At 38.1% G+C, this 57,671-nt stretch carries 57 protein-coding genes, 1 tRNA gene, 1 pseudogene and 1 other annotated feature (1 of these 60 running past the window's edge); of the genes and pseudogenes, 14 read left to right on the top strand and 45 right to left on the bottom strand.

Annotated elements, in window-relative coordinates; genetic code table 11:
* The 15 genes from infB to rpsB all read right to left on the bottom strand — a co-directional run.
* Positions 1-773, bottom strand: partial view of a translation initiation factor IF-2 gene (gene infB, locus IGL15_RS08440; protein WP_094850625.1) — the 5' portion only. It extends 1,534 nt beyond the left edge of the window; the window shows 773 of its 2,307 coding nt (coding positions 1-773); the start codon lies at positions 771-773; its stop codon lies off the left edge, out of view.
* 12 nt (positions 774-785) lie between these two features.
* The gene (locus tag IGL15_RS08445) at positions 786-1,097 is read right to left on the bottom strand and encodes a YlxQ-related RNA-binding protein (protein ID WP_002288509.1); all 312 of its coding nucleotides are present in this window, start codon (positions 1,095-1,097) and stop codon (positions 786-788) included.
* Positions 1,094-1,387 (bottom strand): RNase P modulator RnpM, encoded by a 294-nt coding sequence (gene rnpM / locus IGL15_RS08450; RefSeq protein WP_002288501.1) that lies wholly within the window; start codon positions 1,385-1,387, stop codon positions 1,094-1,096. The genes IGL15_RS08445 and rnpM overlap by 4 nt, the downstream gene beginning before the upstream one ends.
* Before the next feature lie 21 nt (positions 1,388-1,408).
* Positions 1,409-2,584 carry a transcription termination factor NusA gene (gene nusA, locus IGL15_RS08455; RefSeq protein ID WP_002288500.1) on the bottom strand — a complete coding sequence of 392 codons (1,176 nt, stop codon included), beginning with the start codon at positions 2,582-2,584 and terminating at the stop codon, positions 1,409-1,411.
* A gap of 23 nt (positions 2,585-2,607) precedes the next feature.
* Positions 2,608-3,081, bottom strand: coding sequence for a ribosome maturation factor RimP (rimP, locus tag IGL15_RS08460; RefSeq protein WP_002288499.1), 474 nt, complete (start codon positions 3,079-3,081; stop codon positions 2,608-2,610).
* A gap of 143 nt (positions 3,082-3,224) precedes the next feature.
* Positions 3,225-7,577, bottom strand: coding sequence for a PolC-type DNA polymerase III (locus tag IGL15_RS08465; RefSeq protein WP_002294138.1), 4,353 nt, complete (start codon positions 7,575-7,577; stop codon positions 3,225-3,227).
* Between the two features lie 211 nt (positions 7,578-7,788).
* Positions 7,789-9,498, bottom strand: coding sequence for a proline--tRNA ligase (locus tag IGL15_RS08470; protein WP_002297401.1), 1,710 nt, complete (start codon positions 9,496-9,498; stop codon positions 7,789-7,791).
* A 67-nt stretch (positions 9,499-9,565) separates the two neighbouring features.
* Positions 9,566-10,834: an RIP metalloprotease RseP gene (gene rseP / locus IGL15_RS08475; RefSeq protein WP_104765391.1), complete on the bottom strand. Its 1,269-nt coding sequence runs from the start codon at positions 10,832-10,834 to the stop codon at positions 9,566-9,568.
* A gap of 160 nt (positions 10,835-10,994) precedes the next feature.
* The gene (locus tag IGL15_RS08480) at positions 10,995-11,795 is read right to left on the bottom strand and encodes a phosphatidate cytidylyltransferase (protein WP_002294135.1); all 801 of its coding nucleotides are present in this window, start codon (positions 11,793-11,795) and stop codon (positions 10,995-10,997) included.
* Positions 11,792-12,604 carry an isoprenyl transferase gene (locus tag IGL15_RS08485; RefSeq protein ID WP_002317620.1) on the bottom strand — a complete coding sequence of 271 codons (813 nt, stop codon included), beginning with the start codon at positions 12,602-12,604 and terminating at the stop codon, positions 11,792-11,794. The genes IGL15_RS08480 and IGL15_RS08485 overlap by 4 nt, the downstream gene beginning before the upstream one ends.
* Before the next feature lie 162 nt (positions 12,605-12,766).
* Complete coding sequence (locus IGL15_RS08490) at positions 12,767-13,939, bottom strand: IS256-like element IS256 family transposase (RefSeq protein WP_000195429.1); 1,173 nt, start codon at positions 13,937-13,939, stop codon at positions 12,767-12,769.
* Positions 13,940-14,130: 191 nt separating this feature from the next.
* Positions 14,131-14,688 (bottom strand): ribosome recycling factor, encoded by a 558-nt coding sequence (gene frr / locus IGL15_RS08495; RefSeq protein ID WP_002293875.1) that lies wholly within the window; start codon positions 14,686-14,688, stop codon positions 14,131-14,133.
* Positions 14,689-14,690: 2 nt separating this feature from the next.
* On the bottom strand, positions 14,691-15,413 hold the full coding sequence (pyrH, locus tag IGL15_RS08500; protein ID WP_002293877.1) for a UMP kinase: 723 nt from the start codon (positions 15,411-15,413) through the stop codon (positions 14,691-14,693).
* A gap of 135 nt (positions 15,414-15,548) precedes the next feature.
* Positions 15,549-16,430 carry a translation elongation factor Ts gene (gene tsf / locus IGL15_RS08505; RefSeq protein WP_002293878.1) on the bottom strand — a complete coding sequence of 294 codons (882 nt, stop codon included), beginning with the start codon at positions 16,428-16,430 and terminating at the stop codon, positions 15,549-15,551.
* A 98-nt stretch (positions 16,431-16,528) separates the two neighbouring features.
* Positions 16,529-17,311 carry a 30S ribosomal protein S2 gene (gene rpsB, locus IGL15_RS08510; protein WP_002293880.1) on the bottom strand — a complete coding sequence of 261 codons (783 nt, stop codon included), beginning with the start codon at positions 17,309-17,311 and terminating at the stop codon, positions 16,529-16,531.
* 358 nt (positions 17,312-17,669) lie between these two features.
* Between rpsB and IGL15_RS08515 the strand changes: the two genes are divergently transcribed.
* The 3 genes from IGL15_RS08515 to phnX all read left to right on the top strand — a co-directional run bounded on the left by IGL15_RS08515 (position 17,670) and on the right by phnX (position 20,235).
* Positions 17,670-18,149, top strand: a complete 480-nt coding sequence (locus IGL15_RS08515; RefSeq protein WP_002293881.1) for an arginine repressor — start codon at positions 17,670-17,672, stop codon at positions 18,147-18,149.
* Between the two features lie 216 nt (positions 18,150-18,365).
* Complete coding sequence (phnW, locus tag IGL15_RS08520) at positions 18,366-19,457, top strand: 2-aminoethylphosphonate--pyruvate transaminase (protein WP_104765400.1); 1,092 nt, start codon at positions 18,366-18,368, stop codon at positions 19,455-19,457.
* On the top strand, positions 19,450-20,235 hold the full coding sequence (gene phnX, locus IGL15_RS08525) for a phosphonoacetaldehyde hydrolase (RefSeq protein WP_002317791.1): 786 nt from the start codon (positions 19,450-19,452) through the stop codon (positions 20,233-20,235). The genes phnW and phnX overlap by 8 nt, the downstream gene beginning before the upstream one ends.
* A 343-nt stretch (positions 20,236-20,578) precedes the next feature.
* Here phnX and argS read toward each other — a convergent pair whose 3' ends face one another.
* The 4 genes from argS to arcA form a co-directional block, all read right to left on the bottom strand.
* A complete protein-coding gene (gene argS / locus IGL15_RS08530; protein WP_002317792.1) occupies positions 20,579-22,270 on the bottom strand; it encodes an arginine--tRNA ligase in 1,692 nt (563 codons plus the stop codon).
* 76 nt (positions 22,271-22,346) lie between these two features.
* Positions 22,347-22,544 (bottom strand) — a binding site (T-box leader).
* A gap of 147 nt (positions 22,545-22,691) precedes the next feature.
* On the bottom strand, positions 22,692-23,639 hold the full coding sequence (gene arcC, locus IGL15_RS08535) for a carbamate kinase (RefSeq protein ID WP_002288434.1): 948 nt from the start codon (positions 23,637-23,639) through the stop codon (positions 22,692-22,694).
* A gap of 114 nt (positions 23,640-23,753) precedes the next feature.
* Positions 23,754-24,773, bottom strand: coding sequence for an ornithine carbamoyltransferase (argF, locus tag IGL15_RS08540; protein WP_002288437.1), 1,020 nt, complete (start codon positions 24,771-24,773; stop codon positions 23,754-23,756).
* A 90-nt stretch (positions 24,774-24,863) separates the two neighbouring features.
* Positions 24,864-26,093 carry an arginine deiminase gene (gene arcA, locus IGL15_RS08545; protein ID WP_002288439.1) on the bottom strand — a complete coding sequence of 410 codons (1,230 nt, stop codon included), beginning with the start codon at positions 26,091-26,093 and terminating at the stop codon, positions 24,864-24,866.
* Positions 26,094-26,553: 460 nt separating this feature from the next.
* Here arcA and IGL15_RS08550 point away from each other — a divergent pair, with 460 nt between their 5' ends.
* On the top strand, positions 26,554-27,255 hold the full coding sequence (locus IGL15_RS08550; RefSeq protein ID WP_002288442.1) for a Crp/Fnr family transcriptional regulator: 702 nt from the start codon (positions 26,554-26,556) through the stop codon (positions 27,253-27,255).
* 571 nt (positions 27,256-27,826) lie between these two features.
* On the opposite strand, the gene tsaD is transcribed toward IGL15_RS08550, so the two are convergent.
* The 7 genes from tsaD to galE form a co-directional block, all read right to left on the bottom strand.
* Positions 27,827-28,843 carry a tRNA (adenosine(37)-N6)-threonylcarbamoyltransferase complex transferase subunit TsaD gene (tsaD, locus tag IGL15_RS08555; RefSeq protein ID WP_002306427.1) on the bottom strand — a complete coding sequence of 339 codons (1,017 nt, stop codon included), beginning with the start codon at positions 28,841-28,843 and terminating at the stop codon, positions 27,827-27,829.
* Positions 28,840-29,304, bottom strand: coding sequence for a ribosomal protein S18-alanine N-acetyltransferase (rimI, locus tag IGL15_RS08560; RefSeq protein ID WP_002306425.1), 465 nt, complete (start codon positions 29,302-29,304; stop codon positions 28,840-28,842). The genes tsaD and rimI (IGL15_RS08560) overlap by 4 nt, the downstream gene beginning before the upstream one ends.
* A gap of 6 nt (positions 29,305-29,310) precedes the next feature.
* Positions 29,311-29,853, bottom strand: coding sequence for a ribosomal protein S18-alanine N-acetyltransferase (rimI, locus tag IGL15_RS08565; protein ID WP_002293890.1), 543 nt, complete (start codon positions 29,851-29,853; stop codon positions 29,311-29,313).
* Entirely contained in the window at positions 29,837-30,559 is a 723-nt protein-coding gene (gene tsaB / locus IGL15_RS08570; RefSeq protein ID WP_205216883.1) for a tRNA (adenosine(37)-N6)-threonylcarbamoyltransferase complex dimerization subunit type 1 TsaB, read from the bottom strand. Before tsaB ends, rimI (IGL15_RS08565) begins: the two co-directional genes overlap by 17 nt.
* Positions 30,560-30,749: 190 nt before the next feature.
* Positions 30,750-31,730, bottom strand: coding sequence for a LacI family DNA-binding transcriptional regulator (locus tag IGL15_RS08575; RefSeq protein ID WP_002317797.1), 981 nt, complete (start codon positions 31,728-31,730; stop codon positions 30,750-30,752).
* 23 nt (positions 31,731-31,753) lie between these two features.
* Complete coding sequence (gene galT / locus IGL15_RS08580) at positions 31,754-33,238, bottom strand: UDP-glucose--hexose-1-phosphate uridylyltransferase (protein WP_104765389.1); 1,485 nt, start codon at positions 33,236-33,238, stop codon at positions 31,754-31,756.
* A gap of 11 nt (positions 33,239-33,249) precedes the next feature.
* Positions 33,250-34,239 carry a UDP-glucose 4-epimerase GalE gene (galE, locus tag IGL15_RS08585; protein WP_002288452.1) on the bottom strand — a complete coding sequence of 330 codons (990 nt, stop codon included), beginning with the start codon at positions 34,237-34,239 and terminating at the stop codon, positions 33,250-33,252.
* 248 nt (positions 34,240-34,487) lie between these two features.
* On the opposite strand from galE, the gene IGL15_RS08590 reads away from it, so the two are divergent.
* Positions 34,488-34,655, top strand: coding sequence for a DUF3042 family protein (locus tag IGL15_RS08590; RefSeq protein WP_002288457.1), 168 nt, complete (start codon positions 34,488-34,490; stop codon positions 34,653-34,655).
* 61 nt (positions 34,656-34,716) lie between these two features.
* On the opposite strand, the gene IGL15_RS08595 is transcribed toward IGL15_RS08590, so the two are convergent.
* The 10 genes from IGL15_RS08595 to IGL15_RS08640 form a co-directional block, all read right to left on the bottom strand.
* Positions 34,717-36,528, bottom strand: coding sequence for an FAD/NAD(P)-binding protein (locus IGL15_RS08595; protein ID WP_104765388.1), 1,812 nt, complete (start codon positions 36,526-36,528; stop codon positions 34,717-34,719).
* The gene (locus IGL15_RS08600) at positions 36,525-36,890 is read right to left on the bottom strand and encodes a DUF488 domain-containing protein (RefSeq protein ID WP_002330097.1); all 366 of its coding nucleotides are present in this window, start codon (positions 36,888-36,890) and stop codon (positions 36,525-36,527) included. Before IGL15_RS08600 ends, IGL15_RS08595 begins: the two co-directional genes overlap by 4 nt.
* A 162-nt stretch (positions 36,891-37,052) precedes the next feature.
* Positions 37,053-37,448, bottom strand: a complete 396-nt coding sequence (locus tag IGL15_RS08605; protein WP_002293900.1) for a rhodanese-like domain-containing protein — start codon at positions 37,446-37,448, stop codon at positions 37,053-37,055.
* 17 nt (positions 37,449-37,465) lie between these two features.
* The gene (locus tag IGL15_RS08610; RefSeq protein ID WP_002293901.1) at positions 37,466-38,428 is read right to left on the bottom strand and encodes an ROK family glucokinase; all 963 of its coding nucleotides are present in this window, start codon (positions 38,426-38,428) and stop codon (positions 37,466-37,468) included.
* Positions 38,428-38,640 (bottom strand): YqgQ family protein, encoded by a 213-nt coding sequence (locus IGL15_RS08615; RefSeq protein WP_104765387.1) that lies wholly within the window; start codon positions 38,638-38,640, stop codon positions 38,428-38,430. The genes IGL15_RS08610 and IGL15_RS08615 overlap by 1 nt, the downstream gene beginning before the upstream one ends.
* A gap of 20 nt (positions 38,641-38,660) precedes the next feature.
* A complete protein-coding gene (locus tag IGL15_RS08620) occupies positions 38,661-39,359 on the bottom strand; it encodes a rhomboid family intramembrane serine protease (RefSeq protein ID WP_002289885.1) in 699 nt (232 codons plus the stop codon).
* A 19-nt stretch (positions 39,360-39,378) separates the two neighbouring features.
* Complete coding sequence (locus tag IGL15_RS08625) at positions 39,379-39,921, bottom strand: 5-formyltetrahydrofolate cyclo-ligase (protein WP_049142477.1); 543 nt, start codon at positions 39,919-39,921, stop codon at positions 39,379-39,381.
* A gap of 131 nt (positions 39,922-40,052) precedes the next feature.
* Positions 40,053-41,057 (bottom strand): FecCD family ABC transporter permease, encoded by a 1,005-nt coding sequence (locus tag IGL15_RS08630; RefSeq protein WP_104765386.1) that lies wholly within the window; start codon positions 41,055-41,057, stop codon positions 40,053-40,055.
* Positions 41,054-42,043 carry a FecCD family ABC transporter permease gene (locus IGL15_RS08635; RefSeq protein WP_002293904.1) on the bottom strand — a complete coding sequence of 330 codons (990 nt, stop codon included), beginning with the start codon at positions 42,041-42,043 and terminating at the stop codon, positions 41,054-41,056. The genes IGL15_RS08630 and IGL15_RS08635 overlap by 4 nt, the downstream gene beginning before the upstream one ends.
* Positions 42,040-42,846, bottom strand: coding sequence for an ABC transporter ATP-binding protein (locus tag IGL15_RS08640; RefSeq protein WP_002293905.1), 807 nt, complete (start codon positions 42,844-42,846; stop codon positions 42,040-42,042). The genes IGL15_RS08635 and IGL15_RS08640 overlap by 4 nt, the downstream gene beginning before the upstream one ends.
* Positions 42,847-43,011: 165 nt before the next feature.
* Here IGL15_RS08640 and IGL15_RS08645 point away from each other — a divergent pair, with 165 nt between their 5' ends.
* Positions 43,012-43,968: an ABC transporter substrate-binding protein gene (locus IGL15_RS08645; RefSeq protein WP_002293906.1), complete on the top strand. Its 957-nt coding sequence runs from the start codon at positions 43,012-43,014 to the stop codon at positions 43,966-43,968.
* Positions 43,969-44,044: 76 nt separating this feature from the next.
* Here the strand turns inward: IGL15_RS08645 and IGL15_RS08650 are convergent, their stop codons facing one another.
* Both IGL15_RS08650 and rpmG read right to left on the bottom strand, forming a co-directional pair.
* On the bottom strand, positions 44,045-44,563 hold the full coding sequence (locus IGL15_RS08650; protein ID WP_002324997.1) for a dihydrofolate reductase: 519 nt from the start codon (positions 44,561-44,563) through the stop codon (positions 44,045-44,047).
* 87 nt (positions 44,564-44,650) lie between these two features.
* The gene (gene rpmG, locus IGL15_RS08655; RefSeq protein WP_002293909.1) at positions 44,651-44,815 is read right to left on the bottom strand and encodes a 50S ribosomal protein L33; all 165 of its coding nucleotides are present in this window, start codon (positions 44,813-44,815) and stop codon (positions 44,651-44,653) included.
* A 214-nt stretch (positions 44,816-45,029) separates the two neighbouring features.
* Between rpmG and IGL15_RS08660 the strand changes: the two genes are divergently transcribed.
* Entirely contained in the window at positions 45,030-45,476 is a 447-nt protein-coding gene (locus IGL15_RS08660; protein WP_002293914.1) for a DUF2188 domain-containing protein, read from the top strand.
* A gap of 193 nt (positions 45,477-45,669) precedes the next feature.
* Here IGL15_RS08660 and asnB read toward each other — a convergent pair whose 3' ends face one another.
* From asnB to IGL15_RS08680, 4 genes are all read right to left on the bottom strand, one after another.
* Positions 45,670-47,565 carry an asparagine synthase (glutamine-hydrolyzing) gene (gene asnB, locus IGL15_RS08665; RefSeq protein WP_002293915.1) on the bottom strand — a complete coding sequence of 632 codons (1,896 nt, stop codon included), beginning with the start codon at positions 47,563-47,565 and terminating at the stop codon, positions 45,670-45,672.
* A 324-nt stretch (positions 47,566-47,889) separates the two neighbouring features.
* A complete protein-coding gene (gene bsh, locus IGL15_RS08670; protein ID WP_002306408.1) occupies positions 47,890-48,864 on the bottom strand; it encodes a choloylglycine hydrolase in 975 nt (324 codons plus the stop codon).
* 338 nt (positions 48,865-49,202) lie between these two features.
* A tRNA-Ser gene (locus IGL15_RS08675) sits at positions 49,203-49,290 on the bottom strand.
* A 144-nt stretch (positions 49,291-49,434) separates the two neighbouring features.
* Positions 49,435-50,001: a TetR/AcrR family transcriptional regulator gene (locus IGL15_RS08680; protein ID WP_002302607.1), complete on the bottom strand. Its 567-nt coding sequence runs from the start codon at positions 49,999-50,001 to the stop codon at positions 49,435-49,437.
* 255 nt (positions 50,002-50,256) lie between these two features.
* On the opposite strand from IGL15_RS08680, the gene IGL15_RS08685 reads away from it, so the two are divergent.
* On the top strand, positions 50,257-51,588 hold the full coding sequence (locus IGL15_RS08685) for a DUF1576 domain-containing protein (RefSeq protein ID WP_002293921.1): 1,332 nt from the start codon (positions 50,257-50,259) through the stop codon (positions 51,586-51,588).
* The gene (locus IGL15_RS08690; RefSeq protein ID WP_002293923.1) at positions 51,554-51,907 is read left to right on the top strand and encodes a hypothetical protein; all 354 of its coding nucleotides are present in this window, start codon (positions 51,554-51,556) and stop codon (positions 51,905-51,907) included. The genes IGL15_RS08685 and IGL15_RS08690 overlap by 35 nt, the downstream gene beginning before the upstream one ends.
* A 91-nt stretch (positions 51,908-51,998) precedes the next feature.
* Here the strand turns inward: IGL15_RS08690 and IGL15_RS08695 are convergent, their stop codons facing one another.
* Positions 51,999-52,418 (bottom strand): cupin domain-containing protein, encoded by a 420-nt coding sequence (locus IGL15_RS08695; RefSeq protein WP_002306407.1) that lies wholly within the window; start codon positions 52,416-52,418, stop codon positions 51,999-52,001.
* Positions 52,419-52,763: a carboxymuconolactone decarboxylase family protein gene (locus IGL15_RS08700; RefSeq protein WP_002293927.1), complete on the bottom strand. Its 345-nt coding sequence runs from the start codon at positions 52,761-52,763 to the stop codon at positions 52,419-52,421.
* A 350-nt stretch (positions 52,764-53,113) separates the two neighbouring features.
* Here IGL15_RS08700 and IGL15_RS08705 point away from each other — a divergent pair, with 350 nt between their 5' ends.
* Together IGL15_RS08705 and IGL15_RS08710 are read left to right on the top strand one after the other, a co-directional pair.
* Positions 53,114-53,710: a TVP38/TMEM64 family protein gene (locus IGL15_RS08705; protein ID WP_002287776.1), complete on the top strand. Its 597-nt coding sequence runs from the start codon at positions 53,114-53,116 to the stop codon at positions 53,708-53,710.
* A gap of 123 nt (positions 53,711-53,833) precedes the next feature.
* Positions 53,834-55,633 carry a glycerophosphoryl diester phosphodiesterase membrane domain-containing protein gene (locus IGL15_RS08710; protein WP_104765346.1) on the top strand — a complete coding sequence of 600 codons (1,800 nt, stop codon included), beginning with the start codon at positions 53,834-53,836 and terminating at the stop codon, positions 55,631-55,633.
* A 277-nt stretch (positions 55,634-55,910) separates the two neighbouring features.
* Here the strand turns inward: IGL15_RS08710 and IGL15_RS08715 are convergent, their stop codons facing one another.
* Positions 55,911-56,123: a hypothetical protein gene (locus IGL15_RS08715; protein ID WP_002297633.1), complete on the bottom strand. Its 213-nt coding sequence runs from the start codon at positions 56,121-56,123 to the stop codon at positions 55,911-55,913.
* 460 nt (positions 56,124-56,583) lie between these two features.
* Between IGL15_RS08715 and IGL15_RS08720 the strand changes: the two genes are divergently transcribed.
* The 3 genes and pseudogenes from IGL15_RS08720 to IGL15_RS08730 all read left to right on the top strand — a co-directional run.
* Positions 56,584-56,733 carry a hypothetical protein gene (locus IGL15_RS08720; protein ID WP_002293931.1) on the top strand — a complete coding sequence of 50 codons (150 nt, stop codon included), beginning with the start codon at positions 56,584-56,586 and terminating at the stop codon, positions 56,731-56,733.
* 267 nt (positions 56,734-57,000) lie between these two features.
* Positions 57,001-57,387, top strand: coding sequence for a YxeA family protein (locus IGL15_RS08725; protein WP_104765345.1), 387 nt, complete (start codon positions 57,001-57,003; stop codon positions 57,385-57,387).
* Between the two features lie 111 nt (positions 57,388-57,498).
* Positions 57,499-57,642 (top strand): annotated as a pseudogene (locus tag IGL15_RS08730) (integrase); the annotation flags it as partial.
* Positions 57,643-57,671 lie beyond the last annotated feature (29 nt).

A 57,671-nucleotide genomic window follows, 5' to 3' on the forward strand; every position in this document is an offset into this window, starting at 1 on the left:
TCGAAGAATTTATCGATATCAGCAATGTCAACTTGGACTTTTTCTTGTGGTTCCATGCCATAGTCCGTCGCTAACAGTTCAATCGTATCTTTATCCAGTGCTTGGTTTTGATTGACCATGACACCAAGCATAAATAATTTTTTAATGATTTCTGCTGGCTCACGATGAATTTTTTTCGCAATATCTGCTACGTTCATACCTTCAGTATACTCTAATACATCTGGCAATTCACGGAATTTGCGTGGTGGTACAGCTGGTTTAGTTGATTGTTGCTGTTTGCCTTTTTTACCTTTTTTATTATAACGATTACGGTTATTATTATTAAATTTGCCGCGATTGTTATTGTTTGGTTTGTTGTTATTGTTAGTACGGTTTTGATTGCCGCCTTGGCTCGTTCCTTGACGATTTTGGCTGCTGGTATTTCCCGTATTATTTTGGTTTGTTGTTGTTTTTTTTCCTTGATTCACTTGACCGCTCCCTTGACCGCGATCTTGATAACTGCGGTTATTTTTATTTTTTTGTTGATTGTTCGTTGTTTCTTTTTTACGTTGATCGTTCGGCTGTTGATTGGCTGGTTTTCTGCTTGCTTGTTGTGCAGCTTGTTGTTTCGTGCTTGGGTTTTTGAACGCTTGTTGCAATTTCTTCTCATCATTGCTAGTAATCGCACCCATATGGTTTTTCACATCGATGCCAAGTTGTTGTGCTTTTTCCACGACGTCTTTACTAGATTTTTTGAGTTCTTTTGCTAATTCATAGATTCTTTTGTTGCCCATGCAATCACCTTCCTAACCTTCAATTAGCTCCTTGGTCTTCTTCGCAAATCCGGCATCCATTATTCCGAATACCTTGCGAGGTTTTCCGATCATCTGCGTGATTTCTGCTTCAGAAAATAGCTCAAAGCAAGGAACTTCATAATATGAACTCTTATCTTTTATCTTTTTTCTTGTATTCTCGCTTGCATCGGTTGCCACAAACACCAATTTTGCTTTTTGTTTGCGGATTTCAGCAATGGTCAGTTCTTCACCCGTGATTAGTTTTCCCGCGCGCATCGCTAGACCGATGAGATTCATGGCTTTTTGCCGATTAACTGTATTCATTTTCCAAATAACTCTTTACGTGCTTTTTGGTGAGTGACATAGTCAAGAAGTTCTTGATAAAACTCATCTGTTAATGTTGTTTCGAGTACTCGATCGAGAATTTTTTTATCCCAAGCTTGTTGTACTTCTTCCGGCTCAAGTGAGACATACGCTCCTCGTCCAGGCATTTTTCCAGTTGGATCGATCGATACTTCCCCTTCTTTTGAACGGGTGATTCGGACCATCTCTTTTTTAGGTTTCATTTCACCTGAAACCACGGATTTGCGTAAAGGAATTTTCCTTTGTTTCATCTCTTTGCCTCCTTACTAAAGTTAAGCTTCTGGTTTTTCTTCGACCGTTTCATTGTTGAATGCAATTGTTTCATATTCATCGTCTGTTAAATCTGACTGAACGATTGCTTCATCATGCAGTTCTTCTGTTTCTTTTTGTTGTTCTTGATTTTCATAAAATTCCGTCATGTCAGATTCTGATTTGATATCGATTTTATGGTTAGTCAATTTAGCAGCTAAACGTGCATTTTGTCCGCGTTTACCGATTGCTAGCGATAATTGGTAGTCTGGAACGACAACTGTGCAGGCCTTTGGATTTGTCTCATCGAAGATCACATCCATGACTTGTGCAGGATTCAATGCATTTGCAATGAATACAGCTGGATCTTCATTCCATTCGACGATATCCATGTTTTCGCCTTTTAATTCATTGACGATTGCTTGAACTCGTTGTCCCTTTGGCCCGACACATGTACCGACTGCATCGATATTTGGATCATTTGAGCGAACTGCCACTTTTGAACGATCGCCAGCTTCACGGGCGATGCTGACAATTTCAACGATTCCATCATAGACTTCTGGTACTTCTTGTTCAAATAAGCGACGCAATAGGTCTGGATGGCTGCGGCTAACAAATACTTGCGGACCTTTAGACGTATTTTCTACTCGGGAAACATAAACTTTGATTCGATCATGTGGTTGATAAAATTCATTTGGCATTTGATCTTGTTTAGAAAGAACTGCCTCAATTTTACCAAGATTGACATAAATATAACGTTTATCCTGGCGTTCGACGATTCCTTGCATGATGTCTTTTTCATAAGCACTGAATTCGTTATAAATAATCGTTCTTTCTGCTTCACGTACACGCTGTAAAATAACTTGTTTAGCCGTTTGCGCAGCGATCCGCCCAAAATCTTTTGGTGTTACTTCAAAACGGATCGTATCACCGATCTCATATGCTGGATTGATTAAAAGTGCATCTTTCAATGAGACTTCCAACTGTGAATCCATCACTTCTTCCGTTACTTCTTTTACCGCATAGACATGGATCTTTCCTTTTTTCTGATCAAATTCCACTTCGACGTTTTGTGCTTGGCCATAGTGACGTTTGTATGCAGAAACCAATGCTGCTTCTAAAGCATCGATCACGATTTCTTTTGAGATCCCTTTTTCAGCTTCTAAAGCGTCTAACGCATTTAACATTTCTTTACTCATTTTTTTCTGATTCCTCTCCGTGATTAAAATTGGATAGCTAAGCGAGCTTTTGCAATATTTTTTCGGTCAAAAGTCAATTCTTTTTCTCGTGTTTTTATGCGTATTTTCAATGTAAGCTGTTCAGCATCAAATGATTGAAGAAATCCTTCATATTGTTTTTCGCCATCTACTGGTTGGTATAAGGAGACATGGACATAATCACCAAGTGCCTTTTCATAGTCGCTTTCTTTTTTCAATGGCCGCTCTGCTCCCGGGGAGGATACCTCCAGGAAATAAGCTTGAGGAATCGGATCTGGATCTGCTGCATCAAGTTTTTCACTCAGTTTCTCACTGACAAAGGCGCATTCTTCGATATCGATACCGCCTTCTTTGTCAATAAATACTCGTAAGAACCAGCTTTTTCCTTCTTTTACAAATTCGACTTCGACAAGTTCAAAATTTTGTTCATCTAAAATCGGTGTCACCATTTCTGTGACTGTTTCAACGACGCTACTCAAAAGTTTCGCCTCCTTAAAAATTAAGTGCGTAATTCCATTAAAAAGAGTGAGCGAAAAATCCGCTCACTCACAGTTAGTATCATTACCTATAAGAACTATACCATACTCTGCTTAAAATTACAAGCAGACAGGAAAACAGATGCTTATAGCATATCGAATAACGATAATTGATTTTCATCTGGTAGATCTTTCAATACGCCATTGTCGTTCATATATTCGATCAATGTTTTTGAAACTTTACCGCGGGTGGCAAGATCTTCTTTGGATAAAAATGGACCGTCTTTTCTTGCTTCAACGATTTGTTTTGCCACGTTGGTTCCCAAACTTGGGACAGCTCTAAATGGTGCGATCAACGTATCACCTTCAATAACAAAGTTAACGGCATCCGATTTATACAAATCAATCATTCCAAATTTGAATCCTCGTTCCAGCATTTCATTGGCTAACTCCAGCACTGTCAGTTGATTCTTTTCTTTTACGGAAGCATCTAATCCTTTGTCCGTGATTTCTTTCATTGCTTGTTTCACAGCATCTTTTCCTTTGCACATGGAGACTAGATCAAAGTCGTCTGCACGTACAGAAAAGTATGCACAGTAATACAAAATAGGGAAATAAACCTTGAAATAAGCGACACGAAGAGCCATCAATACGTAAGCTGCAGCATGGGCTTTCGGAAACATATATTTGATTTTTGAACAAGAATCGATATACCAGTCGGGCACATTATTTTCTTTCATCGCCGATAGATAGGTTTCTCGCAATTCATCAGGGATCTTGTTCCATTGTCCTTTACGAACAGTTTCCATGATTTTAAATGCCATCCCGCTATCTAATCCAGCATGGATCAAATAAACCATAATATCATCACGACAGCCGATTACTTCCGCCAGTGTCGCATCTCCTCGTCGAATCAATTCTTCCGCATTTCCTAACCATACGTCTGTACCATGAGATAGTCCGGAAATTTGCAGTAGTTCTGCAAAAGTTGTAGGATGCGTTTCTTCTAGCATCCCTCGAACAAAACGAGTGCCGAATTCTGGAATACCTAATGTCCCTGTTTTGGAATAAATTTGTTCCTGACTTACTCCAAGTACTTCAGGACCGGCAAATATCCGCATCACTTCCGGGTCATCCGTAGGGATCGTTTGTGGATCGATCCCTGATAAATCTTGAAGCATCCGAATAACAGTTGGGTCATCATGCCCTAGAATATCTAATTTCAATACATTATCGTGAATCGAGTGGAAATCAAAATGAGTCGTTTTCCATTCTGAATTTTGATCGTCTGCTGGATATTGGATCGGCGTAAAATCATAGACATCCATATAATCGGGAATAACGATGATCCCCCCTGGATGCTGGCCGGTTGTCCGTTTGACTCCAGTAGCGCCTTTTGCTAATCTGTCGACTTCTGCACTTCGAAACTGCAGATTATTGTCCCTTTCGTATCCTTTTACATAGCCATATGCTGTTTTGTCGGCGACTGTACCAATCGTTCCGGCACGGTAAACATAGTCTTCGCCAAACAATACTTTCGTATAGTTATGGGCTTCTGCTTGATAATCACCTGAGAAGTTCAAATCAATATCGGGCACTTTGTCTCCATGGAATCCTAAAAATGTCTCAAATGGAATATCATGACCGTCTTTGTTTAAGCGTGCACCACATTTTGGACATTGTTTTTCTGGCATGTCAAATCCAGAACCATACGTACCATCTTCAAAAAACTCGGAATATTGGCACTCTGGACAATAATAATGAGGGGCTAACGGATTAACTTCAGTGATTCCTGTCATCGTCGCAACAAAGCTAGAGCCAACAGAGCCACGTGAACCTACTAGATAGCCATCTTCATTACTTTTATGCACTAGTTTTTGGGCGATCAGATAAATAACCGAGAAGCCATTACCATTAATAGAATTCAACTCTTTTTCTAATCGTTTTTGAATGATCTCAGGTAACGGATCTCCGTACATTTGTTTTGCTTTTGTGTAACTCAATTCTGATATTTCATCTTCTGAACCTGGAATCTTCGGTGTATAAAGTTCATCTTTGACTGGAATCACTTCTTCGCAGATATCTGCGATTTTATTCGTATTTTCTACTACGATCTCTTTCGCTGTTTCTTCCCCTAAAAAGTGAAATGCAGTTAGCATCTCATCGGTTGTTCGGAAATGGACATCCGGCAAACTATGACGATTCAACGGATTCGCTCCGCCCATAGAATTGATCAAAATTTTTCGGTAAATGGCATCTTCTTCGTTCAGATAATGTACATTACCTGTTGCAACAACGATTTTATCCAAACTTTTTCCGATTTCTACCAAATTTTGGATAATTTCTTCCAAATCATGTTCATTTTTTACCAATTCTTGCTCGATCAAAGGCGCATAGACCGCTTTTGGCATAACTTCAATATAATCGTAGAATTTTGCTCGGTTTCTTGCCTCTTCTACCCCTTTTTGCATCATGGCTTCGAATATTTCTCCCTTATCACAAGCTGAGCCGATCAATAGATTTTCACGCATCTTTTTCAATTGGGAGCGTGGTATTCGTGGGACGCGTTCGAAGTATTCGACATTCGACATTGAAATCAGTTTGAACAAATCTTTCAGTCCTGCCTGATTTTTTGCTAAAATCGTTACATGGAAAGGTCGAGCCCTTTTGTAAGAATCTCCTTCTCCGATATGCTCATTTAGCTGATCATGATAAAGCATGTTATGATTGTCCATTGCCTCTTTCACAAAGATCCATGCTAAGTGACCAGTTGCTTCAGCATCATAGATTGCTCGGTGATGCTGTTCCAAGCTGACACCAAATTTTTTAGATAACACACCTAATCCGAAACGTTTGAATTGAGGATACAGATATCTAGCTAATTCCAACGTATCAATGACTGGATTGGCCGCTTCAGGAATACCATACCTTGCGTAGCTAGTATTCAAGAACCCCATATCAAAAGCCGCGTTGTGGGCTACCAAAATTGTATCTTTTGAAAATTCAAGGAACATCCGCAATACTTCTTCTTCCGACTTTGATCCTCGAACCATTTCATCCGTGATACCAGTCAGATCTACCGTTGTTCGTGACAAAGGATGTCCTGGATCGATAAATTCATCAAAGCTTTCGATCACATTTCCTTTATACATTTTGACTGCGGCTAGCTCGATGATCGTGTCATATACTGCAGACAATCCTGTCGTTTCCACGTCAAATACGACATATGTGGCTTCACTCAATGCTTCATGTGCATCATTATAAGCAATTGGGACACCATCATCTACGACATTCGCTTCCACGCCGTATAAGATTTTCACACCTGCTTTTTTTCCAGCACTATGTGCTTCCGGAAAGGCTTGCGCACCACCGTGGTCTGTAATGGCGATAGCTCGGTGTCCCCATTTCCCTGCTTGTGCCACAAGATCAGAGATGCTGTTTGTTGCATCCATCGTACTCATATTGCTATGAACATGAAGCTCTACTCGTTTTTCCCCTTCAGGAGCATAATCTTTGCGAGGTGTATGTTTGACTTCTATGATATCTTGCGCATTCATGACCAAATCACGGACAAACGTATCTTCTTGAATACTTCCTCGTACCTTTAACCAGCTACCGACACTGATCGCATCAAATACTTGTTCATCTTTTTCGCCGTTCGAGAATTTTTTGACGATAAATGATGAAGTATAATCTGTGATTTTCAAAGTCAAGATCTTGCGTTTTGAACGTAGTTCTCTGACTTCTTTGTCGAATACGTACCCCTCAAGTGTGACTCTTCGTTCTTCTTCAACGATACTGATCATTGGTGTCGTTGGTTCATCGGCTGGAATATTTCGTCCTAGCTGGATGGGTCCTTCAAGAGCTGGCGATTGCTCTTTTCTTTCCTTTTTCTTTTGTTCGTGGACAACTAGACTTTCAGCTGCTTGCTTCATAAAGGCTTCTGCCTGTTCTTGTTTGCGTTCTTCAAAAAGTTTCAATACTCGTTCCGCTTGCTGCTCATCCACTTCTGGTTCGATACGAAATTTTGGGAATCCGTAACTGACGAACAACTCTTCTACTAATGGCAAGTATTGTTGCTTCAAATAAGAAATAGCTCCTGTACTGTCGATTGGCAAGATGACTTTACGATCTTTTATCACAGGTACCTGCGTTTTCAATACTTGCTGTGCTAGTGGTGTATCGCATTGCTGATTTTCCAAAGCTTGGGCCCAGTAATCTTGCAAGAGCTGTTCATCGAATGTCTGGTCATCTGCTAAGATATTCAGTTTGACTTGTGCAATATCTTTAAAAGCGATAGTCAGATGCTGAGTCAATGACCGATATAGCATAATAGGCAAAATTTTGGAAAAATGCAGCGTAAATTCCCATAAACGCGATTTACGATGGACCACTACACTATCCATTTCACCAGCAGTAAGCAGTGGATGATTTTTTTCTGCTTCCTCTAGTTGGATTTGTTCCAACAGTTTTTCAAATAAATCTCGTTTTTCTGACAAAGATATACGCCCTTTCTGATGAGAAACAATGCAATTGATCGCATCTTATCCTCTTCTTTTTCAGTACCTTTTAGTATACTCGTTTTTTCTGAGTTTTACATTAAAAAATTGGAACTGCGATTCAAATCGCAGTTCCAATTTTAAAAGCGAATCATCAGATTGTCAAAAACAGCTGATTCAGCTATTTTTATTTTCTGTGTTTTAACGCTTATTATTCGCCTTGGTTCAAGAGGATTGGTAAAGTATTCGCCAATTCTTCTTTACGTACTTCAACCATTTCGCCAGTTTTCTTGATTTTCACTTCTACGATTCCATCCACTGCTTTTTTACCAACAGTGATTCTGATTGGACAGCCAATCAAATCAGAATCCGCGAATTTCACTCCTGCGCGTTCATTTCTGTCATCAACCAGTACTTCATAGCCAGCTTTTGTCATCGCTTCTTCTAGTTCATTCGTCAGGTTTGTTTGGTATTCGTCTTTTAGATTCATTTGGACGATATGCAAATCAAATGGCGCAATTCCTTTTGGCCAGTTGATTCCTTGTTCATCTGAATGTTGTTCAACGATTGCTGATAATAAACGACTTACACCGATACCATAACAGCCCATAATCACAAATTTTTCTCGTCCATTTTCGTCTAGTACAGTTGCTCCCATAGATTCACTGTAACGAGTGCCGATTTTGAAGATATGTCCGATTTCGATTCCTCGAGTAAAGGCAAGAACACCATTGTTGTCTGGTGAAGGATCTCCTTCTTGTACAAAACGAAGATCTTCATAAGAAAGTACAGTGAAATCGCGTTCTGGATTCACATTTTTATAGTGGAATCCTGTTTCGTTCGCTCCAGTAATGGCATTCGCTAAATCTTGGACATAACGGTCTGCATATACTTTTACGTCATCTGAAACACCGACTGGTCCGACAGAACCAAACTCAGCACCTAGATATTTTTGTGCTTCTTCTTCTGTTGCTTCTTCTAAAAAGTCAGCAGATAAAAAGTTTTTTAGTTTTACGTCATTGACTTCATGGTCTCCGCGTACCAAAACAAGGACAGGTTGTTCATCCGCAATGAACAATACAGACTTGATGATTTTTTGAGGTTCAACAGAAAAGAAATCTGCTACTTCGTCAATTGATTTTACGTTAGGTGTAGCTACTTTCTCCAATTCAAGCTGTGTTTCATGCGATTTTTTTGATACATAGTAGCTTGTAGCCATCTCCAAGTTTGCAGCATAATCACTTTCAGTCGAATAACAGATCGTATCCTCCCCGATTTCTGAGATCGCCATGAATTCTTTTGAGTCTTTCCCGCCCATTGCGCCACCGTCTCCGATGATCGAGCGAAATTCTAAGCCACAACGCTTGAATACTTCGGTGTAGGCTTTTTCGTAATCTTTATATGTCTCGTCCAAACTTTCTTCCGTTGCATGGAAAGAATATGCATCTTTCATGATAAACTCTCTTCCGCGAAGCAAACCGAAGCGAGGTCGTTTTTCGTCACGATATTTAGGTTGGATTTGATAAAGATTTAAAGGTAATTTCTTATATGAATTGATTTCATTACGCATCAAATCAGTAAAAGTTTCTTCGTGAGTTGGTCCAAGGATCATTTTTCGATCATTGCGGTCTTTGAAACGATACAAGTTTGGTCCATATGTTTCGTAACGCCCAGATTCTTCCCAAAGTTCTGCTGGCAAGATGGCAGGCATCAGCATTTCTACCGCTCCGATTTTTTCAAATTCTTCCCGCATAATGCGTTTCAGTTTTTCCAATACACGATTTGCTAATGGCAGATATGAATAAATACCCGCTGATACTTGGCGGATATATCCAGCTCTTAGCAAGATTTGATGGCTTAATACTTCTGCATCATTTGGAACTTCGCGTAATGTTGGAATCAACATTTTTGATTGTCTCATTCTATATACTCCTTTATTTCCTCAAAATAGTTATCGTTTGTTATTATACCCTATTTGTCAACTTTTTCTAGAAAAAGAATCGTTGAATATCGTTCCATGTAACTAGCACCATCAACAACATTAAAAATCCAAAGCCAGCTAATGTCAATATTCCTTCTTTTTCTTGACTTAATGGTTTCCCGCGAATCCCTTCAAAAATATTCAAGACTAATTTCCCGCCATCTAAGGCAGGAATCGGAAGCAGATTGACGATTCCGAGATTCATTGAAAGAAGCGCCATCAAACTAATAACAGTTGTTACACCTTGATTTGCTGCTTCTGAAGACAATTGGTACATCATGACAGGTCCGCCTAATTTATCTAAACTGAAACCTGTAAATAGTGATCCTAAGGCTTTGAAAATTTCCAATGAACCGCTGAAAGCTTGACGCGTCCCTCCAATGATCTTATCCATAAAACCTGTATTCATTGGGGCTTTTATACCAAGTTGGCCAACTTTTTCGCCATTTGACTCTACAGATTTCGGTGTCACGTCGACAGATTGCACCTGACCTTCTCGTTCGATCTTAAAGTCTAATGTTTTATCCGGATTTTTCGTAATGACTGTTGTCAGATCATTCCATGAATGGATTTCTTTTCCGTCCACACTGACTACCTCATCATTTTCTTTTAAGCCTGCTTCTGCCGCAGCTCCATTAGGCATGATCTCTCCTACGCGATTAGTGTTCGTCACTTGAACACCACCTTGCATAAATGCCAGAATGATGAATAACACGATTGCCAAAATAAAGTTATTCATGGGTCCAGCAAAGTTGGTCAGCATACGCTGCCACAATTTAGCCGATTGGAACTGTACGTCTTTTGGCGCAATTCTGATTTCTGTTCCGTCGTTTTCAATAATCGTCGCATCGTGATCAACAGGGTAGGTTACTACTTCTGTTTCGTCTCCATTCACATAACCAGTGATAGTCAGCTCATCTTCTAAATCATAACGGCTCAATTCCATCGGGATAGCATTTGTCAATTGGATTTTCTTACTTAAATTTATCTTCTCTACGATGCCGTCAGAATTTAGTAAAAGAGAAAGAGGCATTCCTGGTGCCATTTCTGTTTCATCATCCCCATTGCCTGCCATTCGAACATAACCGCCAATAGGTAATAGGCGAAGCGTATATGTTGTCCCGTCTTTTGCTTGATGCCCATAAATTTTCGGACCCATACCGATAGCAAATTCGCGAACGAGGATTCCTGATCGTTTCGCAAAGAAGAAATGACCAAACTCATGAAGAATCACTAATATACCAAAAACGATGATAAATGTCAGAATCGTTTTCATAGCTTTTTTCTCCTTTACTTGTTTTTTGTGTTTTTTATAAAACAACGATAAAACACTATAATTTTACCATAGTATACCAAAGACACCAATAGTATCAATATAATGAAAAATAAAAACCTGCGTCTTTTATGAAATTCACAAAGAAACGCAGGTATACTTACTAAATAATGCCAAATAAATGCATGATAGGAAATACAAACAGCAAACTGTCGAAACGGTCTAAGATTCCACCATGGCCTGGTAAGATATTTCCCGAGTCTTTCACATCATAATGACGTTTGATTGCAGATTCGACCAAATCACCAAATTGTCCGACTGCTGAAAAAATAATCGTCATCAGAAGCATGACAAACATACCATGATTGAATAGTTCTTTTGCTGGGTATAGCAATAAATAAAGAAATGCGACTACAACAGCACTACCGATACCACCGAGCGCACCTTCAATCGTTTTGTTGGGCGAAATATCAGGACTTAACTTATGCTGACCATAACGTCGACCAACCATATATGCTCCGATATCAGTTGCCCAAACAATAAATAGACCAAATATCAAAACAGCCAAGCTTTCTGTTCGTGCATTGACAAAATTCTGGAAGCCTATTCCCACATACAAGCTGACAAGCACAGGAAAACCTGCTTCATCAATCGTATACGTATTTTTAGAAATAACTGATGTTCCTAAAAGAATCATAACTATAAGATAAAATAACATAAATGTACTTACATTCTCTGGAAGAAAGAAAAACCATCTTTCTTTTGGCAAAACAAGTAACACTGCACCAACGGCGGATAAAACTCCTTCAAAACTTAAGAGTGTCAATCCTTTCATCCGGAACAGCTCGTAAACTCCTACTACCGCTAAGATTGCTGCTGTAAGCTCAACTGCTATGCCTCCGATCCATATAATCGGAATAAACAAGACTAGCGCCACGGCTGCTGTGATCACACGTTGTTTCATGACTGATCCCCTTTCTCATCTTCTGTTTTTTTTACACCGCCGAATCGACGGTCTCGATTTTGATAAGAGGCGATTGCTTCTTCAAGATGCGCACCATCAAAATCAGGCCAAAGCGCTTTTGTAAAATACAGCTCACTATATGCGATCTGCCATAACAGAAAATTACTAATTCGCTCTTCTCCACTTGTACGGATCATCAGCTCAGGATCTTGTAACTCTTTAGGCAAGAAACCTGTCATTAAATGCTTAGCAATCAATTCATCATCGATTTCTTCTGCGTGTATTTCTCCTTTTGCTACTTCTTCGGCAATTTCTTGGACAGCAGTCACGATCTCTGCTCTACTTCCATAATTCAAAGCAAAATTCAATACCATTCCAGTATTGTTTTTTGTTTGCTCAATTGCACGTCTTACAGCATCTTGCGTATGTTCTGGCAATACGTTTTCATAACCCATGACATGAACTTTGACATTTTCTTTAATCAATTCTGGTACGAACGTATCAAAGAAGTCGACAGGTAGTTGCATGAGAAAACTTACTTCATCTTTTGGTCGCTTCCAGTTTTCAGTCGAAAAGGCATAAAGCGTCAACACTCTCACTCCAAGCCTTGATGCTTTTTTTGTGACTTTCTTTACTGTTTCCATGCCTTCTTTATGGCCAGCAACTCGTGGCAAACGACGGTTTTGCGCCCAACGACCATTGCCGTCCATGATGATGGCAATGTGCTGAGGAATTGGTCCATCGGTATTAAATTGAAATTCGCTTTTTTCTTGAATATATTTGTTTTTTTGCGGAAAAAAACGTAACATTCTTTTTCCTCCTATACTTAAAAGATTCCCACTATCTTAAGTATTATAGCAATATCTAACTGTTTTTCCTATGAAATCATTGTTTTTTTATTTAAAAACTGAATAATTTTTTAGTCAAGTCCAGACTCCTGTGTAAAATGCTATACAATGTTTTTACCATTTCTACTTATCAAAATTGATGTATTTTCTTGAAGAATAAATCCATTCATCATGTAGGTCCATAAGAACGGCTCCAATTAAGCGATTGGCTGATGTTTGATTGGGGAAGATGCGAATAATCTTTTCTCTTCTGCGTACTTCTTGATTCAGTCGTTCAATTAGATTGGTACTCTTTAGTCGATTGTGGGAATTTCCTTGTACGGTATATTGAAAGGCGTCTTCGAATCCATCATCCAATGATGCGCAAGCTTTTGAATATTTTGGTTGATCGATATAATCATGAATCAATCGATTTTTAGCCTCACGCGCTAAGTTAATATCTGTGAACTTAAAAATTCCTTTAACAGCTTCTCTGAAAGATTTTGAATTTTTTTTAGGAATGGTGGTAAAGATATTTCTTAGGAAGTGAACTTGGCATCTTTGCCAACTTACGTTGGTGAAGGATTTTCTAATGGCAGAGACTAATCCTTTGTGCGCATCAGAAATAACGAGTTCCGTACCTTGTAAACCGCGTTCTTTTAGGTATTCAAAAAATGTTGTCCAGGTCTCTTCGCTTTCGCCACTTTGAATCATGAAGCCGATAATTTCACGGTCGCCATCTTTGGTTATTCCAATCGCTATATGACAGCTTTTTGAGAGTACTCGATTTTCTTCTCGTACTTTTATATAGAGTACATCGGTCATTAAGTAAGGATAATTTTTTTCTGATAATAAACGATTCTGCCACTCGTTAACCATAGGTTCTAGCTGTTCTGTTAAGCTAGAAACGAAGGACTTAGAGACGGATTTACCACAAAGTTCTTCCACAATTTTTGATACTTTACGAGTTGAAACGCCTGATACATACATTTCCAACATTGAAGCCATGAGGGCTTTTTCGTTTCGTTGATAACGTTCAAACACTGTGGGTGAAAAATGGCCATCACGTGTTCTGGGTACTTTTAATTCTAGCGTGCCTACACGTGTCGTAAAGCTGCGCTCATAATAGCCATTTCGTTGACTTTGTCGGTTTTCTGTTCGTTCATATTCTTTTGCTTGAATATATTCTGTTCGTTGATTTTCCATTAGTTGATTAAATACCGTTGTTAAAATATTTTTAGAAACGTCATCCTTTACAGAATATTCAATAATGCTTTGAATCTCTTCGCTTTTCAGTGTAAAATGTACTTGGGTCATGTAAAAGTCCTCCTGGGTATGTTTTTGTCGTTAAAAACATTGTACCGTAAAAGGACTGTTATATGGCCTTTTTACTTTTACACAATTATACGGACTTTATCAATTTTTTCTTTTTTTAATTTTTAAATAAAAGAAATATAAATAAAAACAGAGGAAGCGGAATGATCCGCCCCTCTGTTTTTATGATTTTATTAAACTTCCAATAATTCTTTTTCTTTATCAGCAGCGATCTTATCTACTTCTTTGATGCTGTTATCTGTCAATGTTTGTACGTCTTTTTCTAATCCGCGCAAATCATCTTCGGTAATATCACCATTTTTTTGTTGTTTTTTATATTCATCGATCGCATCACGACGGATGTTACGAATCGCGATTTTTGCATTTTCTGCTTCTTTTTTAACATCTTTAGCTAATTCTTTTCTGCGTTCTTCTGTCAGTTGCGGGATAACTAAGCGAATGACATTTCCATCATTGGTTGGACTGATTCCGATATCACTTGCCATAATAGCTTTTTCAACATCTTGAAGAATGCTCTTGTCAAAAGGTGTAATCATTAAAACACGTGCTTCTGGTATTTGGATTGATGCCATTTGGTTCAATGGTGTTGGCGCACCGTAGTAGTTCACAGTAATACGGTCCAAAAGGCTAGCGTTCGCACGGCCTGCGCGGATTTGCCCAAGTTCACGTTGAAGATTTTGTGCTGCTTTTTTCATTTTTTCTTTTGCTTCTGTCATAATTGCATCTGCCATTTTTATTTCCCCCTTACAGTTGTTCCGATATTTTCGCCTAAGATTGCACGGCGAATATTTCCGTGTTCATTTAAATTGAAGACAAGCAGTGGAATATCATTATCCATGCTTAGTGAACTTGCAGTTGAATCCATGACTTGTAATCCTTTGGCAATAACTTCCAGATGAGTCAGTTCTTCAAATTTTACTGCATTTGCATCTACTTTCGGATCAGCAGAATAAACACCGTCTACATTGTTTTTAGCCATCAGGATAACATCTGCGCCGATTTCTGCCGCGCGTAATGCTGCTGTTGTGTCTGTCGAGAAGTACGGGTTGCCGGTACCGCCTGCAAAGATAACGATCCGTCCTTTTTCTAAATGACGTTCTGCTTTACGGCGAATATATGGCTCTGCGATTTGACGCATTTCAATCGAAGTTTGCACGCGTGTCGGTACACCCACGTTTTCCAACGTATCCTGTAAAGCTAAGGCATTCATAACTGTAGCTAACATACCCATGTAATCAGCTTGAGCACGTTCCATGCCCATTTGTGCTCCGATTTGTCCGCGCCAGATATTTCCGCCGCCCACAACGATTGCCATTTCAACGCCCAGCTCGTGAACTTCTTTGATTTCTTGGATGATTTCTTTGATTACTGGTGGTTTGATTCCAAATCCTGCATCCCCAGCTAAAGCTTCTCCACTCAATTTTAAGACTACACGCTGATATTTCGGTGTGACCATGTTCATTCCTCCAATATTTTCTATTGCCATTTTACCATACTTAGATGATTTCGACACTCTAAGACTGGTTTTTCTTGTTTTGCTTAAAAAAAGGGAGCGCACAAACCGTGCGTTCCCGTCTGTTATTCAACAGAATTATTTTTTCACTTGGCTCATAACTTCTTCTACAAAGTTATCTTCGCGTTTTTCGATACCTTCGCCAACTTCGAAACGTACGAATGTTTTAACAGTTGCGCCTTTTGATGCAACGTATTTTTCAACAGTCATATCAGGATCTTTAACGAATGGTTGGTCCACCAAAGCGATTTCTGCTTTGAATTTCTTCAAGCGTCCTTCTACCATTTTTTCAACGATATTCGCTGGTTTGCCTTCGTTCAATGCTTGTTCTGTAAGAACAGTTTTTTCATGTTCTAATTCAGCTTCTGGAATTTGTGATTCGTTTACATAACGAGGATTGATAGCTGCTACGTGCATAGCTACGTCTCTTGCAACTGTTTCGTCAGTTGTTCCATCTAGAACAGTCAATACGGCAATACGTCCGCCCATATGCAAGTATCCACCAAATGCAGCATTGTCGTCTTTTTCTACAACTTCAAAGCGACGGAAGCTGATTTTTTCTCCGATAACTTGAGTTGCTTCGATCAAGTCAGATTCAATTGTACCTTTATCTGTTTTGATTTTCATTGCAGCTTCCATGTCTGCTGGTTTGTTTTCAGCAACAAGTTCTGCAATTTCTTTTACTAAATCTTGGAACATTTCGTTTTTAGAAACAAAGTCTGTTTCTGAGTTTACTTCAACGATTGCTGCAGTGTTACCTTTCACAGCAACTGAAGCCAATCCTTCAGCTGCAATGCGGTCATTTTTCTTCGCAGCCTTTGCCATTCCTTTTTCACGTAAAAGATCAACTGCTTTTTCCATGTCGCCTTCTACTTCAACTAATGCTTTTTTCGCATCCATCATTCCTACGCCAGTCATTTCGCGTAGTTCTTTTACCATTTTAGCTGTAACGTCTGCCATGTTTAACTCCTCCTGTGTGTTTTTCTTTTTAAAAAAAGCTGCTTCAAAGGAGAGTGAGGCTTGTCGCCCAGCCTTTGAAACAGCTCCATCATTCAAAATTATTCTGCTGAAGAATTGTCGCCTTCAACAACATCTACGATTTCTTCGATTGACGTTGCTGTGTTTTCTTCTGTGAAATCTTCTTCAACTACTTGATCTTCACCTTGGTTTCCTTCGATGAAAGCATCAGCCATTTTTGAAGTAATCAATTTAACGGCACGAATTGCATCGTCGTTTGAAGGGATTACTACGTCGATTTCATCTGGATCGCAGTTTGTATCAACCATAGCTACGATTGGGATATTTAATTTGTGTGCTTCTTGAACAGCAATACGTTCTTTACGTGGGTCAACGATGTACATTACATCTGGGATTCTTGGCATATCAGCGATACCGCCTAAGAATTTTTCAAGACGTTCACGTTCTTTGTTCAAACCAGCAACTTCTTTTTTAGGTAGAACTTCAAAAGTTCCATCTTCTTCCATTGCATTGATTTGTTTCAAACGGCTGATACGTTTTTGGATAGTATCCCAGTTTGTCAATGTTCCGCCTAACCAACGATGGTTAACGAAGTATTGTCCTGCACGAGTTGCTTCTTCTTTGATTGCTTCTTGTGCTTGTTTTTTTGTACCTACGAATAATGCTACGCCACCTTCTTCAGCAACGCTCTTCATGTAATCATAAGCTGCATCTACTAATTTAACTGTTTTTTGCAAGTCAATGATGTAGATTCCGTTTCTTTCTGTGAAGATATATTTCTTCATTTTTGGGTTCCAGCGACGAGTTTGGTGACCAAAGTGTACGCCGGCTTCTAGTAATTGTTTCATAGAAATTACTGCCATGTTTGTTTCCTCCGATTTGGTTTTATTTTTCCTCTTCTTATCTTCTACCTTGCCGGCAAACTTTTTCAAGCACCTACCGACAATCCAATAAGAATGTGGATTTGCTGATGCATAAAGCACCCTCAGCTATTATACAGACAAAAGATCCGTATCGCAAGAGCAAATATACTTTTCTGCTCAACATTCAATAGTTTACCTGAAAGATAAAAAGAATTCAAGAAAAACAGTAGATTTCTCTTTGTTTCTTTATTATCCTTTTTCCATAAAATAATTTTAGGTATAAAAGACGAATATTATTGGGCAATCCTTCTTTTTTTTGTTATGATACATGTGAAATCTTTCGTAAAGGAGAAAGAAAATGCGCAAAGCTCAAAGACATTTGCTGATTAAACAAGTCATTGAAGAATTCCCGATCCGTACGCAAGAAGAACTATTAAACAAACTTGGGCATTATGGCGTTACCGCCACGCAGGCAACGATTTCTCGAGATATCCGTGATCTAAAAATCGTGAAGGCACCTGATGAAAATGGCGTTTCCCGCTTCGTATTGTTTCGCGAAAAAGGAACTCCTGAGACTAGGACTGAGGAAGAGGATCGGCTGGTTCAAATGATTGAAGACATTGTATTGAAAGTCGAACGAGTCCACTTTTTGACAATCGTCAATACCTTGCCAGACAATGCTCATTTATTTGCATCTGTTTTAGATGAGATCAAACCTCCCTCTATTGTCAGTACAATTGCTGGATTCGATACGATCATGGTCATCTCGGAAAATGAGGAGGACGCAAAACGAGTAGAAGAATTTCTTCACCATCCAACTGAAGTATCACTTTTTTAATCAGAGCACGTATTCCTAATATGGAATGCGTGTTTTTTTATTTTCAATATTTTCCTTATTAAATAAACCTTTACACTCTTTACAAAAATACATCATTTTTTATTCAAATTTTTCAACACCTTGATTGAATCACAATAATCATCATTTATATTGGATGTTAACAAGAGCAGCTTCTTGCTCTTTGTGTATTTCAAAAAAGAAATGAAAGGAAATCATATGTATAAATTATTAACTCCTGGACCATTGACGACTTCTGAAACAGTGAAAAATGCTATGCTGATCGATCATTGTACTTGGGATCAAGAATACAAAGAAATTACACAATGGATAAGAAAAAAATTACTGGATCTTGCTCAAGTATCGGAAGGAATATACACAACGGTCTTAATGCAAGGTAGCGGCTCCTTCGGGGTAGAATCGGTATTAAGTTCTGTGATCAGGCCAGAAGATACTGTACTGATTTGTTCAAACGGCGCATATGGACAACGAATGATCAACATGTGCGAATGTCTGAAACTGAACTATACCGTTTATGAGGTATCGGAACATCAAATCCTCCAAGCTCATGTGATTACACAGCTGATTGAAGAGAATCCGTCTATCTCCGCACTAGCAATGGTCCATAGCGAGACTACTTCCGGTATTTTGAATAATTTGGAAGAGATTGCTGCTGTCACACAAGAAAGAGATCTTTTGTTTATAGTGGACGCGATGTCAAGCTTTGGTGGGATACCGATTCGTGTAGCCGAACTAGGGATTGATTTTTTGATTTCCAGCTCAAACAAATGTATTCAAGGTGTTCCGGGCTTTTCTTTTGTACTTGCTAATAAAGCGGAACTGGAAAAACGAAAAAATGTTAGCCGAAGTTTGTCACTTGATCTATATGACCAGTACCGCGTGATGGAAAACGAGAATGGCAAATGGCGTTTCACTTCCCCTACCCATACGGTTTTGGCTTTTCAACAAGCGCTGAAGGAACTAGAGGCAGAAGGAGGAATCGAAACTCGATATTCACGTTATCTCGCCAATAATCATGTGCTACGACAAAAAATGACAGAGATGGGGTTCCAGTCTTTCATTCAAGAATATCAGGGGCCATTCATCACCTCTTTTCTTTACCCTAAGGACTGGCGATTTGATTTTAATCATTTTTATCAGTATTTAAAGCAAAACGGATTTGTGATCTATCCCGGGAAAATCAGCGATCATGAATGTTTTCGTATCGGAAATATTGGCGAGATCTATCCGGAAGATATTTTGGAACTGACAGCAATTATCAAAGACTATAAGGAGAACGTTAATGATTAAAACTGTAATTTTTGATTGGGCAGGAACAACTGTGGACTTTGGCTGTATGGCTCCTGTCCACGCTTTTAGAAATGCTTTTCTAGAAAAAGGAATCCAACTGACTGACAAAGAAATCCGCGAACCGATGGGAAAATTAAAATGGGATCATATCCAACAGCTTCTTTCCCTCCCTTCTGTCAAAAAACAATGGATAGCTATTTATGGACAACTACCTCAGGAAAAAGAGGTGGAGGAATTGTATCAACAATTTGAACATTATCTGTTTAAAGATTTGGTCAAGCATTCTACTTTGAAACCCGACACATTGGAAACGATCGAACGGTTGAGAAACGCTGGGATCAATATTGGTTCCACGACTGGATTTACTGCTCCTATGATGGCAATCGTAGCAGAAACCGCAAAAAAAGAAGGGTATTCACCAGACTTCATAGCAACTTCTGAAGACGTCGAAGGGTATGGTCGACCGTTTCCTTATATGATCCATAAAAACATGCAGTACTTCAAAAACAAGTCGGTTGATGAAGTAATCAAAGTCGGAGATACGGTCTCAGATATCCAGGAAGGGAAAAATGCCGGAGTGTTGACAGTAGGTGTAATTGAAGGTAGTTCGCTAATGGGGATTTCTTATGATGAGTACCAAAAATTAGAGATGGGGAAAAAAGATCGTTTAAAACACTCTGTTGCTCTTAGATTCCAACAAGCCGGCGCTGATATTTGTGTAAACAATTTAAAAGAGTTAACAAAATACATTTTGTACGCTGACAAGAATCCAGAATGACTTTTATACAAAATAAGAGGTCGTGAAAAAGCTGTCCTGCATCAAGTAATAAGAACAGCCAAACAAAAATAGCTCCTCATATTTTTTGTTTGGTGGGCTTATTACCGCAGATGCAAGCTTTTGAACACCGTTTATTCGAAAAAAAAGGGAGCTGTGACACGACTTTTGTCACAGTCCCCTTATTTGCAAACAAACAGTGTTTAAGAGACAACCTCTCCACTAAACGGTGTTCATTCAGCTGACTCTCGGTATTTGCTCAAAAAACGATAAAATTTGAAAAGCTATTTTCTCTTTTGTTTCTCTAATACTCGGATCAGAATGCTGATTTCACATTCTCTTTTTCCTACATCTTATCTGGTGCATGAAGTCCTAGCAAACGAAGATCTTCTTTCAATAATACAGTCACTGCATAAACTAGAGCTAAGCGTGCTTCTTTTTGTTCATCATCAGCTAAAATCTTCGTATGAGCATAGTATTTGTTGAATGCTTGTGCTAATTTGATTGCATGTTTCGCAATCACTGACGGTTCGTATTTTTCCCCAGCAGACAAGACCGTTTCAGGGTATTTTTGAACTAATTTAACCACTTCCCAGCTGGTATCGTCATTCAATGCATAGTCTGCTGTTTCTGAAGGGACAAATCCTGCTTTTTCCAACAGGCTGACTGCACGAGCATGTGTATATTGCACATAAGGTCCAGTTTCTCCTTCAAATCGAACAACTTCTTCCAGGTTAAAGTCAAATGTATTCAGTCGATCGTTTTTCAAATCGTGGAAAATGACTGCCCCAACCCCAACTTGTTTAGCTACAGCATCTTTGTTTTCCAAATCAGGGTTTTTCTCGCTGATTTGTTCTTTAGCAGATTGGATTGCTTCATTTAATACTTCTTCTAATAAGACGATCTTTCCTTTACGAGTTGATAATTTTTTACCACCTTGTGTGATCAAACCAAATGGAATATGGTGCATGTCGTCAGACCAGTCAAAGCCCATTTCCTTCAAGACAGCTTTCAACTGTTTAAAATGATAGCTTTGTTCATTCCCTACTACATATAGAGATTGTTTGAAGTCGTAAGTACGTTTACGGTACAATGCAGCAGCTAAGTCACGTGTAATGTATAGTGTCGCACCGTCTGACTTCTTAATCAACGCTGGATTCAGGTCATAAGCAGATAGGTCAACGATCTCTGCACCTTTATCCTCGTTCAGCAAATGTTTTTCTTCTAAAAGTTTGACGATTTCATCCATCTTGTCATTGTAGAAAGCTTCACCGTTCAACGAATCGAAACGTACTTCCAGCAGATCATAGATTTTATTGAATTCTTTCATCGATTCATCACGGAACCATTGCCATAATTGAATAGCCTCTTCATCGCCTTCTTCCAGACGTTTGAACCAAGCACGAGCTTCTTCATTTAATTCTGGTTCTGTTTCAGCTACTTCATGGAATTGGACATATAAACGAAGCAATTCATTGATTGGTTCTGCTTTAACAGCTTCTTCTGTACCCCATTTTTTGTAAGCGACGATCAGTTTTCCAAACTGTGTTCCCCAATCACCTAAATGGTTGATGCGGATTGGCTGATAACCGATTTTTTCCATAATGAAACCGATCGAATTACCGATAACTGTCGAACGCAAATGTCCCATTGAGATTGGTTTGGCAATATTAGGAGAAGACATGTCGATTGGTACTGTTCCTTGATTCCCGATATTGCTATCCCCATAATGTTCTTTTTCTTTCACTACTGTTTGCAAAACTTTTTTGCTGATAAGTTCTTTATTCATGAAAAAGTTCAAGTAAGGTCCGACAACTTCGATTTTTTCAAAGTTGGCAGAATCGATTTTTTCTGCTAAATCTGCAGCGATTTGCTGTGGCGCTTTTCGGTAAACTTTTGCTAATGAAAAGGCTGGAAATGCAACATCTCCGTGTTCAGCTGATTTTGGATTTTCTAGTAATTGTTCGACTTGTTCCAGTGTTAAATCATCTTTGACAGCGTCATAGACAGCTTTTGCGACAAGATCTTTATTATTCATCTTTATTCCTCCTAAAGTGCTCCCTTGATTGTTAAACAAAAAAAATCTCTAGCGACGGCATACTTAGTATGCCATCACTAGAGACGAGATTTCCCGCGGTACCACTCCAATTGTCCTAAAAAAGGACCAGCTCCATCTGATATCGGTAGACGACCGTCTGTTTAAAACAGAATTCTCCAAGTGCGCTTCGTTGTATCTTCTTCATTCGGCTTCCACCACTTCCGAATTCGCTAGCCAAGAATGATACAAGTACTCTCTTGTTCAACAAATCTTAGTCTTATTAAACTTTCTTGAATTATATCAGAAAAAAAAACGAAAGGCTAGTCGTTTCTGATAAAAAAACAATCCAGATGGCCTAAAGGAGAAGAAATACCACCTGGATAGCTATAAATCATTTCGTAAATACGAAAGACTTAACAAATTAATCAGCTACGATAATCGTTCCTTCTTCAGAAGCTAAAAGATTCTCGATATTTTCTAAAGAAGTGATGATTGCCTTAGCGTTTGGTTTTGCTTCAACAAATGCAATAGCTGCCTCTACTTTCGGAAGCATGCTTCCTGGAGCAAATTGCTTTTCATCAATGTATTGTTTCATTTCTGAAACAGTAACAGTTTCTAATTTCTTTTGATCTGGTTTTTGGTAATTGACATACACATTGTCTACTCCTGTCAATACGATCAGCAAATCCGCATCGATGATTTCGGCTAATTTTTCTGAAGCAAAATCTTTATCGATTACGGCTTCTCGTCCTTCTAATCCAGTAGCTGTTTCTACAACAGGAATCCCACCGCCACCAACAGAGACTGTGATAACTCCTTGATCGACCAGCGTTTCGATGACACGTGCTTCTTTAATCGAGATGGGTTTAGGGGAAGCGACTACTTTTCTCCATCCACGTCCAGCATCTTCTTTGAATGTCACAGTGGAGTCAGCATTCATTTGTTCTTTGGCTTCTTCTTCCGTGTAGAATGGACCGACTGGTTTACTTGGATTTTTGAATGAAGGATCATTTTCATCCACAATAACTTGAGTGACTAAAGAAACCACATCTTTATCGATCCCTTTTTCCTTCAGTACTTCGCCCATGGCGTTTTGTAACCAGTAACCGATAGATCCTTCTGTCATTGCAACACATGTATCTAAAGGCATTGCCGGTGTTTTCTCAGAATCAGCAGCTTGCTGCTGAATCAATAAGTTACCGACTTGCGGACCATTTCCGTGGGAGATGATCAATTCATCTCCTTGTTCGATAAATTTCACTAAATACTTTGCTGTTTCCATTAACGCTTCTTGTTGGGCTTTTGCACTTGCATCCGTAGACAAGATTGCATTACCCCCTAAAGCGACAACTACTTTTCGTTTGGCCATTTCATTCGTCCTTTCTTCAGTTCTACCGAATTTTCTAGATAACAAAACGAGCCAGCGTTTTGTGATTTTCCCTCAATGCTGACTCGTTTTTTCGTGAGATGAATGTGGTTATGCTTAAACGCGAGGGATAAACAAGTTACCTAATGTTGCTGCCATGATCGCTTTGATTGAGTGCATACGATTTTCTGCTTGGTCAAATTGACGAGCATATTTGCTGCGGAAGACTTCATCTGTTACTTCCATTTCAGTGATGCCAAAGCGTTCTTTCATTTGTTCACCGTAAACAGTGTTTGTATCATGGAAAGCTGGCAAGCAGTGCAAGAAGATCAAACGATCTGTGTTGTGTGTTTTTTCTACCATTTCCATATTGATTTGGTAAGGTTTCAACAATTTGATACGTTCTTCGAATTTATCTTCTTCACCCATTGATACCCATACATCAGAATAAAGGACGTCTGCTCCGTCTACACCTTTATCAACATCGTCGGTAATCATCAATTGTGCACCGGATTTTTCAGCAAAGCCTTCTGCCATTTTGACGATTTCTTCTTCAGGTTGTAATTCTTTTGGTGCAACGATACGCATATTCGCTCCTAAAATTGCACCTGTGACTAATAAAGAGTTAGCCATATTGTTTCGACCATCTCCGCAGTAAGCAACAGTGATACCTTCTACTGTTCCAAAGTTTTCTTGGATAGTTAAAAAGTCAGCGATCATTTGTGTTGGATGCCATTCATCAGTCAAGCCATTCCAAACTGGAACACCAGAGAATTCTGCTAGTTCCTCTACCATTTTTTGACTGAATCCACGGAATTCGATTCCATCAAACATACGACCTAGTACTTTAGCTGTATCTTCTGTGGATTCTTTTTTACCTAATTGGATATCATTTGCACCTAGATATTCAGGATGTGCACCTAGATCGATCGCTGCAGTAGTAAATGCAGAACGAGTACGTGTAGATGTTTTTTCAAATAAAAGCGCAATATTTTTTCCTTCTAGATAGTGATGTGGGATACCACGTTTTTTCAAGTCTTTCAAGTGTTCTGAAAAATCGATCAAATATTGTAATTCTTCTTTTGTAAAGTCTTTTTCTGCTAATAAGCTTCTTCCTTGGAATACTGATTCTTTCATATTAAACATTCTCCTTTAGATTGTTTTTATTTAAGATTAAAGAGGAAATCCCGACGGCAGCTGACAGTAAGACCGCCGTCAGGAAACAAATTACTTCAAGTCTTCACGGACAAGTGGTTGGCTCATGCAGCGTGGACCACCACGGCCTCGTGACAATTCACTTGAATTGATTTCTAACACTTTGATGCCATAGCTACGAAGCAATTCGTTCGATACATAATTTCGGTTATAAGTGACTACAACACCTGGAGCGATTGCCAATGTGTTTGATCCATCATTCCATTGTTCTCGAGGTGCAACGATCTCATCTCCATTACCAGTTGGGATCAGTACAAGATCATCTAATCCAAGAGCAGCTTTCATCGTTTCGTGTAAGTTATCTGAATGAGTAATCTTGATATCATCACCATCTGGTTCGATTGTAAAGACATCCATCTTACCGTCTTTACTTTGAATTGCTGGATGGATAGTGAATTTATCGTGATCTACCATTGTAAATACGGTATCCAAATGCATCATTGCACGGTTGTTTGGAATTTTGATTGCTAACACTTTTTCAAATCCTGAATTTTTTGCGAATAGGTGGCGTGCTAATTTTTCTAAAGCTTTCGCATTAGTTCGTTGAGAAATCCCAACAGCTACTACTTTATCGCTTAAGATCAATTCGTCTCCGCCTTCGATATGATCTGGATTTTCACGATCCAACCATACTTCGATTCCTTTATTTGCAAATCTTGGATGATGTTTCAAAATATATTCTGTAAACATCGATTCACGACGACGTGCTTCAAAAGTCATCTTATTGACTGTCATCCCATTTCCCATTGATGCGGAAGGGTCGCGTGTAAAGTACAAGTTTGGCATTGGGTCCATGTAAAATGGATAGTCATCGTCTGCTGACAGATCGTATAGACTGCTAGAACGTACTTCAATATCTTTTGTACGAACCCCAGCCATGATTTTATCTACCATTTCTTGCGTTTCCATTGATAGAAGGAACTCATGAAGACCCTCTCTTACAGCATTCGATGCAATATGAGATTCATCCAACATTTTATTCAAGAATTGTTCTTTGACATTGCCTGCGTCAATCGCTTCTGCCGCTAATTTTTCCAAGTAAAGAGTCTCGACGCCTTCATTTTGCAATGTCTTTGCAAAGTTGTCATGTTCTTCTTGAGCAATCGGAAGATATGGAATATCATCGAACAACAGACGATCCATAATATCTGGTGTCAAATTTTCCACTTCTTGTCCAGGCCGTTTCAGTAAAACTGTCTTTAATTTCCCTATTTCAGAGAAAACGTGAATAGGTTTATCCATGTTGTGTTGCCTCCTTCTTTTTGATTACATGTATAGGATATCCTCCTTTTGTAATCACTTTCATAATTTTGTCTCATTCAAAATGAGACATTCCTCACATTAATATTCGATAATTAAATAATTAAACGTTTTTCTATTTTTAAGCGTAATTTATTCATTTTTTATTCTGTATACACTTTCAAAAAAATATTTATTCATTGAAAAAATTTTTTTGAATAAATTAAAAAAATAAATTATATTAGCGTTGTTAGCGTTTACTATATGTATTATTGTTGTTTTTTATACACAAATCATTCGCTTCAAAACAAATTATTCAATACCATTGTATATTTTTTACATAATAACAAATTATATTTGTAAAGTATTAAAACTTGTTTCTAATGTTGGTATGTTAAAACTTTACAAATTCTTTAAAAAAAGTGACAATAAATATAGTGAACAATAAGGAGAGGACTTTTTAATGCGTGTTAATAAAATCGATTTTCACTTTTCAAAACTCAGATATCAACCTGATTTTGAACATTTCTCGGATGAAGAGTTCCAACAGATCAAGGAACATACTGTTCTTCGTTCTTATAAAAAAGGACAGATCCTTTTCGACGATGGTGATCCCAGACAACGGTTGTATATCTTGACCAAAGGACTCGTTCGTTTAGAACGTTATGATGAAAGTGCAACTTATTACTACTATGACTATGTGAATACAAATAACCTTTTTCCTATGTCAGGAATGTTTGGAGAAGAGACCTACACTTATACAGCTCAAGCGATGACTGATATTGAAACATTCTACCTTCCTGTTTCCTACTATGAAAAATTAGCACGAAAAAATCCCGAACAGTTGATCTATATGATACAAAAAATTTCTAAAGTAGTTGAAATACATGAATTGCGTATCCAAATCGGATTGACCTCTAGCGCCTTTGACCGGGTAAAACAAAATTTATTCATTTTGAAAGAAGAATTGGGCGTACCAACAAAAGATGGTCATATCACCATTCCTTATCCGATCACCTTAAAAGAATTAGCAGTGAATAGCGGCACGACACGTGAAACTGCTGGACAAGTAATCAAACAACTACGTGATTCCGGACTGTTAGATTATGACAAAAAGCGTTTTACTTTCTGTAAGACAGCTACTACTCCAGCTATGAGAGAATAACGCGAACAAAAATAAGCAGTGACCCTGATAAATATCAGGGTCACTGCTTATTTTCCTCCCTAAAACTTCTGAAAGATCCGGCAGTTTTAGATCACTGGGCAAGACTCAAAGATTTTCTATGTGTGTTTCAGTTATGTAATATTCACTGTTTGCAAAAAATACTGATAGATTAACTAGAGGAAGCGTCTTGTCCTCATCCGACCTAGATTATTCGATATTCCTCGACAATAAACGATTAATCAGTGAGGGCAATCAGAGGAACGGATAATGATGAATAAGCTGTAAAAAATAGGGCTTTGACAAAAGCGTGTCACAGCCCTTATTTCGATTAAACGGTGTGTACCTGTCAACTCTTCGGTCACAAGTCATAATGTTCATAAACATGAGGAGCTGTTTTTTGAAATTGTTCCTTGTGAATCAGAGTTAAACGACAGGCTTACGAACTCTTGATTAAACGGCGTTCAAAAGCTTGCATACGCGGTAACAAGAACAGCCAGGTCAAAAACATGAGAAGCCGTTTTTTCTGGGCTGTTCTTATTACTTGATGCAGGGCAGATTTTTCACAACCTCTTTATTCAGATAAAACCAAGCTTGGATCAGCATTCAACTGATAGCTAGCAAAATTTCTTTTTTGCATTTCCACATGTGCTGCTGCTCCAATCATTGCAGCATTATCTCCACAAAGTCGAAGAGGGGGAATCACTAGTTCTACCTCAGGGAGTTTAGTTGCCAAAGCATCCTGCAATCCTTTACGCAACCCTTGATTGGCCGCTACACCTCCAGCTACAATCAGTTGCTTGACTGGATAATTTTGACAAGCTCGAAGTGTTTTAGTAATCAATACATCGATCACACTTGCTTGAAAACTAGCTGCTAAATCATTTTTGTCTAGATCTTCTCCACGCTGTTGTGCATTATGCACCAAATTGATAAATGCACTTTTTAATCCGCTAAAACTGAAATCATAATTATCTTCATGGATCATCGCTCGTGGAAAATGGTAATTATCTTTTCCCTGATGAGCTAGCTGATCGATTTCTTTTCCGCTTGGGTAAGAAAGACCTAATACTCTTCCAACTTTGTCATAAGCTTCTCCTGCTGCGTCATCTCTTGTCTCCCCAATGATTTCATATGATCCATCTTCTTGCATATAGACTAATTCTGTATGTCCTCCGCTAACAAGAAGTGCCATCAATGGAAACTGGAATGGTTTAACCAGACGGGCTGCATAGATATGCCCTGCCATATGGTTTACAGGAATAAGCGGCAATTGGTGTGCCCAAGCAAAAGCCTTAGCTGCAGAAATACCAATCAGCAACGAGCCGACAAGTCCTGGTCCATAAGTGACAGCGACTGCCGATAAATCTTCTGCCGACACACCAGCTTCTACCAGTGCATCTTCCAAGCATAAGGTGATTTGTTCTACGTGATGGCGGCTAGCTACTTCAGGAACTACGCCACCAAAACGTTTATGACTGTTTATTTGAGAAGCAACGATGTTAGATAAGATCTCTGTTCCATTTCTAACGACCGCTACACTCGTTTCATCACAACTTGATTCAATCGCCAGAATCAATTCTTCATTCATTTCATCGTCTCCGTTTTTAACTTTCTGCTCATAATGATCGCATCTTCCGTCGGATTGCGATAATATGATTTCCGTTTACCTAATATACGAAACTTTTCTGATTCATAAAGTTTTCTTGCTGCTTCATTAGATAGACGTACTTCTAAAAAAACATGCAGCGAATCTTTTATTTGTTCCGTAATCAGTAATTGTAGCAAATGCCGTGCATGCCCTTTTCCTTGTTCTGAAACTGCAACAGCAATATTTGTGATCTCGACTTCATCTATTACTTTCGAGTATCCAATAAAGCCACAGATCTGGTTATCTTCAACTAAAAGCAGATAATCAGAGTGAGGCTGTTGGATGTCTGCCAAAAACTGCATTTTCGTCCAAGGTGAACCATGTGGATAAGCATTTTCGCTAATCACCCATACGCATTCTGCCAAGTACGCTTCATCAAAATCTTTTTTTCTGCAAATCAACTAATCTCACTCATTTTCTAAAAGTTTTATCATATCCAATGCATCTTCTTTTGTTTCAGTGTAATATCTTTTTTTGATCGTTGTTGCTTGAAACCCCAATTTCCGATAAAGTCTTTGTGCATCTTGATTACTCATACGCACTTCTAATGACATCGTCTCACAGCGATTCATTATAGCAAAGTTCTCGATTTCGTCAATAAGCAGCGAACCGATTCGTTTACGCTGATATGCCGGTCGAACGGCAATATTCGTGATATGGCAATCTAAACCGAACGCTCTTGAACCGATAAAACCAATCATTCTTCCATTATCAAAGATACCTAGATATAGATGAGGAAGCGGTGACTTCAATTCTGATATAAAGGCACTTTTTGTCCATGGCAATTCGCCATTATAGACTTCTCGTTCGACATCCAGCAGCTCTTTGATATCTTCTGTAGTCAATTCTCTTAGTACGTAACGACGATCGATTTGTTCGATTGTTTTTTCTGTATAAATCATTTTATCTTGAAAAAAGCTTCTGGCATACGCTCTAAATTTTTTCAACATAACTTTCGTCTCCAGGTGTGTGCGTCTCCAACCATTTTTCTTCTGCTTCTACTCGTTTTAAATAGCGAGGAAGAAAAGCTTGTTTCTCTGCAACTGATTCAGCTAAAGTACCTAATTGAGCCACAGTTACACCACTTGGAATATCCCATGCTGGAACTGTATTAATCATCGCACTAGGCAATATCTCCTTTATTTCAGAGAAGAATTTGTGACAATCACTCCCGACGAAATAAATAGCTTCATTCAGCTTTTGTAGTTGTGTGAACAAATCAGAAGCAGAAATATGTACATCTTCAAGTACAGTTTCTAATCTATTTTCTTTCCAGCGGTATGCCCCAGCGTATACATTTTTTCTTCGAGCATCAAACATGGGCACAATAATTTTATCCACACCGATGCAATTAGCCGCGATGGTTTTCAGACTAGATACTCCTACTAGCTCTTTATCTAATGTATAAGCAATCGTTTTTGCTGTCGTTACACCTATACGAAGCCCTGTATAAGAACCGGGACCATCAGAAACCGCGATTCGGTCAATGTCTTTTGGACTTATTTGAAGATCTGCAAACAATTGGTCGATTGCAGGCATCAGTGTTACACTGTGGTTGCGTTTGATATTTGTTTGTATTTGTCCAAGAATTTGTTCGTCTTCTACCACACCGATCGCCAAAGTTTGGTTTGCAGTATCTATTCCTAATGTAATCATATATTTGATCCTTTCTGCTATGACATTCTCGCCTTCCATTGTAGCATACTTTTTTATTCTGAGGATGAAAATACCAAAGGCAAAACTAGTACAATGATACATGATTATCTGCTGGCGGGCAAATTTTGCCCCTTCCTGAAACACAAAAAAGCTGCGGTATCACTCCATTTCCCCACAGCTTTTCCATCTTTTATTTCGTTGATTCTCGAATAATCAACTCTGTTTCCACAATAATCTTTCTTGAAACCGGTGCTTTGGAATTACTTAATTGAAGAATCGTCTCCACTGCTAGCTCTCCCATCCATTCGGTATAAACTTTTACAGTAGAAAGAGAGGGCGTTACATATTTCGCTACACTGACATCATTGAAGCCCATCACAGAAATATCTTCTGGTACCACTAAACCTTTTTCTTGAATCGCTTTCAGTGCGCCAATCGCTAATGCATCATTAGCTGCAAAAAGCGCATCAGGAACATGCGGATTCGTTTTTAAATACTTCTTAACTGCTTGATATCCTGACTCGACAGAAAAATCTGCTTCGATAATTAGACCTTCGTCGTAGCCTTTTTCTGCCAAAACTTGTTGAAATGCCATAATTCTGGGATCTTTTAGCCGCTGATGGTTTTTCTTCGTATATTCTGTTCCAGCAAGCATAGCGATATGTTGCGCTTTATGGGAGACAAAGTGTTCAATGACTTTTTGAACACTTGACTTAAAGTCGACAACTAGAGAGTCGATTCCTTGAGAAGTGCCGTCAGAATCTACCAAAAGCAAGGCATTTTGGGATCCTTTCATTTCTAATAACTGAGCTTCGTCGAATTTTCCTAGTGCGATCGTTCCATCTGTCGGAAGATCACTAATGGAATCCCACGTTTCTTTCAATAAAGTAACGTTTGCTTCTTCTGCCTTTTTTTCGATTCCTAGACGAATAGATAAATAATAAAGATCTTCAAGCTCTTCCGTATCGTCGTACCACTGGATCAGGCGAAGCGTTTGCTTAGTATTTGCTGCATTTTTACGATGTTTCGTATAATTTAAGCGTTCTGCTGCTTCAAAAATTTTTTGCTTTGTGGCTAAGCCAACGGAAAGATCAGGATCATAGTTGAGAACTCTTGAAACAGTAGCAGGAGAAACTCCTGCCAACTGCGCAATGTCTTTAATTGTTGCCATTTGTCTCTCCTCCTTTTTTACGTTTATAAAATTGCAGTAAATCGTTCAAACGCTGCCTGTCCTTTTTCATCTCGCTTGAATACTCCAGCGTCTTCCAGTACACGTGCAAAAACCTGACCTACAGATTTTTGTACGACATCGGTGACCGTATCTTTCGTCAAATCAGGATGTTCTTTTTTTAATTGTTCTGCCCACGGACGATGATATTCAGCCATCTGGTTTTCTTCTCCTAATAAGAAATGCTCTACTTCTACTAGTTCTGGTTTCAAACGAGGTGGTAAAACAGCAAGCCCCATTACTTCGATCAACCCAATGTTCTCCTTTTTGATATGTTGGACATCTTTATGTGGATGAAAAATCCCATCAGGATGTTCTTCTGAAACATTGTTGTCTCGAAGGACAAGGTCCAACTCAAAGTAATTGTCCCTTCTTCGTGCAATTGGCGTAATCGTATGGTGTGGTGTACCATCTGCTGAAAAAGCTCTGATAGATACTGTTTCATCCGAATATGCTTTCCACTTTTCCAATACTGAGTTAGCTGCTTCAATCAGCAAGTTTTTCTCTGTTGATTGCAAACGGATCACAGACATCGGCCATTTCACGACTCCTGCGATGACTTGCGGATAATCTTCTAGTTTGATAAGTTTTTCTATCGGTGCTTTTGCCATAGGAAATTCATGACGTCCTGCCTGATAATGATCATGAGAAAGAATCGATCCTCCAACAATTGGTAAGTCAGCATTCGAACCAACAAAGTAATGAGGCAAGACTTCAGTAATCCGAAGCAGTCTAGCAAATGTTTCCTTTGTGATTTTCATCGGGCGGTGTTGTTCTGATAAAATAATCGAATGTTCATTGTAATAAGCATAAGGGGAATATTGGAATCCCCAGCTTTCACCGTCTAGATTCATTCGAATAATCCGGTGATTGGTGCGGGCTGGATAGTTCAAGCGACCTCTATATCCTTCGTTTTCCATGCAAAGCATGCAGGTAGGATAGTCTACTTTTACCGCCTCGCGTTCTGCTGCGATTTGTTTTGGATCTTTTTCTGGCTTAGATAAATTGATTGTGATTTCCAGTTCACCATACTCCGACTCTGCCGGAAATTTGATGTTTTTTGCGATGGCTCTTGTTTTGATGTAGTCATTTTTCTTACTTAAATTAAAGAAATACTCAGTTGCTTCCTCTGGGCTTTTCGAATAGTGCTGTGCAAAGAATGCATTGACGACTGAAGGTGGCGGTGTGAGAAAATCCATTAATTGCGCTTCAAAAATCTCTTGTTCTGCTGGCAATTCTGAAAGAACACCATTTTCTCTTGCCTTAGCGACAAGCTGATCCAATAAGTCTACAGATTCTTCCTTAACTAGTCTTACTTCAATGCTTTCTAGAGCATCTTCTCCTACCATCCCTAAAAGACGATTCTGTAAATATAAGCGGTCCATTTCCATCCATCCGCCAGCTTCGATCGCAAGTGTGGCAAAATCACAAATCGTTTGACTGATTGACATATCTCATTCCCCTATTCTTCATAACCATTTGGATGGCTGACATGCCAATCCCATGCTGTTTTGATAATTGCTTTGATATCTGTGTATTCAGGTTTCCAGCCCAGAATCTCTCTCGCTTTTTCACTTGAAGCGACTAATCGGCTAGGATCTCCAGCTCTTCTTGGTGCTATTTCTGCTGGAATTTCTTTTCCTGTCACTTCTCTAGCTGCTTCTAGCATTTCCTTGACTGAGTATCCTTTGCTGCTGCCTAAATTGAAGAAGTTGCTTTCATTTCCTTCTTTCAAGTATTCCAAAGCTAAAATATGTGCAGCAATCAAATCTTCTACTTGAACATAATCTCTGATACATGTTCCATCTGGTGTATCATAATCGTCTCCATAAACAGCCAAGGCTTTTCTTTGACCAAGAGCTACTTGTAAAATGATTGGGACAAGATGCGTTTCTGGTGTATGATCTTCTCCGATAGATGCATCTGCTTTTGCTCCGGCTACATTGAAGTAGCGCAAAGCGACATAGCGCATGCCATATGCTTGGTCACACCACTTCATCATTTTTTCCATCATCAATTTACTTTCACCATACGGATTTTTAGGATTAGCTGGTGTATCTTCTGTGATTGGAGACTCTTTTGGTTCTCCGTAAGTTGCTGCAGTAGAAGAGAACACGATTTTATTCACATTGAACTCGTGCATGACTTCAAGTAAGATTTGCATACCGTATACGTTGTTGTTGAAATACATCAATGGTTTTTCGACAGATTCTCCTACTAAAGAGCTTGCAGCAAAATGGATTACTCCTTCAATCGGTTCCTTTTCAAATACGGAACGTAGAAATTCTTTATCCCGGATGTCTCCTTCATAAAAATGAGCATCTGGATGTACTGCTTGTTTGTGACCTGTGAGCAAATTATCTACCACAGCTACTTGATACCCCTTTTGAACTAGCTGGTCTACAGCGTGCGAACCGATATAACCGGCTCCGCCTAGTACTAAAATTGTCATAAAAAACACTCCTTTGATTAGTAAAATTGTGTTTGTTGATTCTATATAATTTAAAAAAACGAAGTTTACTTTTATGGTGAAAACAAACAAAGTAAAATTTCGTAAATTCATATGGTAAATTTATAATAAAACATTTAGTAAACATTTTCAAGGATTTTTTGCAAAGGTTTACAAACAAACGTAAAACTAGCCTTTTTTTCTCTTTTGTTCCATAATAGATATAACAAATAATAAATGAGGTGGATTCAATGAAAAAATTTGTATCTGGAATATTAGTAGGAAGTCTGGCAACAGCCGCTGCCGTTGCTGGTTTGGTCGCTTCTGTGAAAAAAACAGTGATCGATCCAATTGACGAAAAAGAAGCAATGATCGAAGAAAACCGTAAAAAAGCAATGCGCAAACGCGTTTCTCGTTAATAATTATTTAAAAATACGCATGAAGACTTTTGAAAGAACAAATAAGTCATCATGCGTATTTTTATTTGTCAGTCAATATAAGTTGTGCTATTTTATCTGCCTGTCTCAGATTCCATGGATCTGTATAAGGTCTAGCTACTGCTGCAGTTAGCCAATCCACACCTTCAACAGGTATTCCATAGCAATAAAAGTCAGACTGGATTTCCCCTGAAGCATCAATCACGCGATTCGTACCTCGCTCAACATCTATAGCTTCTGAATGATAACTTCCTGTATTATCTGAAAATGAAAAAGGGCGAACAAGTTTGTTTTCCTTCAAATTTTTTATGACAGGATTACTTGAACGAGAAAAGCTTGTTTGTGGCAATCGAGCTTCAATCAAATAGCGACTGCTGATTTCTTTATCTTGTAGAGAAATAACATAGCGGTTGTGCTTTTGCTGAATATCAAGTGGCGGTTCGATCAAATGAAAAATACCCGCATCTATCAGTGCTGCTAATTCTTTCGTCCGAATGACTGGCGGACCGATCGTTAAAAAGCTATTTAGATGAGTAAACCATCCCCATAGTATTTCTTTGTATTCCTTTGCAGAAAAAACGTGCCATTCAATAGCCTGCCGGATTGGATCACGCCAGTCTTTTAATGCATCAAATGTTGAAGCAAATGCTCCTGTGCAATTGCCTTTTTCCGCTTCTTTTATCTGCCCTTCAATAAATGCTCGGCTAGCTTCTGCAAAGGACTCATCCTGATAGGTAAGAGGAATTTCTAAATACGACCAATCCCATCTATAAGGGATTAGTGCTGGATGCTTTCCGAGACACTCCTCTGAAGAGAGGGAGAGAAAATCATGCTCAAAATTTTTCTTTGGAATCGGCAAATGATATTCTTCGATGATTTTCTTGTAATAAAACAACTCAACGTCTTTTTTCAGATAGTCAAAAAATGTTTCGCCAGTCAAAAATCCCGACTGATGCCATTGCTCCAGGTTTTCTTTTGTTAGTAACCGTGGCCATGCCATTGCTCCGCCTTGCTTTTGGTTTCTTCCTCGAGGGTAATAAGGGAGCCCCCTTCTTGATCCACTGTATACAATCGGTTCCTTGCCTGATGGATGATAGACAAGTTTTCCCTTTTCGTTCTCGAAGCGCCCTCCTCTTGATACTGTAAACAATCCGACATAATCAAAAAAACTTAAGCCTAGACCTCTTAAAAAGACATTTTCTTTAGGCGGTATCTTCGAAAGATCGACATCTGCAGGATTAGAAGGAAGCTGATACAGTAAATCATTTTTCTTTGCGTAGTCTACCCACACTCTTTCTTCTTCTGTCTCATCATTTTCCCAGTGACCGCTTGCTAAAACAAGCTGATCGATAGAATAGCTTTGCTGATCTGTCTGTAAAAGATAACCATCTTTTCTTTTGCTGACTTTTTTTACTAAAGAATAAACAAACTGAATAGAAGCTGGAAATTCTTCTTGCAACTTTGAGAAAAACCAGCGTTGATAGAGTCCGTATAAACATCGAGTAGATTGCTGATCTTTTTCCAGACGATTGATTTCTTCTATAATTAGTTGCTTATTTTTAGTTACCGTCTGTTCGATATAATCTGTAGCAGGTCCTTTACTCCATTGAAACAAGTTGGGTCCCTGTGTTACCAATCCTCCACTGGACAATGTTTCATCTGTAAAAAGCGTCACTTGTTGAGAAACAGAATTCATTAATAACTCCGGTGGCTGATTCAACCGCCAAACTCGACCTCCAGGACCATTGGGATCGAAAAGAAAAAGTTCAAGAGAATGTCTGCCCTGATTATTATGGAGAATCCTTTCTGCTACACTTAATCCTCTAGGTCCGGCACCAATGATCCCTATTTTCATTTGCATGCCTCCATTTCGATAAATTTTTTCAATAAAACAGCATGGTTCTGATGTTCATTTTTTGCACCATAAACAAAAGTAATGACTGGATGTTCTTTCATAAGTTGACTGAGTTTAAGAATAGCTTGCTTCTTTTCTTCTTCGAAAATCAATTCTTGCTGGTATTTCTTTGCAAATGAAGCAAATCGTTCTGGTACATGGTCAAAAGTTTTGCGTGCTTCATTACTAGGTGCAATTTCTTTCAACCACAGATCTAACTGCGCTTTTTCTTTTGAAATTCCTCGGGGCCAGAATCTATCCACGAGTATTCTATAGCCATCCTCTTTTTCAGCATCAAGGTAAACACGTTTTAATTTGATCATAGTTGTTTCCTTCTTTCTGCCTTTTCGCTTAGCTTATATATGTAGATAATAGCACAAAATAAAAAAAATGAACGGCACAACTATCCATTGCGCCGTTCATGTGATCTTGGTCAAAATCTAATGATTGATTCGGTTTTTAAAGCTGTCATACAATCATCTGTTTTATACTTTTTTACTTTTGATTTTTCCAGACCATCCGTCATATCCACCCTTAAGTAAATAAATCTCTTGATAACCTGCTTTACGTAATTTATTTGCTGTACGGATGCTCAAACTTTTCTTTTGATCGTAAATATAAACAGGCTGGTCTTTTCGAATAGATCCTAATGAATCTTTCAAAACAGTGTAAGGGATGTTTCTTGCACCTAAAATATGCCCAGCATCAAACACATCTTTTTCGCGAACATCGATTACTTGTGCTTTTCTCATTCCTTCTCGAAATTCTTCTTCTGTCAAAGTCGTTGCTGAACGCTTGGCCATTACTCGTAGATAGACTTCCCAAAAGATGATTGCAAGCACAATCAATAGCAAAATGATATTAATTACCCATAAAACCATGTAATGCCTCCGTTTTTTTAAGCAAATTTCAAGGCTAATGAGGCAGCGCCAATGACACCAGCTTCATTTCCAAGCTCTGCTAATTTGATTTTTGTTGATTCTCTTACTTGCGGGAAAGTAAATTCTTTAAAATATTTCTCTACACGGCTGCGTAAAAATTCTCCTGCTGCCGATACTCCTCCACCTAACACAATACTTGACGGATTCAATGTATTCCCCAAGTTGGCGCAAGCTAAACCTAAGTAGAAGCATACGCGATCAACAACCATCAATGCAAACGGATCGTCTTCTTGAGCCATTTCAAAGATATCTTTACTTGTTACTTCTTCACCGTTGTCTAACATTGCTTTCAGTTTTGAATCTCCTGCGTATTCTTCTGCCAAGTAACGACCTAGACGTACCACACCAGTAGCGCTAGACACAGTTTCTAAACATCCGCGTTTACCGCAAGTACATTCGAACCCTTCAGGATCCACAGTGATATGGCCGATCTCTCCGCCTGCTCCGCTCACGCCGTGAATCAAATTTCCGCCAGCAACGATACCACCGCCAACACCTGTTCCTAGAGTAACGAATACAACGTCTGGATCGTTTTCTCCAGCACCTTTCCATCGTTCACCTAAAGCAGCAACATTCGCATCATTATCGATAGCGAATTTGATTCCTGTTCCTGCCTCGATCAGTTTTTTCACAAATTGAACTTCTGTCCAGTTTAAGTTATACGCACCAATAACCGTTCCAGCTTCGCTGTCCACGCTTCCTGGGGTACCCATGCCGATTCCGATAAAGTCTTCGGCTTTCATATTATATAAATTCAAACGATGGTTGATTGATTCAATGATTTCAGGAACGATATGCTTACCATCATCCAAAATATTGGTATCGATGCTCCATTTTTGTTGAATCTCTCCTTCTGGTGTTAAAATTGCAAATTTTGCTGTTGTTCCACCTAAATCAATCCCAATAATCTTCTTGTCCATTACAAATTTCCTTTCTTTCGGCTTTCTTCAATTCGGTGCTCTCTTTTTAATATGCGCCACGCTGTCATGTATATATCATGATCAATCAAACGGCTATCATACAGATTACGCAATTCGATAGTCATTAATTCAATGTCATAGATGCGTGCACCCACATAGATAAAGATGCCAAATTTTTTGAACAGCTGCTGTACATCATATAAGCTCTCCATCTTTAAGCACTTCCTTCATATTATACAAGTAAACCATATTTTTTTAAACCCAGTAAAATACATATTACAAAAAGAAATACAAAAACTAGTGTAGAAAGAATCCTTTGGTGTATCGAATAGCTTGTCTGTTGTTTCGGTAGACCCAAAACATTCCCTAACACTAATCCGCCAATTAGCCCACCGACATGTCCCCAAACATCTACAGAGGTATCCAGAAGACCAAAAACAAATGTCAACACAATAAATAAAAGAAAATGTCTGACTAGCTGCTGGATCGCTGGGTTATGTTTAAAATGAAACCCTAAGATAAACAACGCACCGAACAAACCGAATATCGAAGTACTCGCACCACCAGACAGAACATTCGCTTCGTTAAAAGCAAAGCTTGCTGTATTTCCCATTATCCCGCTGAACATATAAATCAAGAAAAAACGCCAATGGCCATAGATTGCCTCGATTTGCTGCCCCATAAAATACAATATCAGTGAGTTCATTACGAAATGCATCAGTCCAAAATGGATGAAGATTGGTGTCACTAAACGCCACCATTCATTGAAGTGAACAAGATAAGGACCATACATTCCGGCATAATAAGGGATCTCAAGTCGCGGAAATAATTCCATCATGAGGAAGACCGCTGTCTGTATCCCTAAAAAAGCATAGGTCCATAACGGTCGTCTTAACCATGCACGCAATTTTATTTGCTGTTGATAATTCATGAAAACCTCCCATTTCATTTTAGTCAATAAACAATTGTTGGATCTTCTGATCAAAGCTCTCCGGTTGCCATTGTTCATTCAATTGTTCACGAAAAACAAGGCTACATGTTTTTTTATGAAAATTATTTAAATACCGGTCGTAATAACCACCGCCAAAACCGATTCGATAACCGGCTCTATTGTAGATAATACCTGGTACAATGAGGAGATCGATCATCTCCGGCAAATAGAGCTTCTCTGATTGTGGCTCAAGAACACCAAAACTCGAACGTACAAGAACGGACTGTTCATCCATTTCATAAAACGCCATCTGACGTTTCGGCAAAGTTTTAGGTACAACTATTTTCTTTTGTTCTTTTTCTGCTCGTTGGATAACCGGCTGTGTATCCAGTTCAAATTCATTCGATAAAGTCGTCCCTATCACTTTTGCTGACTTCCAGTACTCGCTGGCGAATAGCTGTTTATAGATTCGCTGTTCTTTTTCCTTTTTCTTGCCACTTTTGGCCAGATTTTTCAGCTTTTCGATTCCTTTCCGGCGTAATATTACTTTCAATTGGTCCAAAAACTCACCCTTCCTTCTCTCATAAAATGGTATAGGAAAAAAAGAAAAATAGCAATCGAACTTTCAAATAAATGCATAAATAGAATAAAAAGAAGACCTAGAAATGATTGGCCTTCCTTTTTTAATGAATTTCAACTGTTCAGCGCGTGTTTTTGTCTGATAAAAAGTGCATACAGAAAATATGGCGCACCAAACAGGGCAATCAAAATTCCTGTAGGTACTTCCCCACTTGGTAGAATCACTCTAGCAACCATATCTGCACTAAGCACAAAAATGGAACCGAACAAACCGCTCAGAACAAAGGTCCAGTTATTTTCTTTACGTACGACTAGCTTCGCAGCATGAGGAGCTAGTAGTCCTACAAAAGATAAACTACCTGTCACCGCTACACTACCGCTTGCCAAAGCAACAGCTAACAACAAAAGGATTTTTTGACTTTTAGCCACGTTAAGGCCTAATCCTTGTGCGCGTTCTTGACCAAATGATAGCAATCCAATCCTCTGTGCATAAAGTCCTCCTAGCGGAATTAAGATAACCGCCCATGGAAGCAATGCCCAAACATAAGGCCAGCTCGCACCCCAGATTGATCCCGCTAACCATGCATTCACAAATCCATAATTTTCCTTAGATAATTGGATCGTGCATAGCAATGTTAATGCAGAAAGGCCGGCATTAACGGCAATACCGGACAATAAGATTCGATTCATACCCAAAAAGCCATTTCGATCATAGGCCGCAAGATAGACACAGCAAGCAGCTAAAACACCACCTAGAAAGGCTACAACTAGCAATAGAAACGGCAGCGAATAGTGCGAAAAGAAACCTAAATAAAGCATCACTAAAAATCCTGCTCCGGCATTAATGCCCAATATACTAGAATCTGCCAATTCATTTCTTGTTACTCCTTGCAAGATATAACCAGAAACGCCAAGACAAGCTCCTGCTAATAAACTGATCAGTAATCGAGGAACTCGAAATTCTCTAACAATCAGCGCCAAAGAAGATGATTCTTTCCCTATGAACGTGGCAAAAAGCTGATCCAGGTAAATAAAAGGCGTACCAATCATTAAACTACCTATAGACAGGATGATAAGTACAAAAAGCAAGAAATAGAACGTCCAATATATTTTTTTCACCGTTGTTCCCTCCTTACTTGTATCAGTAAAAACGGAACGCCAATCAATGCAATGACTAATCCAAAAGGTGTTTCAAAAGGGGGATTGATCATCCTCGCTGTAAAATCCGCCAACATAACCAATCCACCGCCAACTAAAAAAGAGACAGGTAGAACATAACGATAGTCCGTTCCAACCATTCCACGAACAACTGGCGGAACCAACAGTCCAATAAAGGAGACTGGACCGACTAACGAAACTGCTATGGCTGCCAACACTGCGACTAGACAGAAAACAATCAACCGCGTTCGTTTAGGATGACTTCCAAGAGCTAATGCATGTGTTTCACTCAAATGAATCAAAGATATTGCTTTTCCTAATGAAAAAGAAACCAAAACAGCAAGTATATATAAAGGAAACAATACTGCTAATTGTTTCCATGTGATATTGGCAGCTCCGCCTACAAACCAAAAAGCAAGATCCTGCTGCAGATTAAAGAATTGGGTAAGTGCTTGGCTGATAGCAGTAAAAAAAGAACTAATAGCTACGCCAGCTAAAATCAGCTGTAAAGGATTCATGCCCATTTTCGAAAACTGCAAAAAACCAAATACGAGCAAAGTTACAGCAAAAGAACCTGCCAATGACATTAGAAACACAGAAAAATCAGAAGCTTTAGGCCAAAAAGCAAAACTAAGGGCCATTGCCAACGAAGCACCCGCGTTGATTCCTAGTAAGCCTGAATCTGCTAAAGGATTTCTTGTCACTCCTTGCATCAATGCACCGCTCAATGCAAAACAACTCCCTACAAGAAATGCTCCCGCCACACGAGGCAAACGAATATTTCGTATGATTTGGTGACTTTGTTTTGATCTATCAAAATCAAACAACGCCTGCCAAAAATCTGCTTTTCCCACAGTCGCTGCGCCATTTGAAAGAGCAACAAAAAAAATAATCAAAAGAACAAAACAGACCAAAAGCAGGAGTCTATTTTTCTTCATAGTCCTCATAATTGATCCTCCTGCTCTTTTGGCAACAAATCATAGGTTAGAAAAACTGGTTTATTTGTTCTTGGAAGCGTGACAATCGTTGCATCAATCTCAAATATTTTTTTCATACACTCTTTTGTGATCACTTCTTCAGGTGTACCTTCTGTGATCAACTTACCGTTTTTCATTGCTAATAAATAATCTGAAAAACGTGAAGCATGATTAATGTCATGAATCGACATCAAGATCGTTGTTTGTTTCATTTGATTGATTTCAGTCAATAACTGTAGGATCTCTAATTGGTGTGCCGGATCTAAAAATGTTGTCGGTTCATCCAAGATCAAGATATCTGTTTCCTGAGCAAGTGCCATAGCGATCCAGACACGCTGGGTTTGTCCACCAGACAGCGTTGCGATATCCCGCATACGAAATCCAGCTAGACCTGTAGCATCCAACGCCCACTCGATTGCTTCATGATCTTGCGTGTCCATGCCACTGAACAGTTTTTGATAAGGGTATCGTCCGTAAGATACTACTTCTTCTACTGTCATACCTGTAGGGTGTTCACTAGTTTGTGCTAATAATGCAATTTTTTTTGCAAGTTCTTTTGAACTGTATGTAGAGATATCAGAGTTATTGACAATGATCTTTCCTGATTTCACAGGTAGTATACGGGTAAAACTTTTCAATAAAGTAGATTTTCCACTTCCATTTGGCCCAATCAAACTAGTGATTTTCCCTTCAGGAATCGTAACAGACATGTTTTCAATGATTTTTTTGTTTTCGTAGCCGGCTGCAATGTCAGCTGCTCTTAATCTCGTCATTTCACCCATCCTTTCGCTGAAAATCATTCTCAATTATGACGCTGTTTCAACATTTCGTCAAGCGCTACTTTCATATCTATAGCCAAATGAAGCGGTTGACAGCGTTCGAAATATCAGGAATAATAACCAATGAGAAAGATTCTCAATTATGTCAGGAGGAAAGAAATGAAATTAAAAACAAAAGTATTCACATTATCTAGCATATTGCTGCTGGCTGGAGTACTGAGCGCTTGCTCCCCCTCTTCAGATAAAGAAACAGCTACAACTGCCAATTCGACGACTTCATCCAATAGTACTCATACAGTCACAGATACACTTGGACATAAAGTAGAGATTCCAAACGCGCCCAAACGGATCATCGGCAGTTACTTAGAAGACTATCTGATTGCACTAGGGGAAAAACCTATCGCCCAGTGGACTGTTGGCAGTGGTTCCATTCAAGATTATCTGCAAGATGATTTAAAGGATGTCCCAACGATTTCTTATGATCTTCCTTATGAGAAAGTGTTAAGCTTTGAACCTGATTTGCTGTTGATTTCTTCTTCCGCTACTGTCGAAGGCGGGAAATACGAACAATATAGCAAAATCGCGCCAACTTATGTTGTAAAAAACGGAACAGATGTCACATGGGAAGAACAACTAAAAGATGTCGGCAAAGCTTTGGCAAAAGAAAAAGAGGCAGAAAAAATCATTTCCGATTATCAAAAATCCATCAAGAAAACTCGAGAAGAACTAGCAGATAAAATCGAGAACAAGACAGCTGCAGTGTTGTGGGTGACCAACAACTCAGCCTTTATGGTCAGCAAAAATCGGTCAAGTGGAAGAATCGTATACGACGATCTGGAATTTGGTGTTCCTGATCTAGTGGAAGAGGTCTCCAAAAAAGCCACTTCTGACTGGTCTGCTGTTTCCTCTGAAAAGCTAGCTGAATTAGATGCTGACTACATCATCCTTGTGAACAGTGACAAAGATGCTGCCATGTTCAATGAACCAAGCTGGAAGAATCTTAAAGCAGTGACAGACAATCATGTACTGCAATTCGGACCTGAATCTAGCTGGCTATATAACGGACCTATTGCCAGTCAGGAAATGGTCAATGATATCAAAGAAAAACTAAATTGATTTTAACTAAAAAAAGCATCTTCACGATTAGTCGTGAGATGCTTTTGTTCTTATTAACAAACTAGACGCATAGATTTTATTCTTCTTTTGAAGCAACCCTATTTTTTACTCTTTCCCATTTTTGAAAACGATGGGCATATAGATTTTCTTGATCCGTTATCCCCTCATACTCCTCTATAAGGGTGAAGTCTGAAAAATCAATATTCCCAATATACGTATCGCCTTCAAACGTGCTATCGATCAATGTTCGCCAGATCCGACCAGTGTAAGGAAGAAGTTCTTGAAAAATCCGACTACCACCCGAAACATAGATATCTTCTGAGATCGTTTGACTATACGACAAAAGTTCATCGATCGAATGCATTACTTCCGCATTTTCTTTCGTACGAAAATTTGGTTGCGTTGTCAACACGATGATATGGCGATAAGGAAGTGAAAGATCCCCCATTCCTTCATAGGTCTTTCTTCCCATCACTAAAATTCGATCCATTGTATGTTCGCGAAAGAAACGCATATCATTTGGCAATCGCCATGGTAACAAACCATTTTTGCCGATCAGACCATTTTTATCTTGTGCCCACATGGAAATAAACATATTATCCGCTCCTTATGATTTTAGATGTTTTGAGATAAAAAAAGTCTCAATTCTTTGACCAGCAAGGAATTGAGAACTTTAAAAACATTATTTTGTTTCACGGTGCAAAGTAACTTTGCGTTCGCGTGGGCAATATTTTTGTTTTTCCAAACGATCAGGATTGTTACGTTTGTTTTTGCTTGTTAGATAGTTACGTTCTTTACAAGAAGTACACTCTAAAGTGATGTTTACGCGCATGATTTTCCCTCCCATTTTTACAAGAATCCTCTAAGATGACTCTCAGACTTGATTATCTTACCATGATTTTTTCCAGATTGCTAGTGTTTTTCACGATTTTGTTAAGTAAAACTACTTGACGATAAATACAACGGTTTTACTTCTCAGACAAAATCTTTTTCTTTTTGTATAAATACCCTTACACTTGTTTATAGAGACTATGTTTTTTTAAATAAAGGGGGATACTAATATGCCATGGAACATGAAGGACTTTCCTGCATCAATGAAAAACTTAGATAAACTGACAAGAAAAAAGGCGATCGACATCGCAAATGCTCTATTAGACGAGGGTTATCCTGATAGCCGTGCGATCCCAATTGCCATTGATCAAGCAAAAGAGTGGTATGAAAATGCTAGTGAATCAGAAAGACGAACATTCGAAAAAGAAAAAAATCCAAGTAAGTCGGATAAACATGATACGAATCCTCGTGCCGGAAAATTGCTTGATTCAGATGTGATCGTAGAATATGCCGAAGAACAATGGATCGTGAAATCTAAAGGAGCAAAAAAGGCTAGCAACCATTTTGATACAAAGAAAGAAGCGATCGAAAAAGGAAAACAAGTAGCACAAAACAAAGAATCAACTTTGGTCATTTATAAAAAAGATGGGACAAAAGAAAAAGAAATCGATTATTGAACATATGTAAAGGGGTTGTGACGAAAATCGTGTCACAACCCCTTATGTTCGAAACAATGGTGTTCCTCTGCCAACTCCGAACCACAAGTCATAATATCTATAAAACGGGAAGAGCTGTTTTTTGAAATTGTTTCTTATCACTCGGTGTTAAACGGTAGGAGAAAACCTCTTTTTTATTGATATTTGATTTTCATCAAACAGTCACATAGTCGATTGCTTCTGCTTGCGGAATCGTTTCATCTACAAAGTAGACTTTATACCATGTCAAGAAACTGAAGATTGTCCAGATTTTTCTTTGCTCTTCTTTACGTCCTTCGTGATGGTCATCTAGCAACTTCATGATTTTTTCTTGATCAAAAAATTCTTTTGCAAAATCTGCTTCGAATAATGCTTTGACTTGTTCGTAGCCGTGTTCTTCTTTCAACCAAGCTTTGATTGGCACAGGGAATCCTAATTTCACACGATTCGACCATTCTTCCGGAAGATGTTTGTTCGCAGCTTGTCTGAAAATATCTTTTGTGTTGTTTTGATTCAATAAGAACTTACTTGGTATTTGTTGAGCCAATTTCATGACTTCGATATCCAATAAAGGTACTCGGACTTCCAAAGAACTTGCCATAGAAAGTTTATCTGCCTTCAACAAGATATCTTTTGGCATCCATTGATGAAGATCGACATATTGCATCTTATTGACTTCATCTTTGATTCCTTCTGTTTTCTCGTAATGAACAGTCATGATTTCATCCACAGATGGTGCTGTTTGATATTTTGGTGTCAACACTTCTGATGCTTCTGATTCTTCGAACACTCGAGCATGACCGATAAAATATTCTTTTGCAGGAGCAAGTGATTCATATAAATGGATCCGTCCATGGAAATTTTTCATTTTTCCGATTTTACGTCCTAAATTATAGCGTGTTCCTTTTGGTAATTTTTTCAATCCTTGAGCAATCACACGGATGAATTTTGAATTCGTATGGAATCCATACGTTTGGTATCCCGCAAACAGTTCATCCGCCCCTTCTCCAGATTGGACTACCCGCACGCTTTGTGAAGCAAGATTTGCTAAAAAGTACAAAGGTACGCAAGAAGGGTTTGAATCAGGTTCATCTAAGTGATACTGGATCAAAGGGAATGCTTTGAACGACATGTCTCCGTCGATCACTGCTGCTGTATTATCTAAGTCCAATAGTTCGGTTAGTTTTCTGGCTTCAATCGCTTCATTATAGGTTTTATCATCAAACCCGATTGAGAAAGAATGATCTGGTTTCAATACAGAGGTTACATAACTGGAATCAACCCCGCTGGATAAGAAAGAACCAACTTCTACATCACTGACCGTATGTGCTTCAATAGAAGCTTGAACGGTTTCGTCGATTTTTTCGATCCATTCTTGTCGGGAATGCGTTTCTTTTGTTTCAAAATCTGCATCCCAATATTGCTGAATGTCTAGTTTTCCATCTTTATACGTATAATAATGGCCTTCAGGCAAACGATAGACATCTTTGAAGAATGTTTCGCCGTTTAATGGAGAATATTGGAAAGTCATATAAGGTTTCAACGCTTCTTTGTTCAATTCTTTGTTAAAATCAGGATGAGGCAGAAAACTTTTGATTTCTGAACCAAACATAAATGTTCCGTTCATTTCTGCATAATAATATGGTTTGATCCCAAAGTGGTCTCTTGCACCGAATAACTCATTCTTTTCATTATCCCAAATAGCAAAAGCAAACATTCCGCGGATCTTTTGCAATAATTCTGTTCCCCATTCTTCGTAACCATGCAAAAGGACTTCTGTATCTGCATGTGTTTGAAAAACGTGGCCAGCTGCAATCAATTCTTCTCTCAAAGGCTGGTAATTATAGATTTCGCCATTAAAAATAATGATCTTTGTCCGATCTTCATTGTAAATAGGCTGAGTACCGCCCTCTAAGTCAATAATACTTAATCTTCTGAATCCTAAAGCAACATGTTTATCGATATATTCTCCTGAACTATTAGGTCCACGGTGAACGATTCGATCCATCATTGTATTAATAATTGTTTTTTTGTTGTCCTTGTCGTTAACAAAACCTACAATACCGCACATTTAACTTTCACATCCTAATATAAAATTACTGTTTATTTCATTCATATGCATCTTATCATAGAATAAATAGCGGACGAATATTTTCTCTCTTACAGTTTCGTCACGTGAAAACAAAAGATGAAAGTTTCTGTTTTTACAGAAAATAAAGTCCCAATATCTAATTTACCATGTTTTCTTTTTTGAGGCTATCTTATTCTCTTCGTGTTAAAAAAATATTAGTGGATGCTATTTCCAAAAAAACCAGCAAAAAAAGACACGACCTAAAGATCGTGTCTAATTATGACTGTATCAGAAAATATGATACCAAACGGATCTATTCATTAATTAATTGACATAGTTTATCTGTTGCTCTTTTATGACTGGATAACTGACCAATTCATGACGATCCAAGTCTTCTTTATTCATATTTACAGCAGTAATTTGACTGTCTTCATACGTACGATAATAATAAATCCCTTTATCAACGTTACAGCAAGAAGAATAAATCGTATATTCGTATTTTCCTTCTCCAGTATCGCATACTCCTTTTTGTTGCTCGACTGAGCCTAGTATATGAAAAAATTGACTGATACTTTCAGATTCTGAATCACCTGATGCAGCATTCATTTTAGTAAATGTGGCTTTTACAAATCGAGAAACAGAAGAGAGATCTCCAGGTAAGCCCAATCCTCCCATCCCACGACTATAAACATTCAAGCTGATCTGGTTTGAAAAATGATTTTCTGGTGTTCCATTTGATAGCGAGCGATAATTGTTCAGATTAAATAATTGATAATCAAATGGCGGATTATTTGTCAACACACCGACAGGATTATCATATAAATGAAGTCCATCTTTCATACTTTCAATTACTATCGATTTTTCTTTATCAGCTAATAACCAGTGTAAAGGTGACAAGGGTAGTTTTTCACTAAAATCGATATTGACTAGATTGATAGTAGCCAATAATTCTTTAGCTTCGTCTATGGTTGAGCATTGCCCTAGTATCCATGGAATAAACTCAAATGGTGCAACGTTATCTTTTCCTTCTTGTAATTCTTTATAATCAGCATTGCCAGGAAAATTCAGTCCTGCCATACTCAACCCTTTTTCATTTGTAGCCTCATAATAGAGTGGATAGTTGGCTACCCCAGCTGCTATCCCAATCATTGCATAATGTTTATCTAAATTTTTTACCTTTCTAAAATCGAAACGATAATTTCTTGGAGTAATAGTGACTACTTCATTATAAGACATCTCATAATCAAAATTCCTTCCAAAATAATGGTCTTTCGTTGCATAAGTGATTGCGGTACACATCGTTTCCCCTCCTAAAACAAATCGTTTTTACACTTTTATCTTACATCTAGTATTTTGTTTTATCAAAAAAAAGGCCAAAGAAGATTGATTTACTAGCATTTATAAAAAATAGTACTCAGGGGGAATCAAAAAATATTGTAGGCTAAAAGTACAACAAAAATAAGGGGCTGTGACAAAAGCCTTGTCACAGCCCCTTATTCCGAACAAACGGTGTTCAAAAGCTTGCATCTGCGGTAATAAGTCCAACCAAACGAAAAAATAGGAAAAGCTATTTTTGTTTGGCCGTTCTTATTACTTGATGCAGGACAGCTTCTTTACAACCTCTAATCGTTGATATAAGGAAGGTACAGGATTTGAACCTGCGCGCCGGTATTAGCCGGTTCGCCGGATTTCGAGTCCGGTGCATTACCACTCTGCCAACCTTCCGTAAGTACTATTTTTAAACTTTTTCCACGAAATGTCAAGCCTATTTCTAATAGATAAATAACAGAAATCGCTTTTTTTAGCAAAAAAGTCCATTGACAGTTTGCAGCCAACGGACTTACCGATCAAATTCATACTGATAGAACACTATCTGATTATTTCAGGATTATCTAATGCTAAAATCGAGTCAATTGTCCGTTTGATCAGTGCAATGATTTGTTCTTCTGTTGGATGCATGATATTTGATGACATCAATGACGCTAAGCCAGTCACTGCTACCCACGTACCAGTATGCAGAGCATCGACATATTCATCCGATAATTGATTGTATCTTTCATCTTCTTTAACTATTTCACAGAAATAATTGTATGAAAAATCATGCATTTTCTTTCCGTCCCCATGTTCATCAATGTACAATGCCATGTAAAGACTATGATGCTTTTTTGCAAAGTAGATATAGTTCAAACCGAGATCAATGATTTTATCACCAGTACGTTCAATAGGGAAAACATCTTCTTTTAGTTGTTCAAAGATAGAATCCAGCAACGTATTTTTTAAATCTTCCATGTTTTTGAATTCCAGATAAATCGGCTGTGTCGAAATCCCCATCTTTTTAGCAATATTTCTCGCAGTAAATCCTTTAAACCCTTCCTTTGCAACAACATCATAAGCAGCTTTTAGAATTTGATCCTTGGTATAGACTTTTCTTCTCATTAAAACTCCCCCACTTCTTTACTGCAGTATATGTTGTTTTATTGTACCCTATTTTTAGCATTTTTTGCAAACATTTTACTCAAAACGTTATATTTTAAATTTTTTTCTCAGTCTTCTTTAACTTTTTTTGCAAAATTAAAAAAATTTGGTTAAATTCAATGGGTTCCCTTACATTTTTAGTTTTGACCTAAATGATAGTTGACCAAATCTTTCATTTCAAGTTATAGTTAAAGAAAATGAAAAAGAAGGTGTGTAATGGAAAACGAAACTGACGTTATTTATATTCATCCTCAAAAACGAATCGTTTCACAGAAAAGAAAGTATTTTTATCTTGGTTTTACAGGTGCTTTTTTTCTTTTTATTGGCTTGCTTTCTGGTACTCCTACTGATAATTGGAGTGGATTGCTAACTATTCTTACCTCGCCAAGCAATCTTTTGACAGATTATTTTGCTTTAGGCGGTTTCGGAAGCGCATTCATAAATGTAGGGATTTTGACCTTACTTTCTGTGCTTTTAGCTTATCGGCACAAGGTGATTTTAAACGGTCCCTTGTTTGCTTCGATTCTAACAGTTACCGGTTTCTCTTTTTTTGGCAAAAACCTTTATAATTCTATCTCAATCATTTTAGGTGTGTATCTATACGCTGTATTTGTCAATAAACCTTTTTCTCAGTACATCATGATCGGACTGTTTGGTAGCGCATTATCACCAGTCGTTAGTTATATCACTTTTGGTATGCGTTTTCCTTTACTGATAGGTATTTTATTGGGGAATTTAGCTGGCATAGCAATTGGTCTACTTCTTCCGCCCTTAGCTGCTCAAACTTTAGTTTTCCATCGTGGATTCACACTTTATAATATTGGATTCACCTCTGGGTTGATTGCGATGACTTTTACTGCTGTTTTGAGGTTATTCAGCTATTCAATCGTCGAAAATACATTGGTTTCCAATGAATATCACTTTCCTCTCATTTGGATTATTTTTGGCTTTTTTTCGCTGACAGTCGGAATTGGTTTCTATTATAATTCCTTTCGGCTTTCGGGGATTCGAGAGATTTTCGATTCATCTGGAAAATTGACAACTGATTTCATTGCTAATTCTGGTATTGGTGCTACTTTGATCAACATGGGCTTAGTTGGTCTGATGCTGTCTTCTTATGTTTTACTGGTTGGCGGTCAGTTAAATGGACCTGTCATCGGTGCTATTTTATCTGCGGTTGGTTTCAGTGCTTTTGGTTGTCATTTAAAAAACAGTTTTCCGATACTAGTCGGAATATTTATTGCTTCTTTGTTTGGAACTTTTCATGAGATCACCAGTACTGGCATGCTTGTTGCAGCTGTGTTCGGGACAGGTCTCGCGCCCATAAGCGGTTTTTACGGCAGTTTTTACGGTGTAATAGCTGGTGTGCTACATATTGCTCTTGTCCATAACGTCAGCACTTTACACGGAGGACTAAATCTATATAACAGTGGTTTTTCAACTGGTTTCGTTGCAGGTATCCTTGTACCGATACTAGATAACTTTACCGCTGTCAGAAAGGAAAAAAAGACACTTGGAAAAAGAATTATCAAAAAGAATCATCGATGAGCTTCTTACTTATTTATATTCCCATGAAATAACTGAAATACGTATTGGAGTAGAATTTGCTGAGGAAGGGCTTTTCATAGAGATACAGGGTACGGCAGAAACTCAGCCAGAAGATTTAGATGTACTTGCTGATTTGCTGAACAATCCTCGGGACCCTAGTATGGAAATCTACTATCAGGAACTATTAGGTAATCCCCGACATGATCGGGAAGATTATCATCTGTTAGGTAGTTTGATTGATGATGTGGAAATCATGTACGCCCAGCCGATTATCAATATTAAGATCTTTCGACGTGCTTCTCCTCGTTCCTATTATTAACCCTATTTTCTATTTATAAAAGACTGAATCAAAAAAGCAGCTCCTGAAAGTTCGATTAAAATCTACTTTCAGGAGCTGTTCAAGCTTGACATTATTGATTTTCCAATCCTTCATACACTTCATCTGTTACAGGTTCTAAAAACTCTGAGTTTCCGGAAGTGATCGCTAAATGTTCAAACCAACTGTCTTTTGTAGCACCATGCCAGTGTTTGATTCCTTTGTGCGTCACCACAACGTCTCCAGCTCTTAATCGTCTTGCTGGCTTTCCTTCTTCCTGGTACCATCCTTCTCCGCCAGTCACAAGTAAGATTTGATATCCATCTGTATGGACATGCCAGTGATTGCGACAACCTGGTTCAAATGTTACATTCCCTACACCAACAGAAACTTCGGGATCATTCACTAACATATTCAGATAGCTTTGCCCAGTAAATACCTGAGCGTAAGCTTCGTTTTTTTCCCCTGCTGGAAAAATCACGCCATTGTGTATTTCTTCGTATTTTGTCATCATTTACGCCTCTTTCTTGTTTACGCTGTTTCCTTCTAGATAGATTTCTTTTGCTAAGTTAAAAGCTGACCAAGCTTTTGGCCATCCTACATAAAAAGCTAAATGGGTAATGATTTCTGCTATTTCTTCACCAGTAATGCCATTTTGTTTGCCAATCTTCAGATGAGCTGGCAATTGTTCAAAATTTCCTCCTGAAATTAATGAAGATATGGTGATGATACTACGCTGATGAGCAGATAATTCTTCTCTGGACCATACTTGTCCAAATAAAACATCATCATTCAATTCTGCAAATTTTGGTGCAAAATCTCCTAATTGATCTCGTCCTGCGGTTTGTTTTTCTGCCATTTCTCTTATTCTCCCTTCACGACTGTTAGGTGATTCAACTGTGGTTCTAAGGCAACTTTATTTTCTATTGTTTCTTCGTATTTCATTTTAAATGTAGTCTTTCAGCCTGTCCAATGCTTAGTTTATTCAGTCGATATGCTTTTTAAGCATAGTTGCTAACGCTTTTTTTATTTTAAAAAAAAACAAGTTATTAAATAAGTCTTTAGTTGGATGTTTTTTTGAGATCAATCTTTTATACTTATGATGAACTTACAAAATTGTTTGTTTTCTGTCATATCAAAAAATGGCGCAGTTAGTTGCTTTTCTAGTAAAGTATAGTTAACAAAGAACCTCTAAGGAGTTGATGAATAATGAATATTGCTGCCTCTCGAAAACTGATAAATTTCATATCCATTATCGGATTAGGCCTATCAATCGCGCTGACGATTTATTTTATTAATTTAGGTGTTTTCAAAGATTTGAATGCGTTAAGAGGATTAGTAGGTGATTCCATCATTTTAGGACCGATTATTTTTGTCTTCATCCAAATCCTGCAAGTAGTTATTCCAATCATTCCTGGAGGGATCAGTACTGCAGCTGGTGTCCTGATATTTGGCCCTTATGCTGGATTTATCTATAACTATATTGGAATCTGCATTGGTTCGATTATCATTTTTCTGCTAGGGCGTCGTTATGGAAAGCCATTCATACTTTCCATGATTAGCGATAAGACATATAACAAATATATTGGCTGGCTGGATAATCAAAACCGCTTTGAGAAGCTGTTTGCTCTAGCTATTTTTCTTCCAGTTGCTCCTGACGATGCGTTATGTTTGATGGCTGGATTGACAAACATGTCAGTGAAACGATATACACTAATCATTTTGATTGCTAAACCACTGTCGATTTTCTTATATAGTATGGCCTTGATTTATGGAGGCCAATATCTAAGTGGTCTTCTTGGATAATATTTATTTTGCAAAATTAGTCATTGATTGACAATGTTAAATCTGGGAAAGGGTCTGCAAAACACACTGCACCCTTTCCTTTTTCATTAGATTTGCGCTACAATGTGAAGAGCAGGTGATAGGATGAATTATTTAAAACGTAGCTTAGGTAACGCTTGGGACTTTTTAAAAGGAACACAAGCTTATTTCCGTGATGTCTTGCTGATGCATGGCTTTATTTTATTTATTTGTTTACCCTTATTGAGCAGTACGACCCGTTTTATTTTACACCGAGGGGCAATTGACTATTTGTCTTATGACAATATTCCTTCAATTTTTTCTCAACATCCTGGGGTTCTACTCTCGTTAATCGTAGTTTTGATGATGATTTTACTGTTAGTTTATTTCGAATTTACTTTTCTTTTGATGAGTGTCTTTTTTATTAAAAAGAAAGAACCAATCTCTTTGAAGCAACTCTTACACTTGACGATACTTCAGCTGAAGAAAGTGAGACCCATTACTTTTTTGTTTTTCCTTGCTTATTTTTTATTGATTCTACCGATCAGCGGATTAAGTTTTAATTCTGATCTACTGTCAAAAATAAAAATCCCCGCTTTCATTATGGATTTTATTTTTGCTAACCGTTGGATCATCGTCAGTTCCTTTTTACTCGTTTATATTTTCCTTGGCTATATTGGGATTCGACTGATTTTTGCTTTACCGGAAATGATTCTACGAGATCGTCCTTTTCGAGCAGCCATTCGGGAAAGCTGGTCATTGACCAAATCGCGTCTTTTGGCCATCACGGGCCAATTTATTGTGATTGGCGGTACGATTTTACTCCTTTCTTCTTTAGGATATATCGTTGTTATTTTGGCACAAAGTATGGTTGAACAATTTTTCCCAGACTATGCATTGATCAGCGCTGTGTTTGCTATGACGCTTTTACAAGGGATTTTATTATTCAATATCGTGATGTCTACCGTAGGGATTTTTTATATCATTGTTGATCTCATGGATGACGAAGGCTTCTTGCCTGAGATCCCTAAGTGGTTTATCCCACAAGCCCCCAACTTGCGTTTCTCTGCGCTGAAAAACACTGGTTTGACTCTTTTTGCAGTTTTTTTCGGTATTGGCGTCTGTCTTTACAATATGGATTATCTGACTTCAGCTGTTCAGACAAAACCAGTGACTGTCTCTCACAGAGGTGTGAGTACCCAAAATGGGGCGCAAAATACTTTAGAAGCACTTGAAAAAACAAGCAGAGACTATCATCCTGATTATGTAGAGATGGATGTTCAGGAAACAAAAGATGGTCATTTCGTAGTGATGCATGATGCAAATCTTCGTCACTTAACAGGGGTAAATGGAACACCACAGGATCTTACATTGAAAGAATTGACAAATCTTACAGTTACTGAAAACGGAGTGCAAGCCCCTGTTTGTTCTTTTGATTCTTATTTGGAAAAAGCACATAAGCTAAACCAAAAATTACTTATTGAGATCAAGACCTCTAAAAAAGATTCGGATGACCTTGTCGAACGATTTGTCCATAAATACCGCAAAGTTATCTTAGAGAACCATCATATTTTGCAAAGTTTGACGTACCAAACCGTTTCAGATTTAAAAGAAGCAGAACCAAACTTTTATGTGGGCTACATCTTACCTTTCAATATTGTTGGGCCCCCTGTGACGCCTGCTGATTTTCTGACAATGGAATATAGTACGATCAACCGTAACTTCATTAATTCTGCCCACCAAGACGGAAAAGAAGTATATGTATGGACAATCAACGATTCAGATGCCATGAGTCGCATGATGTTTTATGGTGTGGATGGTATCATAACCGATGAGATGGGACTACTAAATGAAAGTGTGAAACAAACAGATGAAGAAATCACTTATTCAGATAAACTGCTAAATTTTGTTTTGGGAGTCGGCTAATCAAAAATCGTTAATGAAAAAAGTCTTTATACAACAAAAAACGCATAACCTGCCACCGCAGGTATATGCGTTTTTTGTTTGACGCTCATAATGTGTGCTTAACTTTCTCTTGATTCCTTCATCGCACGAACAATAGCTAAAATAGCAGGAATTGCAGAGATCACTGCAAGAATAATTCCCATTTTCCCTGAACTTTTTCTTTTTGGCATATCTTCTCGCTCCCTTCTGTCTTTATTTATATTATAAGGGAGTTCTTGCGAATTCTCAAAAATACTGTTTAAGAAACCAATTCAGCAGGTGCGCTAATATCACAGAATTTTACGAGCATGCGATACTTGCTTTCATTGATAAGTTGATAGTCTCGTTGGTCATAACTTTCAACATACACGACAGCCGTGTTGATATATGTACGTTCAATACAGCCGATTAGTTCATGAGATACTCCGATCGGTTTGCATATATAAGATCTTCCTACTTCTGCTTTTACCATTTCATTCCCTCTTTTCTTTATTTTTATTTTGTTTTTCTTTATTTTATAATAACAAATTACCTTATATTTGAAAACGTTTTTATTCATTTTTTTATTTTTTATTTTGAGTATCTTTCTGCTTTTTAGATAACTATTTTTTAACACGATCTTAGACGTTGTGACAAAAACGTTTGTTTATATTCCTATGTTGTTCGTGCGTTTTTTTCTTTATATTGCTAAGTTATTTATAAAGAGGTGAGCATATGATTTATATTCAAGCAATAGTATTTGTAACCTTGATGATTGGGCTACTTATCGGATTAAAAGAAAATAGCTAAACCATTTAAGAAAAAATAAATAAGGAAAATGATAAATGCTTTTTAATTGCATCAAAAAACGTACGATGCTAAACTTGGTATAAGTTCGAAAGTTTAAAGGAAACTTTCAAGAACTAAATTACATTACAAAGGAGATGGATTTTATGACGTTTACAAAAACAAATATGCAATACCGCGTAGCTTTTGATACAACTTCTAACCGTTTTATGGCGATTGATGCACAAAACGAAAATAACGTTGCGTTTGGTATTACAATCGAACAAGCAGTCCGAGCATTAAACGAATCTAGATAAGGAGTGAACCATTCCAAATGGCGACTGATGAGATCTCGGAAAATCAATAAAAGACGTTTGTAACGGTAATCCGCGACAAACGTCTTTTTGTATTCATTACATATATTTGGAAATTGTCTCTCTTTATCTCTAGATCTAAACAAAAACACAAGTTCTAATATCAACCATCTCGTTTTTTATGACAATTTTGTTAGCTGTTTCGATGATAATATTCCGTTATTATCTGTATAATATTTAATATAATAAAAATAAAAAAGGAGATCTTTCATGAAAAAAATTTTAGGGTTGATCGTTATCATATTGATTGCTTTTATAGGATGGAAAGGTTGGGACTACTATCAGTCTACTTATGTAGGTAAAGATTATTATGCGGTAGTCAAAGCTCCAATGCCTGCAGAAACTGATATCAAAGCAGATAATGGGGAAGTAATTGGAAGAGGTTTTAAATACAACGTAGATGCTTATGCTGAAAACGGTGAAAAAAGACAGTTAGATTTCGATGTCATTACTTCTGGTGACTCTGCCAATGGTTCTGCTTACCCCGAAGGAACGATCTTGCAGTTGAAAGCAAGCGAAAAGCGGATCATAGAGAAAAAAGTAATTACCAGCGATAAGGTACCCTCATCTGTAAAAGAAAGATTAGGCCTATCTTAAGCTAAGAATATATCGTAAAAAAGCACTCGAAGTGAGTGCTTTTTTGTTGATTTTAGAAAACAAAAAATAGAATGGGTCTTCGAAGTCACTTTCCTGTTCTTCCAGTCCTTATTAGAAGATATCAAAGATTTTTTAGGTCATAAAGATATTTCTACTACACAAGTCTATGCCCATATTTCTCCCGAAGTGAAAAAAAGATCAATGAATCAACTAGAAAACTATATAGAAGAGCAAATAAAAAAGCACTCAAATTGAGTGCTTTTTTTAAGTTCGCTATCACTAAA

The organism is Enterococcus sp. DIV0436a, from assembly GCF_051711605.1.
In the GTDB taxonomy this organism is placed as follows: domain Bacteria; phylum Bacillota; class Bacilli; order Lactobacillales; family Enterococcaceae; genus Enterococcus_B; species Enterococcus_B faecium.

Bases quoted from the DNA above. Each gene is read 5' to 3' on its own strand.
- IGL15_RS08445 (WP_002288509.1), bottom strand. From the start codon at position 1,097: ATGAATACAGTTAATCGGCAAAAAGCCATGAATCTCATCGGTCTAGCG.
- rnpM (WP_002288501.1), bottom strand. From the start codon at position 1,387: ATGAAACAAAGGAAAATTCCTTTACGCAAATCCGTGGTTTCAGGTGAA.
- nusA (WP_002288500.1), bottom strand. From the start codon at position 2,584: ATGAGTAAAGAAATGTTAAATGCGTTAGACGCTTTAGAAGCTGAAAAA.
- IGL15_RS08470 (WP_002297401.1), bottom strand. From the start codon at position 9,498: ATGAGACAATCAAAAATGTTGATTCCAACATTACGCGAAGTTCCAAAT.
- rseP (WP_104765391.1), bottom strand. From the start codon at position 10,834: ATGAAAACGATTCTGACATTTATCATCGTTTTTGGTATATTAGTGATT.
- IGL15_RS08480 (WP_002294135.1), bottom strand. From the start codon at position 11,795: ATGAAACAACGTGTGATCACAGCAGCCGTGGCGCTAGTCTTGTTTATT.
- IGL15_RS08485 (WP_002317620.1), bottom strand. From the start codon at position 12,604: ATGTTACGTTTTTTTCCGCAAAAAAACAAATATATTCAAGAAAAAAGC.
- IGL15_RS08490 (WP_000195429.1), bottom strand. From the start codon at position 13,939: ATGACCCAAGTACATTTTACACTGAAAAGCGAAGAGATTCAAAGCATT.
- frr (WP_002293875.1), bottom strand. From the start codon at position 14,688: ATGGCAGATGCAATTATGACAGAAGCAAAAGAAAAAATGAAAAAAGCA.
- pyrH (WP_002293877.1), bottom strand. From the start codon at position 15,413: ATGGTCACACCGAAATATCAGCGTGTAGTCTTAAAATTGAGTGGAGAA.
- tsf (WP_002293878.1), bottom strand. From the start codon at position 16,430: ATGGCAGACGTTACAGCTAAAATGGTAAAAGAACTACGCGAAATGACT.
- rpsB (WP_002293880.1), bottom strand. From the start codon at position 17,311: ATGGCAGTAATTTCTATGAAACAATTACTAGAAGCCGGCGTACACTTT.
- IGL15_RS08515 (WP_002293881.1), top strand. From the start codon at position 17,670: ATGCGCAAAGCTCAAAGACATTTGCTGATTAAACAAGTCATTGAAGAA.
- phnW (WP_104765400.1), top strand. From the start codon at position 18,366: ATGTATAAATTATTAACTCCTGGACCATTGACGACTTCTGAAACAGTG.
- phnX (WP_002317791.1), top strand. From the start codon at position 19,450: ATGATTAAAACTGTAATTTTTGATTGGGCAGGAACAACTGTGGACTTT.
- argS (WP_002317792.1), bottom strand. From the start codon at position 22,270: ATGAATAATAAAGATCTTGTCGCAAAAGCTGTCTATGACGCTGTCAAA.
- arcC (WP_002288434.1), bottom strand. From the start codon at position 23,639: ATGGCCAAACGAAAAGTAGTTGTCGCTTTAGGGGGTAATGCAATCTTG.
- argF (WP_002288437.1), bottom strand. From the start codon at position 24,773: ATGAAAGAATCAGTATTCCAAGGAAGAAGCTTATTAGCAGAAAAAGAC.
- arcA (WP_002288439.1), bottom strand. From the start codon at position 26,093: ATGGATAAACCTATTCACGTTTTCTCTGAAATAGGGAAATTAAAGACA.
- IGL15_RS08550 (WP_002288442.1), top strand. From the start codon at position 26,554: ATGCGTGTTAATAAAATCGATTTTCACTTTTCAAAACTCAGATATCAA.
- tsaD (WP_002306427.1), bottom strand. From the start codon at position 28,843: ATGAATGAAGAATTGATTCTGGCGATTGAATCAAGTTGTGATGAAACG.
- rimI (WP_002293890.1), bottom strand. From the start codon at position 29,853: ATGTTGAAAAAATTTAGAGCGTATGCCAGAAGCTTTTTTCAAGATAAA.
- tsaB (WP_205216883.1), bottom strand. From the start codon at position 30,559: ATGATTACATTAGGAATAGATACTGCAAACCAAACTTTGGCGATCGGT.
- IGL15_RS08575 (WP_002317797.1), bottom strand. From the start codon at position 31,730: ATGGCAACAATTAAAGACATTGCGCAGTTGGCAGGAGTTTCTCCTGCT.
- galT (WP_104765389.1), bottom strand. From the start codon at position 33,238: ATGTCAATCAGTCAAACGATTTGTGATTTTGCCACACTTGCGATCGAA.
- galE (WP_002288452.1), bottom strand. From the start codon at position 34,239: ATGACAATTTTAGTACTAGGCGGAGCCGGTTATATCGGTTCGCACGCT.
- IGL15_RS08590 (WP_002288457.1), top strand. From the start codon at position 34,488: ATGAAAAAATTTGTATCTGGAATATTAGTAGGAAGTCTGGCAACAGCC.
- IGL15_RS08595 (WP_104765388.1), bottom strand. From the start codon at position 36,528: ATGAAAATAGGGATCATTGGTGCCGGACCTAGAGGATTAAGTGTAGCA.
- IGL15_RS08600 (WP_002330097.1), bottom strand. From the start codon at position 36,890: ATGATCAAATTAAAACGTGTTTACCTTGATGCTGAAAAAGAGGATGGC.
- IGL15_RS08605 (WP_002293900.1), bottom strand. From the start codon at position 37,448: ATGGTTTTATGGGTAATTAATATCATTTTGCTATTGATTGTGCTTGCA.
- IGL15_RS08610 (WP_002293901.1), bottom strand. From the start codon at position 38,428: ATGGACAAGAAGATTATTGGGATTGATTTAGGTGGAACAACAGCAAAA.
- IGL15_RS08615 (WP_104765387.1), bottom strand. From the start codon at position 38,640: ATGGAGAGCTTATATGATGTACAGCAGCTGTTCAAAAAATTTGGCATC.
- IGL15_RS08620 (WP_002289885.1), bottom strand. From the start codon at position 39,359: ATGAATTATCAACAGCAAATAAAATTGCGTGCATGGTTAAGACGACCG.
- IGL15_RS08635 (WP_002293904.1), bottom strand. From the start codon at position 42,043: ATGAGGACTATGAAGAAAAATAGACTCCTGCTTTTGGTCTGTTTTGTT.
- IGL15_RS08640 (WP_002293905.1), bottom strand. From the start codon at position 42,846: ATGACGAGATTAAGAGCAGCTGACATTGCAGCCGGCTACGAAAACAAA.
- IGL15_RS08645 (WP_002293906.1), top strand. From the start codon at position 43,012: ATGAAATTAAAAACAAAAGTATTCACATTATCTAGCATATTGCTGCTG.
- IGL15_RS08650 (WP_002324997.1), bottom strand. From the start codon at position 44,563: ATGTTTATTTCCATGTGGGCACAAGATAAAAATGGTCTGATCGGCAAA.
- rpmG (WP_002293909.1), bottom strand. From the start codon at position 44,815: ATGGGAGGGAAAATCATGCGCGTAAACATCACTTTAGAGTGTACTTCT.
- IGL15_RS08660 (WP_002293914.1), top strand. From the start codon at position 45,030: ATGCCATGGAACATGAAGGACTTTCCTGCATCAATGAAAAACTTAGAT.
- asnB (WP_002293915.1), bottom strand. From the start codon at position 47,565: ATGTGCGGTATTGTAGGTTTTGTTAACGACAAGGACAACAAAAAAACA.
- bsh (WP_002306408.1), bottom strand. From the start codon at position 48,864: ATGTGTACCGCAATCACTTATGCAACGAAAGACCATTATTTTGGAAGG.
- IGL15_RS08680 (WP_002302607.1), bottom strand. From the start codon at position 50,001: ATGAGAAGAAAAGTCTATACCAAGGATCAAATTCTAAAAGCTGCTTAT.
- IGL15_RS08685 (WP_002293921.1), top strand. From the start codon at position 50,257: ATGGAAAACGAAACTGACGTTATTTATATTCATCCTCAAAAACGAATC.
- IGL15_RS08695 (WP_002306407.1), bottom strand. From the start codon at position 52,418: ATGATGACAAAATACGAAGAAATACACAATGGCGTGATTTTTCCAGCA.
- IGL15_RS08700 (WP_002293927.1), bottom strand. From the start codon at position 52,763: ATGGCAGAAAAACAAACCGCAGGACGAGATCAATTAGGAGATTTTGCA.
- IGL15_RS08705 (WP_002287776.1), top strand. From the start codon at position 53,114: ATGAATATTGCTGCCTCTCGAAAACTGATAAATTTCATATCCATTATC.
- IGL15_RS08710 (WP_104765346.1), top strand. From the start codon at position 53,834: ATGAATTATTTAAAACGTAGCTTAGGTAACGCTTGGGACTTTTTAAAA.
- IGL15_RS08715 (WP_002297633.1), bottom strand. From the start codon at position 56,123: ATGGTAAAAGCAGAAGTAGGAAGATCTTATATATGCAAACCGATCGGA.
- IGL15_RS08720 (WP_002293931.1), top strand. From the start codon at position 56,584: ATGACGTTTACAAAAACAAATATGCAATACCGCGTAGCTTTTGATACA.
- IGL15_RS08725 (WP_104765345.1), top strand. From the start codon at position 57,001: ATGAAAAAAATTTTAGGGTTGATCGTTATCATATTGATTGCTTTTATA.